The organism is Candidatus Thiosymbion oneisti (assembly GCF_004359955.1).
In the GTDB taxonomy this organism is placed as follows: Bacteria; Pseudomonadota; Gammaproteobacteria; order Chromatiales; family Chromatiaceae; genus Thiosymbion; species Thiosymbion oneisti.
The window spans coordinates 40,001-97,671 of sequence record NZ_SMSC01000008.1; the positions used below are offsets into that span (position 1 = coordinate 40,001).

At 60.1% G+C, this 57,671-nt stretch carries 43 protein-coding genes and 2 rRNA genes (2 of these 45 running past the window's edge); 24 read left to right on the forward strand and 21 right to left on the reverse strand.

Annotated elements, in window-relative coordinates; translation table 11 throughout:
• Positions 1-2,462 (forward strand): 23S ribosomal RNA (locus tag E1958_RS05900); it begins 864 nt to the left of the window's first position.
• A gap of 69 nt (positions 2,463-2,531) precedes the next feature.
• Positions 2,532-2,647: ribosomal RNA gene (rrf, locus tag E1958_RS05905) — 5S ribosomal RNA — on the forward strand.
• 791 nt (positions 2,648-3,438) lie between these two features.
• Here rrf and E1958_RS05910 read toward each other — a convergent pair.
• From E1958_RS05910 to E1958_RS05955, 10 genes are all read right to left on the reverse strand, one after another.
• Positions 3,439-8,004 (reverse strand): NACHT domain-containing protein, encoded by a 4,566-nt coding sequence (locus E1958_RS05910; RefSeq protein WP_133511052.1) that lies wholly within the window; start codon positions 8,002-8,004, stop codon positions 3,439-3,441.
• Positions 8,005-8,589: 585 nt separating this feature from the next.
• Positions 8,590-9,198 (reverse strand): bifunctional nicotinamidase/pyrazinamidase, encoded by a 609-nt coding sequence (pncA, locus tag E1958_RS05915; protein WP_133511053.1) that lies wholly within the window; start codon positions 9,196-9,198, stop codon positions 8,590-8,592.
• Positions 9,195-10,670: a nicotinate phosphoribosyltransferase gene (locus E1958_RS05920; RefSeq protein WP_133511054.1), complete on the reverse strand. Its 1,476-nt coding sequence runs from the start codon at positions 10,668-10,670 to the stop codon at positions 9,195-9,197. Before E1958_RS05920 ends, pncA begins: the two co-directional genes overlap by 4 nt.
• 42 nt (positions 10,671-10,712) lie before the next feature.
• Entirely contained in the window at positions 10,713-11,963 is a 1,251-nt protein-coding gene (locus E1958_RS05925; protein WP_133511055.1) for an HlyC/CorC family transporter, read from the reverse strand.
• A 17-nt stretch (positions 11,964-11,980) separates the two neighbouring features.
• Positions 11,981-12,568, reverse strand: coding sequence for an AmmeMemoRadiSam system protein A (gene amrA, locus E1958_RS05930; RefSeq protein WP_133511056.1), 588 nt, complete (start codon positions 12,566-12,568; stop codon positions 11,981-11,983).
• A gap of 212 nt (positions 12,569-12,780) precedes the next feature.
• A complete protein-coding gene (locus E1958_RS05935; RefSeq protein ID WP_133511057.1) occupies positions 12,781-14,649 on the reverse strand; it encodes an ATP-dependent helicase in 1,869 nt (622 codons plus the stop codon).
• The gene (locus tag E1958_RS05940; protein ID WP_133511058.1) at positions 14,646-16,466 is read right to left on the reverse strand and encodes an ATP-dependent nuclease; all 1,821 of its coding nucleotides are present in this window, start codon (positions 16,464-16,466) and stop codon (positions 14,646-14,648) included. The genes E1958_RS05935 and E1958_RS05940 overlap by 4 nt, the downstream gene beginning before the upstream one ends.
• A gap of 178 nt (positions 16,467-16,644) precedes the next feature.
• Positions 16,645-17,499 (reverse strand): AmmeMemoRadiSam system protein B, encoded by an 855-nt coding sequence (amrB, locus tag E1958_RS05945; protein WP_133511059.1) that lies wholly within the window; start codon positions 17,497-17,499, stop codon positions 16,645-16,647.
• A 649-nt stretch (positions 17,500-18,148) separates the two neighbouring features.
• Positions 18,149-19,414, reverse strand: coding sequence for a vWA domain-containing protein (locus tag E1958_RS05950; protein ID WP_133511060.1), 1,266 nt, complete (start codon positions 19,412-19,414; stop codon positions 18,149-18,151).
• Positions 19,415-19,431: 17 nt separating this feature from the next.
• Positions 19,432-20,475 carry an AAA family ATPase gene (locus tag E1958_RS05955; protein ID WP_133511061.1) on the reverse strand — a complete coding sequence of 348 codons (1,044 nt, stop codon included), beginning with the start codon at positions 20,473-20,475 and terminating at the stop codon, positions 19,432-19,434.
• Positions 20,476-20,596: 121 nt separating this feature from the next.
• Here E1958_RS05955 and E1958_RS05960 point away from each other — a divergent pair, with 121 nt between their 5' ends.
• The 13 genes from E1958_RS05960 to E1958_RS20170 all read left to right on the forward strand — a co-directional run bounded on the left by E1958_RS05960 (position 20,597) and on the right by E1958_RS20170 (position 34,876).
• Positions 20,597-20,806 carry a hypothetical protein gene (locus E1958_RS05960; protein WP_133511062.1) on the forward strand — a complete coding sequence of 70 codons (210 nt, stop codon included), beginning with the start codon at positions 20,597-20,599 and terminating at the stop codon, positions 20,804-20,806.
• A 616-nt stretch (positions 20,807-21,422) separates the two neighbouring features.
• Positions 21,423-21,599 (forward strand): RpiB/LacA/LacB family sugar-phosphate isomerase, encoded by a 177-nt coding sequence (locus E1958_RS21895; protein WP_207787851.1) that lies wholly within the window; start codon positions 21,423-21,425, stop codon positions 21,597-21,599.
• 452 nt (positions 21,600-22,051) lie between these two features.
• Complete coding sequence (locus E1958_RS05970) at positions 22,052-22,249, forward strand: Alvin_2107 family globule sulfur oxidation protein (protein ID WP_133511063.1); 198 nt, start codon at positions 22,052-22,054, stop codon at positions 22,247-22,249.
• A gap of 417 nt (positions 22,250-22,666) precedes the next feature.
• Entirely contained in the window at positions 22,667-23,539 is an 873-nt protein-coding gene (locus E1958_RS05975; protein ID WP_133511064.1) for an isocitrate lyase/PEP mutase family protein, read from the forward strand.
• Between the two features lie 686 nt (positions 23,540-24,225).
• The gene (locus tag E1958_RS05980) at positions 24,226-24,702 is read left to right on the forward strand and encodes a hypothetical protein (RefSeq protein ID WP_133511065.1); all 477 of its coding nucleotides are present in this window, start codon (positions 24,226-24,228) and stop codon (positions 24,700-24,702) included.
• Between the two features lie 374 nt (positions 24,703-25,076).
• Positions 25,077-25,439: a hypothetical protein gene (locus E1958_RS05985; protein ID WP_133511066.1), complete on the forward strand. Its 363-nt coding sequence runs from the start codon at positions 25,077-25,079 to the stop codon at positions 25,437-25,439.
• Positions 25,440-25,826: 387 nt separating this feature from the next.
• Complete coding sequence (locus E1958_RS05990) at positions 25,827-27,083, forward strand: 6-phosphofructokinase (protein WP_133511067.1); 1,257 nt, start codon at positions 25,827-25,829, stop codon at positions 27,081-27,083.
• 238 nt (positions 27,084-27,321) lie between these two features.
• Entirely contained in the window at positions 27,322-29,367 is a 2,046-nt protein-coding gene (locus E1958_RS05995; RefSeq protein WP_133511068.1) for a sodium-translocating pyrophosphatase, read from the forward strand.
• A gap of 638 nt (positions 29,368-30,005) precedes the next feature.
• Positions 30,006-31,370, forward strand: a complete 1,365-nt coding sequence (locus tag E1958_RS06000; RefSeq protein ID WP_133511069.1) for an AAA family ATPase — start codon at positions 30,006-30,008, stop codon at positions 31,368-31,370.
• Positions 31,367-31,960, forward strand: coding sequence for a hypothetical protein (locus E1958_RS06005; RefSeq protein WP_133511070.1), 594 nt, complete (start codon positions 31,367-31,369; stop codon positions 31,958-31,960). Before E1958_RS06000 ends, E1958_RS06005 begins: the two co-directional genes overlap by 4 nt.
• A gap of 181 nt (positions 31,961-32,141) precedes the next feature.
• Positions 32,142-32,621, forward strand: a complete 480-nt coding sequence (moaC, locus tag E1958_RS06010) for a cyclic pyranopterin monophosphate synthase MoaC (protein ID WP_089724257.1) — start codon at positions 32,142-32,144, stop codon at positions 32,619-32,621.
• Between the two features lie 268 nt (positions 32,622-32,889).
• Positions 32,890-33,492 (forward strand): ribosome biogenesis GTP-binding protein YihA/YsxC, encoded by a 603-nt coding sequence (yihA, locus tag E1958_RS06015; RefSeq protein WP_133511127.1) that lies wholly within the window; start codon positions 32,890-32,892, stop codon positions 33,490-33,492.
• 1,213 nt (positions 33,493-34,705) lie between these two features.
• Positions 34,706-34,876: a hypothetical protein gene (locus E1958_RS20170; RefSeq protein WP_166664602.1), complete on the forward strand. Its 171-nt coding sequence runs from the start codon at positions 34,706-34,708 to the stop codon at positions 34,874-34,876.
• Between the two features lie 582 nt (positions 34,877-35,458).
• Here the strand turns inward: E1958_RS20170 and E1958_RS06020 are convergent.
• Entirely contained in the window at positions 35,459-38,419 is a 2,961-nt protein-coding gene (locus E1958_RS06020; RefSeq protein ID WP_133511071.1) for a COR domain-containing protein, read from the reverse strand.
• Positions 38,420-38,508: 89 nt separating this feature from the next.
• Complete coding sequence (locus E1958_RS20785) at positions 38,509-38,940, reverse strand: hypothetical protein (RefSeq protein ID WP_133511072.1); 432 nt, start codon at positions 38,938-38,940, stop codon at positions 38,509-38,511.
• Between the two features lie 131 nt (positions 38,941-39,071).
• Between E1958_RS20785 and E1958_RS20790 the strand changes: the two genes are divergently transcribed.
• The 3 genes from E1958_RS20790 to E1958_RS06040 all read left to right on the forward strand — a co-directional run bounded on the left by E1958_RS20790 (position 39,072) and on the right by E1958_RS06040 (position 42,807).
• Positions 39,072-39,716 carry a hypothetical protein gene (locus E1958_RS20790; protein ID WP_133511073.1) on the forward strand — a complete coding sequence of 215 codons (645 nt, stop codon included), beginning with the start codon at positions 39,072-39,074 and terminating at the stop codon, positions 39,714-39,716.
• Positions 39,717-40,746: 1,030 nt separating this feature from the next.
• Positions 40,747-41,004 carry a DUF4212 domain-containing protein gene (locus E1958_RS06035; protein ID WP_176722367.1) on the forward strand — a complete coding sequence of 86 codons (258 nt, stop codon included), beginning with the start codon at positions 40,747-40,749 and terminating at the stop codon, positions 41,002-41,004.
• A gap of 18 nt (positions 41,005-41,022) precedes the next feature.
• Complete coding sequence (locus E1958_RS06040) at positions 41,023-42,807, forward strand: sodium:solute symporter family protein (RefSeq protein ID WP_133511074.1); 1,785 nt, start codon at positions 41,023-41,025, stop codon at positions 42,805-42,807.
• Between the two features lie 401 nt (positions 42,808-43,208).
• Here the strand turns inward: E1958_RS06040 and E1958_RS06045 are convergent, their stop codons facing one another.
• Positions 43,209-43,865, reverse strand: a complete 657-nt coding sequence (locus E1958_RS06045; protein WP_133511075.1) for a riboflavin synthase — start codon at positions 43,863-43,865, stop codon at positions 43,209-43,211.
• Between the two features lie 161 nt (positions 43,866-44,026).
• On the opposite strand from E1958_RS06045, the gene tsaB reads away from it, so the two are divergent.
• Complete coding sequence (gene tsaB / locus E1958_RS06050) at positions 44,027-44,704, forward strand: tRNA (adenosine(37)-N6)-threonylcarbamoyltransferase complex dimerization subunit type 1 TsaB (RefSeq protein WP_133511076.1); 678 nt, start codon at positions 44,027-44,029, stop codon at positions 44,702-44,704.
• Positions 44,705-45,446: 742 nt separating this feature from the next.
• On the opposite strand, the gene moaB is transcribed toward tsaB, so the two are convergent.
• The 7 genes from moaB to E1958_RS06085 form a co-directional block, all read right to left on the reverse strand.
• Positions 45,447-45,977 carry a molybdenum cofactor biosynthesis protein B gene (gene moaB, locus E1958_RS06055; RefSeq protein ID WP_133511077.1) on the reverse strand — a complete coding sequence of 177 codons (531 nt, stop codon included), beginning with the start codon at positions 45,975-45,977 and terminating at the stop codon, positions 45,447-45,449.
• Between the two features lie 380 nt (positions 45,978-46,357).
• Complete coding sequence (locus E1958_RS06060; protein WP_133511078.1) at positions 46,358-46,729, reverse strand: diacylglycerol kinase; 372 nt, start codon at positions 46,727-46,729, stop codon at positions 46,358-46,360.
• 196 nt (positions 46,730-46,925) lie between these two features.
• Positions 46,926-47,195: a type II toxin-antitoxin system HicB family antitoxin gene (locus E1958_RS06065; RefSeq protein ID WP_207787979.1), complete on the reverse strand. Its 270-nt coding sequence runs from the start codon at positions 47,193-47,195 to the stop codon at positions 46,926-46,928.
• Between the two features lie 8 nt (positions 47,196-47,203).
• The gene (locus E1958_RS06070; protein WP_133511080.1) at positions 47,204-47,458 is read right to left on the reverse strand and encodes a type II toxin-antitoxin system HicA family toxin; all 255 of its coding nucleotides are present in this window, start codon (positions 47,456-47,458) and stop codon (positions 47,204-47,206) included.
• A 678-nt stretch (positions 47,459-48,136) separates the two neighbouring features.
• Complete coding sequence (mutS, locus tag E1958_RS06075; RefSeq protein ID WP_133511081.1) at positions 48,137-50,743, reverse strand: DNA mismatch repair protein MutS; 2,607 nt, start codon at positions 50,741-50,743, stop codon at positions 48,137-48,139.
• A 331-nt stretch (positions 50,744-51,074) separates the two neighbouring features.
• Positions 51,075-51,668, reverse strand: a complete 594-nt coding sequence (locus tag E1958_RS06080; RefSeq protein WP_133511082.1) for a hypothetical protein — start codon at positions 51,666-51,668, stop codon at positions 51,075-51,077.
• Complete coding sequence (locus tag E1958_RS06085; RefSeq protein ID WP_133511083.1) at positions 51,665-52,960, reverse strand: AAA family ATPase; 1,296 nt, start codon at positions 52,958-52,960, stop codon at positions 51,665-51,667. Before E1958_RS06085 ends, E1958_RS06080 begins: the two co-directional genes overlap by 4 nt.
• A 729-nt stretch (positions 52,961-53,689) precedes the next feature.
• On the opposite strand from E1958_RS06085, the gene E1958_RS06090 reads away from it, so the two are divergent.
• From E1958_RS06090 to hscB, 5 genes are read left to right on the forward strand one after another with little or no spacing between them, the layout of a single operon-like run.
• Positions 53,690-54,181 (forward strand): Rrf2 family transcriptional regulator, encoded by a 492-nt coding sequence (locus E1958_RS06090; protein WP_133511084.1) that lies wholly within the window; start codon positions 53,690-53,692, stop codon positions 54,179-54,181.
• Between the two features lie 42 nt (positions 54,182-54,223).
• The gene (locus E1958_RS06095) at positions 54,224-55,438 is read left to right on the forward strand and encodes an IscS subfamily cysteine desulfurase (RefSeq protein ID WP_133511085.1); all 1,215 of its coding nucleotides are present in this window, start codon (positions 54,224-54,226) and stop codon (positions 55,436-55,438) included.
• 42 nt (positions 55,439-55,480) lie between these two features.
• Positions 55,481-55,876, forward strand: a complete 396-nt coding sequence (iscU, locus tag E1958_RS06100; RefSeq protein ID WP_089725778.1) for a Fe-S cluster assembly scaffold IscU — start codon at positions 55,481-55,483, stop codon at positions 55,874-55,876.
• Positions 55,873-56,196, forward strand: a complete 324-nt coding sequence (gene iscA, locus E1958_RS06105; RefSeq protein WP_133511086.1) for an iron-sulfur cluster assembly protein IscA — start codon at positions 55,873-55,875, stop codon at positions 56,194-56,196. The genes iscU and iscA overlap by 4 nt, the downstream gene beginning before the upstream one ends.
• A 58-nt stretch (positions 56,197-56,254) precedes the next feature.
• On the forward strand, positions 56,255-56,824 hold the full coding sequence (gene hscB, locus E1958_RS06110) for a Fe-S protein assembly co-chaperone HscB (RefSeq protein WP_207787734.1): 570 nt from the start codon (positions 56,255-56,257) through the stop codon (positions 56,822-56,824).
• A gap of 745 nt (positions 56,825-57,569) precedes the next feature.
• Here hscB and E1958_RS06115 read toward each other — a convergent pair.
• Positions 57,570-57,671: the 3' portion of an IS110 family RNA-guided transposase gene (locus E1958_RS06115; protein WP_133511087.1), read on the reverse strand. The gene runs 609 nt beyond the window's last position; 102 of the gene's 711 nt are visible here — the last part of the coding sequence; the start codon falls outside the window, past its right edge; its stop codon occupies positions 57,570-57,572.

The following is a 57,671-nucleotide window of genomic DNA, read 5'->3' on the forward strand; positions in this document are numbered from 1 at the left end:
CCCGAACCGGGTAATGTTGAAAAATTATCGGATGAGCTGTGGATCGGAGTGAAAGGCTAATCAAGCCCGGAGATAGCTGGTTCTCCCCGAAAGCTATTTAGGTAGCGCCTCGTGTCTCACTCTCGGGGGTAGAGCACTGTTTCGGCTAGGGGGCCATCCCGGCTTACCAAACCGATGCAAACTCCGAATACCGAGAAGTGCAATCACGGGAGACACACGGCGGGTGCTAACGTCCGTCGTGGAAAGGGAAACAACCCAGACCGCCAGCTAAGGTCCCTAAATCACAACTCAGTGGGAAACGATGTGGGAAGGCCCAGACAGCCAGGAGGTTGGCTTAGAAGCAGCCATCCTTTAAAGAAAGCGTAATAGCTCACTGGTCAAGTCGGCCTGCGCGGAAGATTCAACGGGGCTTAAGTTGTGTACCGAAGCTGCGGATGCCCGATCCTCGGATCGGTGCATGGTAGGGGAGCGTTCCGTAAGCCTGCGAAGGCGGATCGAGAGGTCCGCTGGAGGTATCGGAAGTGCGAATGCTGACATGAGTAACGATAAAGGGGGTGAAAGGCCCCCTCGCCGAAAGCCCAAGGTTTCCTGCGCGACGCTAATCGACGCAGGGTTAGTCGGCCCCTAAGGCGAGGCCGAAAGGCGTAGTCGATGGGAAGCAGGTTAATATTCCTGCACCATTCATTACTGCGATGGGGGGACGAAGAAGGCTAGGTCAGCCAGCTGTTGGTTGCTGGTTTAAGCGTGTAGGGAGTCACCTTAGGAAAATCCAGGGTGGCAATTCCAAGGCGTGACGACGAGTCTCTACGGAGATGAAGTGATTGATGCCAGGCTTCCAGGAAAAGCCTCTAAGCTTCAGGTAATGAGTGACCGTACTCCAAACCGACACAGGTGGGCAGGGTGAGAATCCCAAGGCGCTTGAGAGAACTCTGGTGAAGGAACTAGGCAAAATAGTACCGTAACTTCGGGAGAAGGTACGCCCCCGGTACGTGAAGGCCCTGCGGCCGGAGCGGAAAGGGGTTGCAGTGACCAGGTGGCTGCGACTGTTTACTAAAAACATAGCACTCTGCAAACTCGAAAGAGGACGTATAGGGTGTGACGCCTGCCCGGTGCCGGAAGGTTAAGTGATGGGGTTACCCCTCACCTAGATCATCTAGCAAGCCGCATGTTCTATATCTATGTGCTTTACAGTGAGCGATTTGACGAGTTTTATCTTGGATCGACGCGTGATCTGAGAAGGCGAGTTGAAGCGCATCGATCTGGGATGAACAGATCGACACGAAAGGCAGATGATTGGATAGTTTCCTATTATGAAGTCTATCTGACAGAACAGGCGGCAAGCGAGCGAGAAGCGAACTTGAAGCGAAGTGGCAAAGCGTATCACAGCTTAAAGGTGCGCATACGCAGAAGCTTAGATGCTCTAGGTGAGGGGGAAGCTCTTGACCGAAGCCCCGGTAAACGGCGGCCGTAACTATAACGGTCCTAAGGTAGCGAAATTCCTTGTCGGGTAAGTTCCGACCTGCACGAATGGCGTAACGATGGCCACGCTGTCTCCACCAGAGACTCAGTGAAATTGAAATCTCGGTCAAGATGCCGAGTACCCGCGGCTAGACGGAAAGACCCCGTGAACCTTTACTACAGCTTCACACGGGACTTTGAACCTACTTGTGTAGGATAGGTGGGAGGCTTTGAAGCGGTGACGCCAGTTGCCGTGGAGCCATCCTTGAAATACCACCCTGGTATGTTTGGAGTTCTAACCTCGGTCCGTGATCCGGATCAGGGACAGTGTGTGGTGGGTAGTTTGACTGGGGCGGTCTCCTCCCAAAGCGTAACGGAGGAGCACGAAGGTACCCTCAGCGCGGTCGGAAATCGCGCACTGAGTGCAAAGGCAAAAGGGTGCTTGACTGCGAGACAGACAAGTCGAGCAGGTGCGAAAGCAGGTCTTAGTGATCCGGTGGTTCTGTATGGAAGGGCCATCGCTCAACGGATAAAAGGTACTCCGGGGATAACAGGCTGATACCGCCCAAGAGTTCATATCGACGGCGGTGTTTGGCACCTCGATGTCGGCTCATCACATCCTGGGGCTGAAGTCGGTCCCAAGGGTATGGCTGTTCGCCATTTAAAGTGGTACGCGAGCTGGGTTTAGAACGTCGTGAGACAGTTCGGTCCCTATCTGCCGTGGGCGTTCGAGACTTGAGGGAAGCTGCTCCTAGTACGAGAGGACCGGAGTGGACGTACCTCTGGTGTTCCGGTTGTCACGCCAGTGGCACTGCCGGGTAGCTATGTACGGACGGGATAACCGCTGAAAGCATCTAAGCGGGAAGCCCCTCCCAAGATAAGGTCTCGCTGGACCCTTGAGGTCCCTGAAGGTCCGTCGAAGACGACGACGTTGATAGGCGGGATGTGGAAGCACGGTAACGTGTGAAGCTAACCCGTACTAATTGACCGTGCGGCTTGACCATATAACACCCAAGATCTTTGGGTGCTGGGGCAAGACGCATCCGCGCAGCTTACGCGATCTAACCGGTTTTCCTGGCGGCAACAGAGCACTGGAACCACCTGATCCCATCCCGAACTCAGAAGTGAAACGGTGTATCGCCGATGATAGTGTGGGGTCTCCCCATGCGAAAGTAGGTCACCGCCAGGGCTTTATTCCAACCCCTTGGCTCTTTCGGGCTGAGGGGTTTTGTTTTTCCGCGGTCGGAAATCACCGGCTGCAAAAAGCAGAGCGAGGAACCATGCGATGGTCAGGCCATTTTCCGAAAGTGGCGAAAACCTTCGATTGTTTCAAGCTCTTTTTCCTCATGAATTTGTGCCCTGTAAAGATTCCACCGCACTTGCAGATTAAGCCAGAAATCGGCAACTTCTACGTTACAGGAGCCTAGCTCTCCCCATATGAAGCAAATTCGGTTTCCATGAAGGATACGACCGGACGTTTTGGAGTGCGGCGGCAATCTTACCCCGAACCTACCGGAATCCACAGTGCCCGACATAACCGCAGGGTTGCCCCTGGAACACCTGCCCGCCGCCGCTTTGGATTTGGCCGTGTAAAGGTATTGCGGCCAGGGAAAAGCGCCGTCGCTGCGGCGCGGGGGGAACCCGGCACCTGGGTTCCCAGCAAACGCCGTTGGTATCCCCCCTCGCTAAGGCTCGATTCGGCCGCGCCGCTCTGCCGGCGCACTCCAAAGCAATCCGGAGGCCCGTAGGGCGGGTCAGGCGCGTGCACCAAGCGCCGCGATTGCCGCGGCGGTGGGCGCGCCGTCACCCGCCGGATAGCCGCGGGTGGCAGCCCGCAGGTCGGGTCTAGGTCAGGGATGGCCACCACCCGACGGAGGTGGCTGGCATACGGCGGATGGCGCAAGCTTATCCGCCCTACGCGGCCCTCCAAAACAGTCTGGAGTCCATAAGAGCCAGGTTTTTTTGTGCCCGACATGCCGCTCACCGCTCGAATGTCTCGATGGCCGTGTCGGCCCCATAGCCGCCTACCTCTAACAACTGGTCGAAGAGGTCGAGGCATCGGCGGCGGAGGTCCGAGTCCTGCTCGGCCTGGCGATAGGCACGGAGGATGAGATTGCTGAGGCCTTGCGCGGCCAATGCCGATGAGTGGCCTGTGTCGCCGGTCGCCGACTCTACCGTCTCGATAAACCGCTGGCCGGCCCGAAACAATAAGTCGGGTGGCACATCGACTGCCTCTTCAATGACATCAAAGAAGCTATCGGCGTTCTCCGAAAAAGCCCTGCTTTCGATAAGTGCCTCCACCACCGGCAAAGCAGTTCCGATACGGCGCTCATCCTTGATGGGCCATGTCCACTGCCCGGCTGTGCGGCATACCTCAGGGTCGGGATCCCCGAACAGGCCGATCAGCAATGCCTCACAATAGGCCCGGTCCGGCGCCGTGAGTAGGTTATGGCTCAAGATCTCGGCTGCTCCCTTACGAGACTCGGGGTCCCCATGGATCACGGTTGCGGCCAAGGAACGCGCGTTTTCGTTCGACAGGGCCGCCAAGACCGTCTGCTGAGCCGCCCCTTGTCGAGCCACTGGGATCGACGAAGCGAGCATGCGCTCCAGGATCGGTCGAACCTGCGCGTACTCGGTATCTGCCGTGTAGTACAGGAAGTACTCGACCATTGGCGATGCCAACAGCTCCTCCTCGGTCTCACAGAGCCGTAAGAACAGCGCAATGGCCTGGGGGCGGTCGTAGCGCAGCGCCTGTATGCAAGCCTCGGCCACGCAGGTCCGTACCGCAAGTGAAGGATCGGTGACCATGGATTCCAGTACCGGGGCGAAATACTCCCAGTATCTCGAATCCTTGGCGATCAGATTAGCGATCGCGGATGCGGCACTCCCGCGCACCGAATTGATGCCGTGAAAATGGGGATTGCCGCCATAGTAGGGACCGTTTGCTCCCGAATCCTTGCGCCACAGCTCCTCGACCGGATCCGGGTCCTGGGTGGCATACCAGGCGATCACCTCGAGCATGGCATGCGGTAGATCCTGGTCGCCGTGGCTGGCGATGGTAGACGGGAGCCACCGCCCGTGCGGGCGACCGGGTCGGTTATGGGCGCGCTCGACGACCTGGCCCAAGAGGTCTGTCGCTAGTCCGGCGTTCTCCAGACCTCTCACGATGGCCTCGAAATAATGCTCGTTGGTGGCGTCCGGTAAATCCAGCATGAGCCTCGCGAAGCGTTCTGGTTGGGCCTTGGTCTGTTTCTCCAGGGCTTGCGAGAGTTCTCTCGCCCCGCCGAGAACCCGATCTTCCAGCCACTCCCCTTTTTTATCGTCGGCGTATTTGTCGATGGCGGAAAGCCATTGGTCATCGGTCATCCGCGCAATGGCCTGATCGGACAGCGGCGATATGACAGTTCCGTCTCGGATCCCATAAGGGCGCTCCAGTTTCCAATCCAGGGACGATGCTTTGCGCGAAAGCTCCGCGAGCCGCCGTTTTCCGGTTCGAGATAGCTTGTTTTGTGGCAGGGCGCCAAGGAGCGTGAATTGCTCCGTGCCGTAGTGCCAACGGAACCAACACGCTTGGCTTCGGATGTACTCTATGCCTTCTGCCAATTCGTCGGCGTTTGATGGTCGCCACCGTTCAAAGCGGTTCAGAATCCAGGGCTCCAATCGTGCGATGTCCTTCTCATCGAGGTGGGGGGCCAGGGTTTGCAACAGACAGCGACAGTCCCAAAGTTCCTGATCCCCGTACCAGAGGCCCCAATGGCTCCAGGTCTCCTCCAGGTAATCGACGGCGAAAGATTTCCAGGCTCCTCCCTCGATTACCAAGGCCCGCAGCAGGACCACATGTGCGGTGCGGTACTCCGAGGTCCGAAGTCGGTTGAGATTTGTGCGAAACAAATCAGGTGAGGAAATGGCAATCTGCTTGAGCGCACTCGCCAGTTTAATGGGTAGGGCCTTTAGCCGCCGGTAGGGCAAGCCCAGACCCCAGTACCAAATCCGGTCCTTGAACGGTGGATCGGCTTCCCGGATGGCGGCGGTTTCGAGTAGCTCCAAGAAGGGATCGAGCACGGCCGCCACGAACTCCGCAGGGACATTTTCCACTAATTCCATGAGCCGATGATCGGCGATGACTCCTTCGGTCGCTGGATCGTGAGCGGATGGATCGGCCCTTCCCATATCGTCCTTCAGCAGTCGCAACCAGCGGTCCAGGGCGCGGCAGGCGACACGCTGGTTTTCAAGCGAACCATGACAATACATGTCGAAGAATTCATGATAGGTCTGGCAGGTGAACGCCCAGTCGCGTCGTGAGCCGGATGCCAAGCGATGGAAGAGTTCCTCGATTCGCTTTGAAGAAGTTGCAACACCGAGCCGGGTGATAACGGACAGGATTCGCTCGTCCTGTGCCTCCGACCGGCCGGCTACGCCCTCCAACAAATCGGCCACTCGCTCCGGCTCGGCGTTCGCCGACCGGCCCAGCCAGTTGAAGGCAAAGGCCCTGGTTTTCGGGCGATTGTCTGCCAGCCACTTGGTCACGACGCCCTGATCGTGCAGGAACCGGAACCAAGCCGGAGACGACCATAAGGCATCGCGCACCGGATCGGTTAGTCTTCCGGTTCGCTCCGGGAGGAAGTCTTCGAGGATTGCCCACTCCTCGGGTCGCGGGTCGCTGACCTGTCCGACTACACCGATCATCAGCTTCTTCATGTGGAAGCGGATCTCGGGCGCGTTCAGGCAACTCTTGAGATCGTCGAGATAGGCATCGAAGCCGTCGAAGTCGTCGTCTCGGCGATAGGTCAGGATCTGGCGTACCTGGGAGCGGCGGAACAGATCCTGCTCGGCGGAACCCAGGAATGCGAGCAGGGATTGCCCATGCTCACAGAATTTCCGGGCGAAGACGTAATCGAAAAAAGACTCGTGGAAAAAGCCGATCCGGCTTCCCTGGCGGACTACTACATGGGCGGAGACCAGAGCGTCCAAATCCGCATATCGGGAGGAAAACAGACCGCACGGCACCGATAGCGCCTGTCGCTCGTTGATCGCGTCGCAGAGTCCATAAAGCAGGGTCTCGAAGGAATTTCGGTCGCTCAGCGCCGGGAGCAGATCAGTACGCTTTTGGTGCCAGAATTTGTCATACAGCTCCTTCGCCGATGTGAAGCCCACGGGTTGATCAGGTTTTTCGCGGATCACGCCGGCCAGCAGGAAGAGGTGAAGAGGTAGGCGCAGCAGCTCGATCTGCTTGGCCGTGAGGCGATCCGATGACAGCCCGAGCTGGGACACGGCTTCCTGAACCTGCTCCAGATCGAGCGGACCGATGGCGATGGATTCGGCGTGGGCCTTTTCCTGCTGTCTCAGGTCCCGCAGGCGGTGGTCATGGTCCAGATCGAAGGTACGGCAGACCAGCAGCAGGCGCATGTTCGAGTGCGTCCTGGCCTCCCGCACCATGGCCGAAACTGCGTCGAAGACCTCCAGGCGCCGTCCCGACACGACACTCACTGCGTCCAGTTGCTCGATGACCAGCAGACATGGACGGCCGTTTGCTATTCCTGCCAGGATGGCTACCGGGGATTTCTCGCGTCCCAAAAGTTGCCGGCCGATCTCGGCGGGTCGCTGAGTGGGGTCGAGGCGATCCAGCCGGAAGGGCAAGACCTGCCATCCGGCAGCGGCAATTTTTTCCACGATCTGGCCGGTCACGCCGGTCTTGCCGATTCCCGCAGGTCCGGTCAGAAAGATGGTCTTTGTGGACCCCGAGAGATCGCGGAGGGCCGCGACCGCCTTATCCGCTTCGGCCCGCGGCAATTCCAGCCCCCCGATGGAGAAATCCTGAGATTCGAGATAATCGTCTCGACATTGATGGGCACGTGCGGTCAGGTTTTTATCCCGTGCCACATCGGAGGGAAGGATTCCGTATTCTTCCAGGTGATCCCAAAGCCCCTGGGGTGTGATTCGGCGGTAAACCGCATCCAAGGCGAATAACGCGAGTACCCCGAGTGCGGCTCGTGGGTTACCCGTCAGGTGGGCGTCGAGAAGCGCCAGAACCATGTCGCTCAGCGTCCGTTCATCCAGCGTGGTCCATCGGCAACGGCGTAGGGCCTTCCAGGCCCGCCCGTCGCTCGCTTCCCCGAGCCCCTGCTTGAGTCGGTCGAAATCGCCCGTTAGTTCGAGGCTGAGGGAGTCCCGAAATGCAGGAAAGTCGGCGGCGATTTCCGCGCGCTCCCGGAGTTCAGGGAGCGACTTGGGTGCCTGGGTGGAGACGAAGACGAAATCTGAGTCGCCTACCATCACGTGCTTGCGTATTCCCTCCAGCACACCGACCCGCGCCAAGTCCGCGACGGTCCAATGGCCTTTACCAGCCTGCTGTCGCTTGGCCTGATGGGCCTCAATCCGGCCATCTTGGCGTTCTAAGCGGAATTCGATGCCCTCGCCCTCGGCGCCGATGGGTTCGAGATGGATATAGGTAGCTTCGCCGGTCAGGAGCCGTATGAACTGCCGGACGGTCCACCGCAGCTCATAACGGTTACCGACCTTGTCTGCACCGCCGCCGGGAAATGGCATAGAATCTCAGGTAGTGGTAAATTTCTAAATGGTTAACGTAGGGCGGCTCATTATGCCCCATTTCTTGATTCGATCCCCTCTCCCTGGCCCCCTCGCTGCGCTCGGGGCAGGCTCTCTCCCGGAGAGGGTGTCGCAAAAGCCCCTCTCCCGGCGGGAGAGGGGTTGGGGAGAGGGGGTGCAGCTTTGCAATCGAACGCGACAGGAGTGGTTATACCCTTGAGGTCAGCGGTTACCTTCGTTTTATCGGCGAGACCACCCTTCGCTACCATAGGGATTTCGTTCAGAATGGTCGACCCATTTGGCATTACAACCAGAGTCCGAACGAGTATGCGGGAAATTTCGATACGGTTGTGGCCTATGGAGACAAATCGGTCCACAGTTGGCCTGCGGGATCTGCCTACCCAGACTTCTTTATCATTGGCGACCCCCATACCAACTACTACGAGGGGACCGCCTTCATTGACGATATAAGACTCTATGTTCCAGCAAAACAACAACCTGCGCAGGTTGGGGTGAGGAACAAACCCTTGAAAATAAAATAATCTGTGGAAATCTCCGCAATCTGTGGATAAAGAAAGTAAGCAATCAAACATCCCCGCTCATCACTGGCTCGATACCGACTGCCTTCATATCCGCAATTGCTCTATCGCCGTCGCCTGCATTGATATTGACTGCCCGTGTGGCATCTACCACCACTTTGGTTTTGAATCCCAGTGAATTGGCATCCAGGGCAGTGAATTTCACACAAACGTCCAACGCCAGGCCCGTGATGTATACCTCGTCCACTCCCTGTTCCTTCAGGTAATCCCCCAGCCCTGTAGCGGTTTTGTGATCGTTATCGAAAAAACCGCTATAGCTGTCCACTTCGCGATCCATGCCTTTTTGAAAGACCTTTGCAATGCCTTTGCTGTTCAATCCGGCGACGAGCTCGGCACCGACCGATCCCTGCACACAATGGACCGGCCAGAGGATCTGTTCTATACCGTTGAGCATGATAATCTCGCCGGGATCCTTATCATGATGGACGGCAAAGCTCTTGTGATCCGGCGGATGCCAATCCTGGGTGGCGACTACCAACCCGAATTTGTCCATAATCTTATTGACCACAGGCACCACCTGGTCGCCTTCCGGGACAGACAAGGTGCCGGTGGGTGTAAAGTCGTTTTGAATGTCCACTAAAATCAGCGCTTTCATGTCTTCTCCTGTGTTTTAAGTCTTGCCTGCAGAACCAGTTTCGTTTTCAGTTCATTCAGTGATTTTTCATTACCTACCGGGTAGGTATGTGGATTTGCCAAGCGCATCACTGTGGGGTGGAAAGCGCTGATCTCTTCTTGTACCTTTTGTTTGATCTCTTCAATAGCGGGAAGTTCATAGACCAGCTTGCCCTTGCGGTAGATGGGGACCAACAGATCTTTGTGGCGGGTATTCGGCCCGATTTTTTTCTGTCGGCTGGTATCGGAAGGATCGATCAGGGTACACCCGGCGCTCATATCGGTTTTCAGATCGTAAATGACATCGCCGTCATAAAGGTCGTCCCGGTAGTATCGCCTGACCTGCTGGATTCCGGGGGTTGTTGACTTTGCCGATTGGTCTGAAATCTTGATCTTGTACGCCCAGTCCTTGCCGGGGGTTCTGATGGCGGAAAGCTTGTAGACACCATCCAAGGCCGGTTGATCGAAGGCCGTTATCAGTCTGGTACCGACCCCCCAGATGTCGATTCTGGCCTGCTGAGCCTTCAAATTCCGGATGCTTGTTTCGTCCAGGTCATTGCTGGCCACGATGCGCGTATCCGGAAATCCGTTTTTATCCAACAATTCACGGGCCTTGATGCTCAAGTCTGCCAAATCGCCGGAGTCCAGTCGGATTCCTGATAGTTTGTATCCTTTTTCCTCCAGCTCCTTTCCGACTTGAATAGCCTTTTCGACACCAGCGATAGTGGAGTAGGTGTCGACCAGGAGTACACAGTTATTGGGCATCGCATTGGAATAGGTGCGAAAGGCCTCCGTTTCATCGGCAAATGCCATCACCCAGCTATGGGCGATGGTGCCTCTGACTGGAATGCCAAATCGTCTTCCCGCCAGTACATTGGATGTGGCATCGCAGCCCCCGATATAGGCCGAACGGCTTGCCGTCATAGCACCATCGACCCCCTGGGCCCTGCGGAGACCGAATTCGAGCACGGGATCTCCTTGCGCTGCCCGACAGATTCTGGCTGCTTTGGTTGCGATCAGCGATGGAAAATTCATCAGATTCAGCAAGGGGGTTTCCAAAAGCTGGCATTGGACGATGGGACCCTGCATGCGAATCATCGGCTCTAAAGGAAAGACGATGGTGCCTTCCGGGACGGCATCCATGCTGCACCTGAATTCGAGCTTGCTTAGATAGCTTAAGAAACCTTTATCAAAAAGAGGATTGCCGTCATTTCCCTTGATCGATTCCAGATATTCCAGATCTTCCGACTTAAACCGCAATCCATTGATGTAATGGATGACGTTTTCCAAGCCACAGGAAATGGTGTGATTCCCGTTAAAAGGCGCCCGACGAAAAAAGAGATGAAATACACTCTCTTTATCTGCCATGCCGGATTTCCAGAACCCATAGGCCATGGTTAGCTGGTAAAAATCGGTCAGCAGTGAGTTGGATGCATTATCGATGGGATTGATCATAGTTCGTGGTTCGTCCGATTTTCAAGGTCCCCTATTGGCGCTTTATTTGACAAACTTTACTGTTTTGACCGCACTTTCGGCCGTATGCATGATCTCAATGGCATGACCGCCGAGCTTGAGACTGGTTCCCGGCTCGGGGATGGCCTCCATATGCTCGATGATCAGACCATTCAGGGTCTTGGGGCCGTTAGTGGGCAGCTTCCAGCGCAGGGCGCGGTTCAGCTCTCGCACGCTGATACCACAGTCGATCAATAGGCTACCGTCCTCACCCTGGTAGATCTCCCCGATGGCATGCGCCGGGTCCGAGGCGAACTCCCCGACAATCTCCTCGAGCAGGTCGGTAAGCGTGATCAGCCCCAGAAAATCGCCGTACTCGTCCACGACGAGCCCTATCGGCTCTTTCTCTCGCTGGAAATTCAGCAGCTGCTGATAGAGTTGCGTGCCCTCGGGGACGAAGTAGGGCCGGCGGCCGATCTCGCGCAGGTGCGTCTTGCCGAGTCCCTTGTCGAGTAGGGCGTGCAGGGCATCGCGCACATGGATGATGCCCATAACGCTGTCGATATCGCCGTCGAACAGGGGCAGTCGCGTGTAGGCGGCGTTTTTGAGCCGGTTGATGATCTCTTCCTCGGTGTCCCGGAGGTCGATCCCATCGACCTCGTTGCGTGGAATCATGATGTCTTCCACCGTGGCGTTTTCCAGATCCAAGATCGCCAGCAGCATGATCCGGCTACGCTCCGGGATCATGGCCCCGGCCTCGCTGACCACGGTGCGCAATTCCTCGCGCGACAACGCATTGTCGCGCCCGTCTTCCGGCCGCACCCCAAGCGCCCCCAGCAGTCCGTTGGTCACCCGGTTGACGGACCACACCAGGGGGTGGAGGAGCTTCAGGAGCGGGGTGTAGAGGAACGCGGCGGGGTAGGCGAGGCGCTCGGGGTGCAGGGCGGCGAGGGTCTTGGGCGAGACCTCGGCGAAGATGAGGACGACCAGGGTCAGGATGCCGGTCGCCGCGGCGATCGCCCCTTCGCCGCCGATGCGCAGGGCGATGAGGGTCGCCAGCGCCGAGGCGAGGATATTGACGAAGTTGTTGCCGAGCAGGATCAGGCCGATCAGGCGGTCCGGGCGTTCCAGCAGTGCCCGTGCCAGCACGGCGCCCTTATGACCCTGCTCCGCCTGGTGCTTGAGGCGATAGCGGTTGAGGGTCATGAGTGCCGTTTCGGAGCCCGAGAAGAAGCCCGAGAGCAGGATCAGAAACAGCAGGAACAGGAACAGACTGGGGAGCGAGATGGTGTTCAATGTCCAATCCCTATTCGCTATTCGGAAAAGGATTCGGTTCGATAGCGCCTGACCCGAACCCGGTCCGACCAGTAGTCCGGTCGGAGGCCGGCCTTCTGCTTCAGGTGGCGCAGGAAGGCACGGGGCTCGGGTAGACTCTCCCAGACCGTAGGCAGAAAGGTCCCGCGGGCGGCCCCCGCCTCGAGGATCAGGCCATCCCGACCCGGCTCGATCATCCGCAGCAGTTCTTCTTCGGAGGTGAAGGAAAGGGGCTGCGACGGCGTCAATACCGAAATCTCGATGGAGAGCCGCGCCAGCTCCGGGCGTGTCAGGGGCCGGAACCTGGGGTCCCGGAACGCGGCGGCGAAGGCGTTCTCCGCCACGTCCGACACCAGGGGCTGGATGGCCTCCAAATGGCCGATGCATCCGCGCAGGGTCCCTCCGGTTTCCAGGGTCACAAACGCCGCCCGTCGCTCCCTAAGGTCGGCGGGATAGTCGGACGGGACGACCGGCAGCGGACCACCCTGGTCCAACCCATGCGCGATCGACTGCCTCGCCAGCGCCAGGAGTGTGCGTCGCTGCGACGGGTCGAGCGGATCGGGGTCGATTGCACGATTTAAAGACATTTAAGCGGCAATTAAGCAGAAATTAAACGATTTTAGTAGTACCTAATGTGTAGTGATGAACCTCCCGGTGAACCTTATTTCTTCTTCGAGGGGAAAATTACACCATCACTGCACATTGAGTATTACCAATCTGTAAATCAACCCCTATGTTCTAACACTTAAAAATTACCACTACCCGGAGACAGTCGTAGACAGCACTCTATAGCCATCTGTCAACCAGCAAGCAAACCCATCTCCTGCAAAAACCTGGACGGGCTTTTGGACCATCCGAAGTAGTTGTGCGCGTAGCTCAAATAGAGGTTTTTCGAAGATCTTGTGATTGCGACAAAACAGTTGCGGCGTTCTTCTTGGATAGCGGTTTCACCATTCCTGATCGCGAAATAAGTCGGGAACTGATCCTCCGTCAACCCTATCACGAAGACATTGTCGAACTCCACGCCCTTTGCCGTGTGGACCGTCTGGAGCCTTACGCAATCCTTCGACAGAGATTTTGCCTTCGGGGACAGATCCATTTCCTGCAAAAACACATGAAGACTCACCTTTTCTCCATGCGAGCGGCGAATTTCTACAGATATTCGTTGCCAATTGTCCTTGTCATCGACGTAGTCCGCATAGGCATCCTTGTCTGAAGATGCATCGAGTTCCTGGAAGGATTTTTCCACGAAAAGCGGGTAGTCCAGTGAGTCACAGAGCAACACCTTTCCTCTCTCAGCGAATGTCTTCAGGGTGTCACTTGCGGCTGCCAGGGAGAAGAAAGCCCGGAGCGGTGTCAGATCCTCGACCTGCGCCTTGGCAACCACGTCCTCCGCGGACAGGGTGATGCCGTTCACTCGATTCGCAGCCGAACAAAGCTTGTTGAGAATGCTGCGGGAATCCGGCGCGTTGGCCAATTTCAACGAGTAATACATGAGTTGCATCAGAGGACTCGCGAAATCCTGATGTCTGCTCACGATCTCCGCGCCCACACCGGCCCCGTGCATAGCCTCCCGTATCTGGGCCAGCAGCTTGTTGCTGCGGGCGATGACAAGACATGATTCGCGGCGATTCTTCGGTATGGGACGAATCTCGGCGATCAATCCTGCGATTTCCGCATCGAAATCCTCATAGGATCTGAACTTGACCGCGCCTTCCTCATATTTGTGCGACACGCCATGTCCCTTCGAACCGTACCGGTTGGGATTGTGTGCGATAAGCCGGTTCGCGACCTCGACGACCTCCACGGGACAACGATAGTTCTCGGGCAACTGGATGATCCGTGGTCGGTAGTCGTGTTCGAATTCCTTCAGCCGCTTGGGGTCTGCCCCGTTCCATTGAAAGATGATCTGGTCGTCGTCGGCCACCACGAAGAGGTTAGCGGTCGTGTCAGGGACTAGCAGCCGCAGCACCCGGTACTGGGCGAGATTGGTGTCCTGAAACTCATCGACACACACATAGGGATACACCGTCCTGACTTGCCTGGCAATGCGGGGTTTGGTTGTAAGCAACTCCCTGGTGAAGTGCAGCATGGAGCCGAAGTCGAGCTGGTTCTCGTCCACCAGCTTTTCCACATAGCCACGGAAGATGGTTTGCAGTGCACGACAGCTGTCTTCCTGCCCGGCTGGGAAGTGGTCTGACAACTTGTCGGCACCGATGCCGCGCGTGAACATGATGTCGATCTTTTTCAGCGAATCTTCGGGATTATCGATCTCGGTGTCTTTACGACCCCGAAGCTCTCCCAGAATCGCAACCCGGTCTTTGTCATCGGTTATGATGGAGAAGTCCGGGCGTAATCCCAATTGGCTTCCGTGCTGGCGCAAGAGGTCTGTGCAGAACGAGTGAAAAGTCCGGAGCTGGATCCTTCCGGTATTCTCGCCAAGCAGGTCACGAATACGATTCTGCATCTCGCTTGCTGCTTTAGTCGTGAATGTCAGCCCGAGGATGCGGAAGCTTTCGTCGAGGGTATTCCTGATCAGATCGGCAATACGCCAAGTCAGGACGGCGGTCTTCCCCGAGCCCGGCCCCGCCAACACCAGTAATGGGCCACCTTCCCACTTGACGGCCTGGCGTTGGTTGGTATTGAACATGTCGATGGTAATGGTCATTGGTCCGCTGCCACCAAATCTGTGCACCTATCGAGGATGTCTTGCACCTCGTTGGGGACCCCCTGTTCACCCTTCTCCTTCATAAGCATGATCGACTCCAAGGCTGCCGCGGGTTTTGAGAACCGCGGTGATAGATTCCGGTAGATTTCTTCCCAATACTCACGCGTTCCTTCTGTGGCCGTAATTTCAGGCCGGGACCGATCCTTAAGTTTCCGAGCTACCCGCAGGGCTTGTCCCGGCTTGTTCGGGAAGGTCTCTTTCATCTCGGCAAGGACAGCGTCCCAGGACCCCCCAGTATCGGCGTTCTGTTTAACCACACCAGGAAGGTACGGATCACCGTAGCCGGAATGGCACAGCAAGATATCCATATTGGATGCTGGAAGAACTGAGATATGTTCGGCATCCGACCGTATACCAAGAAGCTTCTTTGCTGCTCTCACGTACCTATCCCCTCCATCATCCCCATCCGCCACCAAATGCCAACCGATACCCAGGGCGTCCGCTACCTTGATGAAGATCCCCGGACCACCGGCCTGACTGATTTCTACGATCCGAATCCCGTGGCGATGGAGGTCGATTTTCAGCAATTCGGCACACTCGGCGAACACGGATACGTCCGTCTCGCCTTCGACCAGGAGCCAACACCTTGCAAAGAGCAGTTCGCCCCGATTCCGCCGGACATGGTGGTTGAATTTGCGCCGCTCCTCCTCGGTCAGCAGTTCATCAGAGATAGCTTTGCATTCGGTAGTCGAGTCATGACGGCTCAACCGCCGCAGCTTTTCCACGGGCACTTCCGACAAAATGTCCCCGGAGTGCGTGGCCAGGATCTTCTGACCGGGAAGGTCGCGCAGAATTCGCCACGTAGCCCGAACGGCATTGGGATGTAAATGGGCCTCCGGTTCCTCGACGGCGATAATCGGTTCCGCAAGCTTGTCGACATCCGCCTGCAGGCGAGTCTTCAGGTAGGCGCTGAACAGGAGGAGAACGGAAAGGCTCTGGGTGCCTTCTCCGTGGCTTCGAATCGGGATTTTCGCATTGGAAGTAGTCGGCAGGTTGACATCGGTGTTATAGCGAAGTGCCTTATAGACATCAGGTGGTGCGGGATCGACTGTCACCGCGTTCGTGCTACCCAGGGTAACTAATTTCGAGATCTGCTTTATCTCGTCAATGACATCTTTGAAACTGGCGTGGGCATTGATGATCTTCTGGTTGACCTGAAAGAGCTCACCTTCCAGAACCTTCCGAGTGGCATCGTCAATGTCCTTGTTCCGCAGGAACGAAGCCCAGTAGGGGGACTTCCCGTGGAACTGGTCCTTTGCTGCGCGCAGGGCAGTCTGGAAGAAGAAGGGTCGCAACCGGCGCAGGTCCTTTATGAATCCGCTCTTGCCAACCATTTCATTGCCGGCGTCATCGAGGAAACGCAAGTTTTGAATCGGCTCGGCACTGTCGGCATCGTACCTGGCGGTTACCCGCAATTTGATCGCCGAGTAATCGCTGCCGACAATCACATCGTTGAGGGCCTGGATGATAGGCTCGAACCAGGGATATTGCTCCGACTCCAGAAAACTCAGGGTCAGGACAATCGGTTTGCATGAAGCGAGGTCTTGACAGGTTTCGTCCCGGTAGAAGTCGTACTCGCTGAAATTGCACGTCTTGTCGGACTTTACTGCGTCAAGGCAGAGCCGTAGTGCCTCCAGCACGCTGGTCTTCCCTGTGTTGTTCTCACCAACCAAAACGGTAACATCCCTATCCAGCTCGATTTCCGCGTGTCCGATACCACGGAAGTTCTCGATTTCCACCTTGCTTAAGCGCATCATCAATACTTCACGGGTATGAATCACACGAACCACGCAAAAGTCCCATCAGCGCAAAATCCGATTCGTGTCAATTCGTGTCCATCCGTGGTTCAAATGACATGCTGCTATCGGACCGTCGTCACGGAACGGGGCTGAGCCTGCAGGGCCACCTGTCGGGGGATTGACCTTCCCCGGTGGCCTATGATCTCTCGAAGGCATAGGCGCCGTAGCCTACCACCTGGTCGCGGGGTCCCGCCGTGTCAGCGGAGTTACGCAGGTCCAGGGTCCGCGCCTTGAGGCCATGGCGCTGTGCCTCGCGCAACAGGCCGCCCAAGGGAAGGTGGCCGCAGGCCTGGGTGGGGGTGATGGCCTCTGGACGCAGGGCCTCGATGGCCCGGGTGGTCTCGGCGTCCGTGGCCACGGCGTGCGCGTAGTCCAAATAGTGGCTGAGGTCCGAGCTGACCACAATCAGCGTCTCCTCGCCGCCCCACAGGCGCGCGATGACCTGAGCAACTTCTTCAGTACCGGTGGCTTCGGTAGCGGCAGCGCCGACCAGGAAGGGGACGATGCGGAACGCCTCCAGGGATAGCTGGAGGAAGGGCAATTGCACCTCGAGACAGTGCTCGCCTTCGAACGGCGCCTCGTAGCAGCGGACCTGCGGTAGATCGCGGACCTTTGCAAACGCCTCCCGGTCCACGGGAACGGATCCCAACGGGGTGAGAAAGGTCTCGGCGGCACTGTAGGCCAAACCGGTGAAGGGGACGCGGTGGGAAGGCCCGAGCAGGACGATGCGTGACAGCTCCCCGGCGCGTGCGGCGAGCTGCGCATAGGCGCTGCCGGCGACAGGTCCCGAGTAAATGTAGCCGGCATGGGGAACGATCAGGGCCTTCGGTGTCTCGGTTTTATCCTTCTCAGTGCCGGCGATCTTGGCTCCGGCGGTCCCGGCGGCCGCGAGGAAGGACCGGACCGCTCGGCGCAGCTCCTGGGCATCCGCCGGATAGAACATCCCGGCGACCATTGCCTCTCTGGTTATTGTCTCTCTGGTGCTTGTCATCGCTTGTCCTCATGCCCCGATCAGTCTTTCGCAGCCCGCATGCCTCACCAGAACGGCTGACAGCGCCCCGATTTTCGGTTCGGCCCTGTCGCCAGGTTGAATTCGTATAGCATCACGACAAAATCCTCCTGGTAGCTGGTAGCTGGTAGCTGGTAGCTGGTAGCTGGTAGCTGGTAGCTGGGGTAGCCTATCTCGACAGACTGAGAAGGTCCACTGGACTTTCAATCCTGGTCTTACCCTGAGGTATCCCCACATTATTGCAATCTAAAACAACGAGTTATGGAGCGAATGAGCGGCCACGATGCCCTCATGGCTCGTTCCCACGCTCCCGCGTGGGAATGCCGTTGTGGCCGCTCCAGCGGCCAGGTTTCATGACGCTGGAGCGTCTGGATTTGCTCCCACGCTGGAGCGTGGGAGCCAGAGGCTGATTTGTGGGGATACTTCAGGGTCTTACCTGCATTTCTGTGCCCATCCTTATACGGTTCCGGTTTTGCAGCTTTTATCGCAGATTAAACAGATTTTCACAGGATAAAAAACGAAAAAATCTGTAAGAATCTGCGTAATCTGCGGATTAAAAAAGATGTTGGGGTTTCGACCTCACCCCAATTTACACTGCCGGCGATTGGTAGCTGGTGATTGCTTGCCCCGGTCAATTCAGCTGAATGCGTTGTCCCCAGGGTATCTGCGAACGGCCTTTGACCAGCCAGACGACGGGATAGTGCGGCGCCTCGGATGGGAAATCGCCCTGGGCGTCGGTGAAGTAGATCAGGAGGTCGGGGAGCACACCTGTACGCTCGATCCAATCGAACACGGGCCGAAAGTTGGTGCCACCGCCGCCCTTGATCGCCTCGGGCGGTGTGAATTCCTCCCAGGGCTCGAAGACCCAGGGCGCGCCTGCGCACAGCTCGGTGTCGCAGGGCAGCAGGGTGACGCGGGCCCGGACCTGACCCTTGAGGGCATCGATCTCGGCGATGAACTCCGCCAGCTCCCGCGCCTTGATGGAGTCTGAGGTGTCTACCGCCACCACCAGCTCGAGCTGATGGCTACGCAGGGTCGGGAGGATGAAATCCCCCTCGCGCCGGGACGGGCGCATATAGCTGTAGTCATCCCGCGCCGCTGCCGTCATGTAGTGTGCCAGCAACATGCGCCACGGCAGCTGGGGCTGCAGCAGGTGGTCGATCATGCGTGCCAGCTCGCCCCCCAGCTTGCCCGCCTGCATGGCCTGTTGGGCTGCCCCGGCCAAGCGTTGCTGCCACTGGACGTTCAGGGTCTCCTGCTCATCCGGCTGCAAGGGTTCCGGCTCGGCGGCGCCCCCGCCGGATTCCGGCTCGGACCGCGCTTGGGCGTCGCCCTGCTTTCCGTCTTCGGCCTGCTCCCCGTCTTGGGGATTAGCCGCCTGCGGCCGGTTCGTCAGGTCATCCTCCCGCAGGCCGCCGTCGCTGCCCCGACCCTGGTTGTCGTGGTCGTAGGCGTGCTTATCCAAGGTCTGGGATGCATCGTTGTCCTCGATCAGCGGGTATATCTCTTCGGCCGTCATGCCCTTGTACAGAGGTATATGCAGGGTATGGGGCGGGGGAGTAAGGCCCTCGTCGATCAGCAGGGGATTGATGGCATAGTCGCAGGCCAGGTCCCATTTATGCCGCACCCGGTGCCGGCGGCGGGCGAAGTGGGAGAGGGCACAGTGCAGGGCCTCGTGGGCGAGCATGAACTGGGTCTGTTCGATACTCAGCTGGCGGATATACTCGGGGTTGTAGTAAAAGGCCCGGGCGTCGGTGGCGGTGGTCGGACACCAGGCAGGATCGGCCGGGTGCATGGGCAGGCGCAGCACCAGGGCGCCGAGGAAGGGCTGGTCCAGGATCAGGCGGGTACGTGCCGCCGCGAGCTTGGTCTCGATGGCCTGGGTATCGACCGCCATGGGTGCCGGCTGCCCGCTCAGTGGTCGATCATGATGTCCGCCACCGCCTGGGCCCAGGCGGCGAATGCGGGGACCTGGAACAGTGCGTCGCCAATCGCCCGGTGCAGGTCGGAGACCAGCATGACGCCCATCTCGCGCTGGGGAAAGCGCCCGGCATAGACCAGGATGTTGTCGATGACCTGGGTGGCGGAGTCGCTGCCGGCGGCGCGGATGGCCCGGCCCACCAGGGCGGCGGCGACCGCGTACTGCAGGTCGATCGCGGTGGGGACGGGGACCTCGTCGCCGGCCAGGATGGCATCCAGATCGGGCATCTGGTCCAGGCTGGTGATGAAGGCGTGGAGCTCGATCCCCGCCGCCGGTCCGACGCAGGCCTGCAGGGTACCCCGCAGCAGCTCGGGTTGGTCCTCGAACTTGCGCAGACCCCGGTGGGCGAACTCCCAGGAGCGCGGAGACGGAAAGGCCACCGGGTTGTGGGCCGGATCGAAGTTGAACAGGAGCTCGGGACGGAAGCGCAGGAACCCGATAATCCGCTCATCGATGCCGTTGGCATAGGCCCAGGCCACCCAGTCGTCCAGGTGGGTATCGACCTCGAAGTGGGAAAACCGATTGGCCAAGGGCGCCGGCATGGTGTAGGTCACGCCCCGATCTCCCTGACGATTACCGGCGGCGAAGATGGCCCAGTGGTCGGGCACCTGGTACTCCCCCAGACGCCGGTCCAGGATCAGCTGGTAGGCCGCCGCCGACACCGCCGGTGGCACCGAGGTGATCTCGTCCAGAAACAGGATACCCTGGGGACCATGGCGTTCCGCGTCCGGCAGGAGCGCGGGAACCGCCCACTCGACGTGATTCCCGACCCGGAAGGGAATGCCCCGCAGATCGCTGGGCTCCATCTGGGAAAGCCGGATATCGATGACAGGGGTCTGGTGTGCAGCGGCGATCTGGGCCACCATCTGGGACTTGCCCACGCCCGGAGGACCCCACAACATGACCGGGGTGTGATGGCCTGCGGAGGTACTGAGAAACTCCTGATCCAGGATGCGAAGCAGCTGGGCGGGACGCATGTTTAGAAGGCTTCCTCGATAGTTAGGGTATGGAACAACGTCATCAAGTCAAGTCTCAGAGCCTCTCTCCCGCCAAGGGTGTGGTAAAAGCCCCTCTCCCGGCGGGAGGGTGTCGTAAGAGGTGACGCCCAACGCGGTCTTTCTCGTTCCCACGCGCTGCGTGGGAACCTGGAAGCTCCGCGCCGCGGAGAGCATCGGGCCGGTGTCCAGCATTCGGATACCCGTCGCGCGTGAATATTTCGGTAAGCGAGGTGTGCCAATCGTGCCCGAGCGCAAGGCGCGGCGAGGAGGAATAGCCAGGCCCTATGGCGACGAGTCGCAACGCGGCTAGCGGGTGCGAGGGGCGTGCATCGCGGCGAAATATTCACGGGTGACGGATATAGACACGGGAGCCAAACCTGCCGGCTGTCCGGCGTTATCCGGTGCGGCCCGGAAGGCGTCTGCTCTGAGCGTTGCCGCCAGCTGGTGATGGGGTCCGTAAGCCGTCTGGAAGACGGCGGTCCCAGCCGGCCCGGGACCGCCGACATCTTGTCGGCTCCCGGGACTACCGATATTTCGTTGGCCCTTCCGGCTATCGGGGAGGACCTGAATGCCGAGTCGCCGGTCCAAATGGTCATCAGTCAGGCTTAGTTTTCTCGTTCCCATGCGCTGCGTGGGAACCAGAGACCGGGAGCGGGGCTTTTTCGACACTCTCCCTGTGGGAGGGTGTCGCAAAAGCGGTGGCGTCAGCTGCCAGTCTGTGAAATTTAAACCACAGAGGACACAGAGAACGTAGAGCATTGGCCGATTCCTTTCTCTGTGTTCTCTGCGTTCTCTGTGGTTCGAAATGATTTTTGCGACACCCTCTATGGGAGAGCGCCTGCCCCGAGCACAGCAAGGGGGCTTGGGGGAAAAGGCAAACGAAAAACAGCGATTGATCAATCACAAACAACACCGGTAATGATCCCTTGGATCTTACTCCATATTATAACACCGCTGATGAAGTTGCTCAGCGTATAAGTAGTGGAGAGTTTGATCGTGCAATTCTCGTATGCGGAACAGGAATGGGGATGTCGATAGTCGCAAACAAACATTCCGGAATTTATGCTGCCGTATGTGAAAATACCTTTGCAGCGGAAAAATAGTGACGAAGCTGCTTGCTTTTCACCGCCTGAATTATCTCCAGCCGATTGTGGGCACCTTGAAAAATAGGTGTTTTCACCAATCAGGCTATTCTAACCCATTGATTATTCAAACGTGCTTTGACGAAAAATCGTATTTTTCAAGGTGCCCTTGACTTCTTTCGAGAAGAAATTAGCAGCATGGCGATGAAGCGTAGAAAGGAGAAAAAAGGAGTGCAACATTGGAAAATAGTAGCCCACTGGTAGGCACTGGAAAAATGAAGTATCCTTCGATTTTTCCGTGCCCCGGTTGTCGGCTGCTACGGTCGTGGCGGGGCTGTCGCTGCGATGAGGGACATGCGGCGGATACACAGGCCGGTTGTCGTCAGAGGGTCGGCGACGGGGGCCTGCCGGCGCGGATACCGTAAAACGAAGGCCCTTAAGGCCTGAACATCAGCAATGCTCGGAGATCGGATATGAATCAGTTTTACTACGACGCCGTAACCAAGATGGAGCAGATGGGGGTCGACGACGAGTACATCCAAGGCTGGCAGTGCGGATTCCTGCAGAATCCCAAGCGGGAAGAGCAGCGGCTGACCAAGGCCTACGAGGCCGGTTACTCCGACGGCGAAGAGAAGACCACCGACAACTTCGGAGACTGGGCCAAGGGCTGATACCGGCCGATCGGACCCCAAAGGGCGGTTGTTGCCGCCCTTTTTTAGGGTAAGGCGAACTCCCGATCCCCAGCAGACCCAAGGCGGTGGTGCAAAACCCAAAAAAATCTTTTTGATCCGCAGATTACGCAGATTCGCGCAGATTTCTCAAGAAGACTATACACTTAGGAATTGGATAGTGTTCTAATTTTGTTGTTACCGAGTAGAGGGAACTTTGATAAAGTTTCCGCCCTGGGATCTTTCACGGTGCCCTCTACACCAGAAACAACAAGGTTGAAACACCACGCAAGAATTGGAGGCCCTTGGTGCTGAAGTTGACCACCTACCCTCGTTGGATTCCGCTTACCGAGTGAACAAAGCAAAGAATCTGCGAAAATCTGCGTAATCTGCGGATAACAGTGAGATATGCGGGTTAGTATGAGTACCTCCGTCGACAGACTGCGACAGCTCCTCGCGGGGCCCGACCTGCTGCTCATGCCCTGCTGCTTCGACGCCCTCTCGGCGCGGCTCATCGAGCAGGCCGGTTTTCCCCTGACCTTCATGAGCGGCTTCGCGGTAGCGGCGGCGCGGCTGGCCCTGCCGGACACCGGCCTCATCTCCTATGCCGAAATGCTCGATCAGGGGCGCGGCATCCTGGATGCCGTCTCTTTCCCCGTCATCGGCGACGGCGACACCGGCTACGGCAACCCCGCCAACGTGCGGCGCACCGTGCAGGGCTATGCCGGCGCCGGGTTCGCCGCCATCATGATCGAAGACCAGCTCGCCCCCAAGCGCTGCGGCCACACCCGCGGTAAAGAGATCGTGCAGCGCCCCGAGGCCCTGTCCCGCATCAAGGCGGCCGTGGATGCCAGAGAGCAGGGGGCGGACATCCTCATCATGGCCCGCACGGACGCCCGCGCCACTGACGGCCTTGCCGAGGCTCTGTGGCGCATGCAGGCGTTCGCCGATCTGGGCGCGGACATCCTGTTCCTGGAAGCCCCCCAGGACGAGGCCGAGATGATCGACTTCTGCACCCAGACCCCAGGCCCCAAGATGGCCAACATGCTGGCGGGGGGCGTCACCCCGGTGCTGTCACCGCAGCGCCTCCGGGAGATCGGCTACCGGATCGCCGCCTATCCGCTGGCCCTGCTCAACAGCACGGTCTATGCCATGCAAGAGACCCTGCGTGGACTCGCGACAGGAGACCTCCCCCAGCGGAGCGTCGACTTCGCCACCATCCGCCAGATCGTCGGATTCGACCAGTACGACCGGATCCTGCAGCAATACACGAGTCTGGAGCCGGAGTCGTAGTACCTCGGGCGCAGGCCGGGGTAATCGAATCAGGTTAGGGGGAGAACCACGAATTCACACGAATAACACGAATTCGTATGGATTCGTGTCCATGCGTGGTTCTCCGTCAGGTTACGGCGCGTCTAGCCCGCACAGCTCACCGGGAATTGCCGTCCCGGCGAGCTATGCGGGCGAGTGACCTGCCCCGTGGGCATAGGCAAGGGAGCGGGTGTGAGTGGAATTTCCTATAGGAAAAATCCGTTCCCCACACCTGTGAGAGGAGGAAACCGGTAGGCAATTGATCCGGAGCGGTCCAGCGGAAACTTTGGAGTGCGGCGGCGACCTTATCCCGGCATTGGTAGAAACCCACGCTACCTGGTGTAACCGGGGGGGCCGGCAGGTACCCTGCAAACCCGCCGCCGCTTTGGATTTGGCGAGCCTCTATCCCCGGCCAGGCGTTGCAGCCAGGGGAAAGCGCCGTCGCCGCGGCGCGCGTGGAACCTGAGGCCCAGGTTCTTGGCAAGCGCCGTTGGTATCCCCCGTCGCTGAGGTTCGATTCGGTCGCGCCGCTTTGCCGGCGCACTCCAAAGCGGGCCGGAATCCAGGGCCAGGGATGGCACCAACCGTAGGGCTCTAAGCCATTACCCTAGGTGATGTTTCAGCCGTGATGATTATTCGGTAGCCCGGCCCGAGGCGCCGTCCTAGTAGTGGGCAAACCGGTATCCGTCTATACTATCCCCATGATGACAAGCAACTTCAAACGATTCGGCGTGCCCATCCTGGTGCTGAGTCTCCTCGTGCTGGTCGGATGCGCGGGGGGGCGGCGACCGGTGCTGTATCCGAACGCCCACTTCCACTCGGTCGGCGAGGCCCGGGCCCATGCGGACGTGGACCGTTGTCTGCGGTCGGCCAAGGACTTCGGTGCGCCCGTCTATGGCGGCACGGACGTGGCGCGCGATACGGCCACCGGCGGGGTGATCGGGGGGGCGGCTGCGGGTGCCTGGGGACTGGTTCGGGACGGTGAGAAAGACGCCGGTAACCGGGCGCTTGCGGGCGCCGCCGCTGGTGGTGCCGCCGGCCTGGTCAGAGGTGCCCTACGCGCCGGTAAGCCCTCGCAGACCTTCCGGGGCTTTGTGAACCGCTGTCTGAGCGAACGCGGCTACGGCGTGATCGGTTGGCAGTGACCGGTCGGAATCCCCGGTTTTTCCGCGCAACATTCGGAATCCCCGTCCTGTTCCACCCCAAACGCCTCCTAGTGTTGCTCCGCCGGTGACGCGGCAACCTCGGCCGATACCTTGCCCGCTGGAAGGCGACCCAACACCTGCCGGTGGAAACGCGACTGCCCGCAAGCGGTGCCCATCTCCGGCAAGGGATGAGACGGGACCTGAAACCTAGCAAATCCATGGTAGACTCCTCATCTCGCAGCCTGGGTCGGCTGGAGTGCCTCCCACATCCCGGCACTTGAATCTTTGATTTGGTCCCGTACTCTCCTGTAGCTAGCCTTGGAGACCGCATCCTGGGATAGGCAGTGAGCCGTATCCCACCGAATTTATTGTCTATGGCCGAGATCCCCGATATTTCGGATACCGAGCGCTGGATCCTCGAGACCACCCTCAAGGAGCGCTACGATCGCGACCTGGAGCTCCAGCTCGCCGACGCCGAGATCCGGCTCCACCCGTCGGACCGGGAGCTGACCAGCTGCCCGGTGGTGTTCTGGCACGATAGCCAAGGTTGTAACTTTGTCGTCTTCAAGACCGGCGACCGCAACTACCGCTGCCAGTTCTTCTACCGGGGATACCAACAGTACGGCACCGGGGTGAACGAGTATGACGATCTGTCCGAGTGTGTCGTCTCCCTGCTCCAGGCCCAGGCCGACCATGCCGCCGAGGAGCACGGGGATATCGAATCCAAGCGAAGCTAAGAGGCTGTCTAAAAATTAAGATACTGATTTTAGGGCATAAAATCTGTAAATTCCGCGCTCGTTCCCACGCTCCAGCGTGGGAACGCCGTTTTGTCCGCTCCCGTGGACTCAGCTCCTCTGTACTGATAGGCGTTGGCGGTTAGCCTACCGAGGCGCTTAATCGACGCTGGAGCGTCAGATCCCTCCTCCGTCGGGACCAGGTCTGCTCCCACGCTGGAGCGTGGGGAGCCAGCCGAAAGTCAATGCCAGTAGAAAATCAATAGGTTAGTTTTTAGACAGCCTCTAAGGCGCCCATGGCCGGGCGCGTCCCGACACCTTGATCATTGCCCGCGGTTAGGGCGGTGATCGGGAACAACCTGTCCTTAGAAGACTAGCAAAGGGGAAACCATGACCGCGAAAAATGCCTTCTACGCCCAGTCCGGCGGAGTCACCGCCGTGATCAATGCCTCCGCCTGCGGGGTGATCGAGACCGCCCGCCAGCATCCGGACCAGATCGCCAAGGTCTATGCCGGACGCAACGGCATCATCGGCGCCCTGACCGAGGATCTGATCGACACCAGCCAGGAGGCCGCCGAAAAGATCGCGGCCCTCCGTCACACGCCCTCCGGCGCCTTGGGCTCCTGCCGCTACAAGCTCAAGAGCCTGGAAGCCAACAAGCGTGAGTACGAGCGCCTGATCGAGGTCTTCAAGGCCCATGACATCGGCTACTTCTTCTATAACGGCGGCGGCGACTCCGCGGATACCTGTTATAAGGTCTCCCAGCTCTCCGATGCCATGGGCTATCCGGTCCAGGCGGTCCACATACCCAAGACGGTGGACAACGACCTGCCCATTACGGACAACTGTCCGGGCTTCGGTTCGGTTGCCAAATACATCGCCACCTCCACCCTGGAGGCCTCCTTCGATGTACGCTCCATGTGCGCCACCTCCACCAAGATCTTCGTCATCGAGGTCATGGGCCGCCACGCCGGCTGGATCGCTGCGGCCGGCGCCCTGGTGGCGGATCAGGGCATCCCGGTCCTGACCCTGTTCCCGGAGGTGGAGTTCGATCAGGACAAGTTCCTGGCGGCGGTCAAGGCCAAGGTCGAGCAATTCGGCTACTGCACCGTCTGCGTATCCGAGGGCTGCCACTGGCCGGATGGGCGCTTCCTGGCCGAGCAGGGTACCCGCGACGCCTTCGGTCACGCCCAGCTCGGTGGGGCGGCGCCGGTGGTCGCCAACATGATCAAGGAGGCCACGGGCTACAAGTTCCACTGGGCGGTGGCCGATTACCTGCAACGGGCAGCGCGCCACCTGGCCGCCAAATTCGATGTGGAACAGGCCTATGCCCTGGGTAAGGCCGGGGTGGAATTCGCACTCAAGGGCCACAATGCCATCATGCCCACGGTGGTACGCAAATCGTCGGATCCCTACATCTGGGAGGTCGGCGAGGCGCCCCTGTCGGAGGTGGCCAACGTAGAGAAGTTCATGCCCAACGACTTCATCACCGAGGATGGCTACGGCATCACCGACAAGTGCCGCGAGTATCTGTATCCGCTGATCCAGGGCGAGGATTACCCGCCCTATGAGAAGGGGATGCCCAAATACGTCACCTTGAAGAATGCACCGGTGCCCAAAAAGCTGGCTGCGTTCGAGCTCCAATAAAGCGGACGTTGGGAACCGGGGGGGCTCGCCCCAATGCCATTAAGTTAAGCCTCACAGCCCCTCTCCCCGCGGGAGGGTGTCGCAAAGCCCCTCCCCAGCCGGGAGAGGGGTTGGGGAGAGGGCGAAAAAAAACAGCGCCAGTTACGCTTAAATTTAACGGCATTGGGGCGAGCCCCCTGTCATCCCCTTATCTACCCTAGAATCGACAATCGAGAAACCCGAAGAGGAGTCAACCCAAATGTCAGAAGGTTCCATCTTTGCTCTCCTGTGCGGCGCCCTCGCCCTGGGATACGGCATCTGGTCCGTTAAATGGATTCTCGCCCTGCCGGACGGCAACGACCGCATGCGCGAGATCGCCGGCGCCGTCCAGGAAGGCGCCAAGGCCTATCTCAACCGCCAGTACACCACCATCGGGATCGTCGGCATCATCCTGGCCGTCATTCTATTCTTCGTTCTGGACCTCTATACGGCCATCGGCTTCGTGATCGGCGCCATCCTCTCCGGTGCCGCCGGTTACATCGGGATGAATATCTCGGTCAAGGCCAACGTGCGCACGGCGGAGGCTGCCAACAAGGGGCTCGACGCCGCGCTGCAGGTGGCCTTTCGCGGCGGCGCCATCACCGGCCTGCTGGTGGTAGGGCTGGGCCTGCTGGGCGTGGCCGGTTATTACGTGATCCTCAGCGCCATAGGCGTCGAGGAGAAGGGTATCCTGCACGCGCTCGTCGGCCTGGGCTTCGGCGGCTCCCTGATCTCCATCTTCGCCCGACTCGGGGGCGGCATTTTCACCAAGGGCGCCGACGTGGGCGCGGACCTGGTGGGTAAGGTCGAGGCCGGGATTCCCGAAGACGATCCCCGCAACCCCGCGGTCATCGCCGACAACGTGGGCGACAACGTGGGCGACTGCGCCGGCATGGCCGCCGACCTGTTCGAGACCTATGCGGTGACGGTGGTCGCCACCATGCTGCTGGGCTCCCTGCTGGTGGGGAGCACGGACGCCGTGATCTATCCCCTGGTGTTGGGCGGCGTGTCCATCATCGCCTCCGTCATCGGCACCTTCTTCGTCAAGGCCCATGAAGGCGATACCAAGATCATGTCGGCCCTTTACAAGGGCCTGGCGGTCGCCGGCGGCATTGCCTTGGTGCTTTTCATCCCCGTGACCTTGTGGCTGGTGCCGGAAACCATCACGATCGACAAGGTGACATACAGCCAATGGAGCCTCTACGGCGCGGCCGTCATCGGCCTGGTCCTGACTGGCCTGATGGTGTTCATCACCGAGTACTACACAGGCACCGAGTTCAACCCGGTGAGGCATATTGCCGATGCCTCTCAGACCGGACACGCCACCAACATCATCGCCGGCCTGGGTGTGGCCATGAAGTCCACCGCCGCCCCCGTGTTGGCCGTGTGTGCCGCCATCTGGGGTGCCTATGAGTTGGCGGGCCTCTACGGCATCGCCATCGCCGCTACCTCCATGCTCTCCATGACCGGCATCATCGTCGCCCTGGACGCCTTCGGTCCCATTACGGACAACGCCGGCGGCATCGCCGAGATGGCCGAGCTGGACGAGAAGATCCGCGGCATTACCGATCCCCTGGATGCCGTCGGCAACACCACCAAGGCCGTCACCAAGGGCTACGCCATCGGCTCCGCCGGGCTGGCCGCGTTGGTGCTGTTCGCCGACTACACCCATGCCCTGGGCGGTGGGACTCAGCTCAATTTCAGCCTCGAAAATCACATGATCATCATCGGGCTGTTCATCGGCGGCCTGGTGCCCTTCCTGTTCGGGGCCATGGCCATGGAAGCGGTCGGCCGCGCGGCGGGGGGCATCGTCAACGAGGTGCGCCGTCAGTTCCGCGAGATGCCGGGCATCATGGAGCACAAGCAAAAGCCTGACTACTCCAAGGCTGTGGATATGCTCACCAAGGATGCCATCAGGGAGATGCTCATCCCGTCTCTGTTGCCCGTGCTGGTACCCGTGGTCGTCGGGTTGCTGCTGGGTAAGGAGGCCCTGGGGGGCTTGCTCATCGGTACCATCGTCACGGGCCTCTTCGTCGCCATCTCCATGACCACCGGCGGTGGGGCCTGGGACAACGCCAAGAAGTACATCGAGGACGGCAACCTGGGCGGCAAGGGCTCCGAGGCCCACAAGGCCGCGGTCACCGGTGACACCGTGGGCGACCCCTACAAGGACACGGCAGGTCCGGCGGTCAATCCCCTGATCAAGATCATCAACATCGTCGCCTTGCTGATCGTGCCCGTGCTGCCGGCGACTCCCTTGCTGTAAGCGGTGGCTTGCCACGGGCACTCCTGATATCCCTCTCCCGCCGGGAGAGGGATAAGGGCAGGGAAGATGGCGATGCGCGCCCTCATGGGGTCGTGTCGCCATTTTCGTTTGGCTCTTTATGGATTCCGGACTGCTTTGGAGTGCGCCGGCAAAGCGGCGCGTCCGAATCCAACCTCGACCACGGGGATACCAACGGCGGTTACCGGGAATCCGGGCACTTGAGGTTTCACCCGCGTCGCGGCGACGGCGCTTTCCCCTGGCCACAGCGCCCTTACTTGGAACGGAGGTGTCGCCAAATCCAAAGCGGCGGCGGGCTTGTGCCCCTTGGCCGACACTCCGGTTATGCCAAGCGGTAGGCTGGGTTGAGGAACGAAACCCAGCGTTTACGAGCTGTAACCTGATAGCTAGTAAAAAGCCTTCCTAAGATGGAGGCCCTGTGCGCGGTGCAGATAAGCCTCTTGACGATCTACGGCAATTAGGGGCACAGCCTACCCCCTAGGTCCGGTTCGCCGGGCCACAACTTAACATCACGCGGAACAGCGTCGTAACCGGGCCTCAGAACGATGAATGTCGACAATCCCATGTCGGTTGAAGGCCAGTGCCGAGACACCCTTCAATAATACACTGCCGGGATCGCAATGAAATTCACTTTCAAGAATATCGGGTACGTCGATGATGGCGAGATAACGCTTGGGGATCTCACGGTTATTTGCGGTCGCAATAACGTCGGTAAGACCTATTTGAGTTACACCATCTATGGTTTTCTAAAATACCTCCGGCGGGTCGCCGGAATCCGGCTTGACCAGAAATCCCTGGACCAGCTCTATGAGACAGGCGTTTGTAGCGTCGATCTGCGGCGCTACGCTCAGGATGTGGTGAAGATCTTGGCGCGCGCCGGTAAAAACTTCTCGCGCGGTCTCCCTCGCTTTTTCAACACGACGGACGAATACTTCGCCCACTCGACCGTCGGGTTGGAGATCGAAGATTATGCCTTCGTCTCGGATTCCGAATTCAAGGGCGGAGTGAAATTCAGCGGTAAGGAGATGATTCGATTCGCCAAGAAGGAAGGCACGGAGACATTGGATGTGGTTCTCCAATCCGACAGCAGCAGCACTATCCCGAAGGAAATTCTCCAAGATATTCTTTCTGAGCACATTGCAGATGCATTATTCGATACGCTAGTACCAACTCCATTTGTCATAACCTCCGAGCGTACAGGGATTTCCCTCTTCTACAAAGAGCTGGACTACAGCAAGAGTGCGCTGCTCGATCATCTCGCCGATTCGGAGAAGCTAAACCCCATCGCACTCCTGAACACCCTGCGGTCACGCTATGCGGAGCCGATAAAGGATAATATCGACGTGGTACGAGATTATGATTCCCTCTGTAAACGCAAGAGCCATTTTCGAGATAACGACCAACCAGATTCTGGGGTGGTCGATGCATTGCTGAAATTGACCGACGGCTCATTCAAGAGCATGAATAAGCAGGTTATCTACGCGCCGCGCAAGGAACGTGGGCGGGACAAGGTGACCTTGCCTGTCTATATGGCTTCTTCATCCATCAAGTCCCTTTTTCTCATGGACTTCTACATTCGGCATCTAGCCCAAGATGGAGATATTCTGATAATCGACGAACCGGAGCTGAATCTTCATCCTGACAACCAACGACACATGGCTTGCCTGTTGGCACGTATGGTTAACTGTGGGATGCGGGTTCTCATCACTACTCACAGTGATTTCCTGGTTCGGGAGATCAATAACCTGATTATGTTGAGTAGTTCCATATCGGGTAAGGAAGCAATCATGGAGAGATATAAAATCTTAGAGGATGATATTCTGCGCCCGGAAAAAGTGCGTGCTTATACGGTTTCGAGTCGGCATCGAATCGAAGCCTTCAATGTGGATGAACATGGCGTAGATTTCAAATTATTCGATGAGCTTATCAACGAGGCGAATGCCTTGTCCGATGAGATCTACTACGCCATGGAAGATCGGCAATGATGGATACGCTAAAGATCCTGAAGAAGATCCTCAACAAAGATATCTTATTGCCCCCACCCGATGGTAACGGGATCCTCAGGGTAAAGGAACGTGCCAGAGAAGCAAAGATCAAAACGCTCGACATTTCCGGCGTCCCAGCAGACAGTGTTACTTTTACGCTCGATCATATACCGAACGATAAAAGCCGCAGAGTTTGCTTCAAGCAATTGTCCTGTTACTTGGACCCGACACATAAGTTCGTAAACAAAGGGTGTGACCTCGTCATCGTCAGTCGCTTCAAACGGAAATGGTGCGTTATGATATTGGATCTCAAATCCGATAAACCGAGGCTCAGGGAAACAGAGGCCCAATTGAAGAACTCCGAGGCGTTTGTGGCTTATACCCTGTCGTTGATTGCCACCCACTACCCGGACGATACGGTTTTTGACCCATATTTCGAGCTCGTGATCGTCACCACGAGAACGAAGAAGGGCCATGTTTATAGGCCGAACGATGCGCAATCCGAGAGAGGGCCTTTTCGCGAGGTGAATCCAACGCGATACCAGAAGGGTCAAGCAAAGATCCATTTCGGCAAGCTGATTGGCGTTTGATTTAGGGACCAACCGATGAGCTCTTGGATTAAAGCACACAGTCAGGAGATTCTGGAGCTGGCCTGTAGGCACAGCATGACCAATGTTCGTGTGTTCGGGGCGATGGTCCGCGGAGAGGCCAATAGAACCAGCAAGCCGGACCTTAATAATCAATCCCTCTAAGAAAGCGTAAGCGCGGCAGATGAGCGATCTGACCCATTTCAATGAATCCGGAGCGGCCCACATGGTGGACGTGGGCGCTAAGGATGTCACCCATCGCATAGCCGTGGCCGAGGGTCTGATCCGCATGGAGCCGGAGACCCTGGCCTTGATCCGCAGTGGCGGCCACAAGAAGGGCGATGTGCTGGCAATCGCGCGGATCGCCGGCATCATGGGGGCCAAGCGGACCGCCGATCTGGTGCCCCTGTGTCACCCCTTGGCCTTGACCAAGATCGCAATCGACCTCGAACCCCTCACCGAGAAACCGGCGGTCCATTGCCGCGCGGTGGTGGAGACCCGGGGCCGGACCGGGGTCGAGATGGAGGCCCTGTGTGCGGTACAGATAAGCCTGCTGACGATCTACGACATGTGCAAGGCCGTGGACCGGGGCATGTGCATCGAGTCCGTCCGTTTGCTCGAGAAAGCGGGAGGTAGATCCGGTCACTGGCGGCGTGGGGCCTGACAGTTAAGAGATTCGAGCCATATCATTTAGCCGGCTAGATTGCGGTTATGGTGGGGACGCCTCTTTTTTAGCCGCAAATCAACGCAAATAAACGCAAATCAGGGCCGATTCAATTTGCGTCCATTTGCGTTGATTTGCGGCTAACTCTTCCGTGAGGATTCTGCTCGCTCAATGCTATCGGTAGTTGAGAGCATCTGTACCGGCCGCTACAAGCGATATGCAGCACGGCGGAAAATCCATGGGTAACGGACAGAATCCCAAGTCTTCCATCAACCCTTTTTACCAGCGTGCCCGCTTTGTTACGGCCGTGGCCGAGATGGATCGAATGCCGCCGGATCAGGGCCGGGAAGTCGCCTTTGCCGGACGTTCCAACGCCGGTAAATCCAGCGCCATCAACACCATCTGCCACCGCCGGCAGCTCGCCAGGACCAGTAAGACACCGGGGCGGACCCAGCAAGTGGTCTTTTTTGCGCTGGACGAGACCCGACGCCTGGTGGATCTGCCCGGATACGGTTACGCCAAGGTCTCCGAGGCGGTGAAGCTCCAGTGGCAACGGCTGATGGCGTCCTATCTCGAACGGCGGCAGTCCCTAGCCGGACTCGTGGTGGTCATGGACATCCGCCATCCGCTGACGGCATTCGATCGGCAGATGCTCGAATGGGGCCGGCGGGCGGAGCTGGAGCTGCTCCTGCTGCTGACCAAGAGCGACAAGCTCAATCGCAGTGCGGCACGCGCCGAGCGGGAGCGGGTCGCAAAGGCCGTCGCTGCCACTGGAGGGCGCATCCGGGTCGAGCTCTTCTCGGCCCAAACCCGCTCAGGGACCGAGCCGGTCCACAGGGTGCTGGACCGATGGCTTGGGGTCGGGGATTAGCAATTTTCGTCAAATGACAGGCCATTGTTTTCTTGAGCCGATCTCACTCTTCCTAAGAGGCCGTCTAAAAACTAAGCCATTGATTTTAATCCGGTAGGCTGGGTCGAGGGACGCAACCTAAGCAAACCAGGCTTGCTCGTAAACGCCGGGTTTCGTTCCTCAACCCAGCCGACTCCCCGACTCTGGCCTACGGCCCTTTTTTAGACAGCCTCTAAACCCGAAGAACGATTATCTAAAGGGCACCTTGAAAGATGGGTGTTTTCGCCGATCAAGCGACTCTAACCTATTGATTAATCAGGTGTGTCGTTGACGAATACCATATTTTTCAAGGTGCCCTAAAATTATTCACTTTAGGGTTATATTGAGGATAAGAAAAATTATCCGGTGGCCTCTCATAAGGCCGCGGGACAGCCCGCCCCTCTCCCGCCGAGGGTGTCGCAAAAGTATGCCAGCCACCCCTGTCGGGTGGTGGCCATCCCTGGTCGGACCCGACCTACGGGCTGCCATCCGGCGGGTGACGGCGCGCCCACCGCCGCGGCAATCGCGGCGCTTGGCGCACGCGCCTGACCCGCCCTACGGGCTACAGGCTACGGGCTTTACCGGCCTAGGTGGCGCAGGCGTCCCGCCTGCAGGCGAGATGCTGCGCTACAGGGGTCGCTTGGCGACGCTGGAGCGTCAGATCCCTCCTCCGTCGGGACAAGCTTGCTCCCACGCCGGAGCGTGGGAGCCAGCAGCATGATCCCCTAGATGAATTCCCGGTAGTGGTAAATTTTTAAATGGTTAACGTAGAGCGATTCATCATGCCCCGTTGCTTGATTTGATCCCCTCTCCCTGGCCCCCTCGCTGCGCTCGGGGCAGGCTCTCTCCCGGCGGGAGGGGGTCGTAAAAGCCCCGCTCCCGGTCTCTGGTTCCCACGCAGCGAGACTGTGAAAGTATCACTGGATTTTCGAAGCCATAGGGACAGCACAACACAATTATCTACTTTAAGCCGAAAATACTTCTCTTAAATCCCACATGAGACAGAATTTAGTGTGAAATATGGTGGCTTAACCCCACCGTTTTCGGGGAAAACGAATACTTTCACAGTCTCAGCGCCTGGGAACGAGAAAACTAAGCCTGACTGATGACCATTTGGACCGGCAACTCGGTATTCAGGTCCTCCCCGATAGCCGGAAGGGCCAACGAAATATCGGTAGTCCCGGGAGCCGACAAGATGTCGGCGGTCCCAGGGGCCGACAAGATGTCGGCGGTTCCGGGGACGCGAGTCCGGCTGGGACCGCCGTCTTTCAGACGGCTTACGGACCCCATCACCAGCTGTCGGCAACGCCCAGAGCAGACGCCTTCCGGGCCGCACCGGATAACGCCGGACAGCCGGCAGGTTTGATTCCCGTGTATACCACCGGCCTGATGCTCTCCGCGGCGCGGAGCTTCCAGCTTCCCACGCAGCGCGTGGGAACGAAAAAAGGGTGGCCTATCCCCAAACCATGCAGGCGAGACGCCTGCGCTACGTCGGGCGTCACCTTTTACGACACCCTCGGTGGGAGAGGGAGTGCAACCTGTGGCGTGCCCAATACACGGCGAGTGGCACTGTTTCCATTTAAACCTTAACCACTACCCCCATGCTGCCTTGTCCTGAGATCCTGCACCGGCACCCCCTGTCTCTCTGGGTGGAGCGATTGCCTGAACTGCAAGAGCGGTTGACGGCGGCGGGGTTCGGCATTGGTCCCGATCGCTGGTTGAACCTCCAGGATCTCCTGTTTCGCTTCTATGAGGAAGGGCGGCTGCCCCAGGAGATCCGGGCGCTACGTAAATTTATGCGGCCTCTGTTTTGCCGCAATCCCGAAGAATCCGCAGCCTTCGACGATTGTTTCTCTGGCTCCCACGCTCCAGCGTGGGAGCAAGCCTTGTCCCGACGGAGGAGGGATCTTGGCCGCTGGAGCGGCCACAATGATTTTTCAGGGCCGGCTCAGGCCAGCGCGCGTTCGATCAGCCTTTTGACCGGGGTGAACTTATCTTTGAAGAGACTGGGGCGATCCCGCGGTGTCAGGACATCATTGGCATAGGCCAGCATGTCGCCGATGTGGCGGTAGAACTCGCCGATGAGCCTGAAGCGGCGGAAATCTTCTGCGCCTATGACCTCCGGACCATGCTCGCGGATCAGCCTGTCCAACTCATGGTGCTCGGTCTTCCAATGTACGGCATGATCGATGCGCTCGCGGGGGGTGGCGATGCAGGCATCGTCTTGGATCAAAGGCACGATACGACGCAGGAAATCCTGGTCCCGCTGCCGGGCATTGGTATAGAGGCGGTAGAGTTCGGTCATACAGTATTCGGAGCGCAGATAGTCCCGGCTCAGGATCACCAGCACACAGCGGCCCGCGCTCAGGCGCTCCATATAACGGGAGATGCGGTCGCCGGGCTGGAGCTCGGTGCTGTCGCGACGGATGTGCCGGCCCTGTTCCTCCAGCTCAGTGCAGAGCGCATCGACCAAGGGGTCCTGCCGTTCCCGGTCCCAGGCATAAGAGACATAGACCTCGGGCTTGGCCGGCGGAACGGGCGGCGGTGTGGCTGGCTGGATCTGCTTAGGGTCCGGATCCATCCTGCTCGCCGGCAGCGGCTCCAGCAATTGGCCGGACCGGCCCAAGCGTTCGTCGAGTTCTTTGATCCGTTCGACCAGCCGCGCCAACAGGGTCGCGGCGCCTTTACCCTTGACACGAATGCGAATCCGTCCGCCATGGCCTGCGGCATCCGGTAGCTCCTCGATCATGGCGGTAGCGCGAGTCTCCTTGTCATACAGACAGAGGCCATAGCGCCAGTAGAGGGCCGTGGAGTCGGCCAGGCCGCCGAGCGCGGAGAGCAGCGAGCGGGCGATGGCCGGCGACAGGAAGGGATAGACAAAGGCCGTCTCCAGGGGCTCGTCCGGCAGCAGATCCCAACGCGCCGCAAGCGCGTCGGCAAGCGATTCGTTCCTTTCGGGGGGGCCTGCCGGCAACAGATCCGGCGCCACATACTCGGTCTCCTCGTCCGAGTCGCCGTAGCGGTGGATGAAGCAGATGCCGCTGGTCTGCATCATTCTCAGCAGTGATGCCTGGTCGGCTTTGGAGAACCCACGTCTGCCCCACAAGAGCGCATCCAGGTCGGCACGGGTGAAGCGGCCACCGAGACGGCGCAGGATCTCATAGACGCCTCCCTCGCGTGTGAACAGGGCATAGACCGCATTCAGCATCCAGGACTGATCCAGCACCAACTGATTGTCGAACAGCTGCGGCTGGTAATAGAGCATACCGGCATGGTGCAGGACCTCAACGAAGGTATCGGCGCCCTGGACCCCGTGTTCCCGGCACAGGGTTGCAAACTCTTGGTAGGGCAGCAAGCGGTAGCGGCGGCGGGTCGCATCGGTCTCCCGGGCATCCGTGTCGCGCCAGGCCCGTAGCTGCTCCCAGACCGCAAGCCGGTTGCGGCCAATCAATGGCTGGCCCTGGACCTGATGGAGCTGTCGCACCGCCTGTTGCAAGGCATCCAGCAGCCGGGGCCGACCGCTGTTGTCTTTGGCGCTGTAAGCGACCCGGGTGAACAGCCGGCCACCCTGGAGCAGCGGGGACAGCAGATTCTCAGCTACCGGCAGGTTCAGGTATTCGCCGCGTCCCTGGTCGCACTGGTTCTGGACCAGGATCACCGGGCTCCGGTCGCCGCCCAGATGGCGGATGTACTCCAGCCAATAGGGCAGTGGCCGGTTGCGGAAGACCATGCCGCCGTGTGTATGGTCCCCCTGCTCACTGGCCGGGGTCCAGACCAGCAGGAACACCGCTCGGGTGCGCATGAACAAGGCATGGGTGCCGTGGTAGATGTCCTGGCCGCCGAAATCCCACAGATTCAGGACCGCGTCTTCCTGGTTCTCCGGCATCGCCAGCGCCACCGAGGTCACACTGATGCCGTGGGTGGAATCCGCATCCGCCTCGAATGTCTCCCCCCGCAGCCGCCGGCAGATTTGAGTCTTACCGATGCGGCCATTGCCGAGCACGATGACCTTGAGATCCCGCAAGGGCGCCGCGCCGGTATCGAGATCGGCCAGATGCGCCCGCAATCGGAACAGACAATTGTCTCCACGGTGTTGGGACAGGACTTCAGCCGGGATGTGGCCGAGCCCCAGTCGGGCATCGATGATGAATTTTTTCAAATCGGGCAATCCGATGACCGATTCAGGGAGATCGGTGACCTGGGTCCCCCAGCAGTTGAGTCTCCGCAGCGCGGAGCAGCCGGCCAGCGGTGTCAGATCGGCCACTTGGGTACCCCTGCAGTCGAGGGATTCCAGTGCGGAGCAGCCGGCCAGCGGTGTCAGATCGGCGATTTGGATGTCCCAGCAGCTGAGGGATTGCAGTGCGGAGCAGCCGGCCAGCGGGGACAGATCAGCGACTTGGGTAAACAAGCAGTCAAGGAATTCCAGCGCGGAGCAGCCGGCCAGCGGTGTCAGATCGGCGACGCGGGTGCCCCCGCAGCGGAGGGACCGGAGTACGGAGAGATCGGCCAGCGGCGCCAGATCGGCCACTTGGGTGCCCCAGCAGCTGAGGGATTGCAGGGCGGAGAGATCGGCCAGGGGGGCCAAGTCCTGCAGGTTTGTGCCGGAGCAATCCAGACTACGCAGGCGCAGGAGCCCGGTCAGCCAGGACCCAATGGGCTCGATGCGGTTGGGGTTATCTGCTGCGGCGCCTTCCCACTCCCCCTTGCTAAGCAGGAAACTCAAACTACCCTTGCTGAATCCACCCAACCTCAGTGCTTCCAGCCAGTCCAGGTCCGATAGCTCCGGCGGCGGCCGGGTCAGGCCCAGGTTGCTGAGATCCAAGCGGCCGGTACGGGCAAGCTGCTCGGCCGCGATGCGCTCACGGGCGATGTCGAGGCGTTCTGTAGTCTGCCGTTGGTCCTTGCTCATAAGCCGGGATTTTATCCGGTAGGGTGGGCTGTGCCCATCTCTGGCTCCCACGCTGGAGCGTCACTGCCATTAAGTTAGTGTCAACGGCCTCAGTAGCAGAGCTTGCGTCGGCGCCGATAGAAATCGAGTAAGCCTCTGGCGGAGGTGTTGCGACGCGGGGGGTTGCGGTCTTGGCGCTGAGAGCAGGGATTGGTCATAAACAGGGCCGTGAGGCGCTCGCAGAGCGCCTCGATGATGTTCGTATCGCTGATGAGCATCTGCAGGGCGTTGTGCTTGATGGCATTGAAGGAGACAGCGCGGTTGACCTGCTGGGGGTGGCGGGTCGGTTTGGCATCGAGGTTGACCTGTGCGCTTTCGGTGAGCAACGACTCCAGGCCGCTGAGGAAGACGGTGGCGAAGAAATCCTGGCGCACCGCCTCGGGACCGAGGCCGGTGAAATTCGCCAACGCCAAGCGCGTCTTGAGCACCCCATAGAAGCTCGCCACACCCCAGCGCTGGTGGTAGAGCGCGCGCCATCGCACAAGGACGTCACCAGCACTTCCCATTCCCCGGTGCTCAGGCGCACACGCACGAAGCGCACACGCATACGCATCGGCAGGGCACGGCGGCGGATGTCCGCCGCCTTTTGCGAGCAGGGCGTGAGCGTGACGACTTGGCTGTCGGCACCCTGACCGCGCAGCATGGCTCGGGCCTGCTTGAAGGAGGCCGCCGAGCAACGGATCGCGAAGTCGATGCCACGCTGACTGAGTTCCGCCAGCAGATGATAGGAGGGGTCGTTGCGATCGGCCAACAGCAAGTCGCCCGGGCGGGCATGCTCCAGATGCGCCACCGCCAAATCCACCTCATAGGCATCGGCCCGCTCCAGACGTGCGTCCAGGGCCACGCGGTTGCACAGATCATAGAGCACCGAGGCCAAGGCATCGGGGTGCTCTCCTTGCACCTTGCTGTCTTTGCCATTGCTGTAGGCGATGGTGCCAAAGGCCTCGCGCACGGCATCCGTGTCGGGCAGCAGCACCTTCGAGCCGTCCACTCCCAGCAGTCGAAACCCCCAGTAACGCGGGTAATCATCATCGCTGTAGAGCGTCTCTACCACGGCCTTCTCATTGATCTCGATAAAGGCCGTGTGCTTGAGTTGGTAACGTGCCTGGCAGAACGCGCTTGCCGTGACCAGCTCATCGCCCAGCCAGTTCAGCGCTTCGTTGAGGAGGTTCTGCAACGACTTCACGCTTTTTCTCAGCACCAAGGTCACCACCACGGCGAACGTGAGCACCCGCTCACGGGTGAAGGACCGCGCTGAGCTGCGATGGCGGGCCTTGAAGTCATCCTCGGTCAGCAGCTCACGGGTCTTCTCGATCCCCCGGTGACTTTTTTGCTCATTGCTATGATCTCGAAAAAACGTGAAGTATGCGGCATATTTTTGCGCTTTTCCTTAACTTAATGGCAGTGACGCTCCAGCGTGGGAACGCCGTCTTGTCCGCTCCAGCGGACGCAGCTCTTCTGTGCTGATCGGCGTTGGCGGTTATCCGACCTTGGTTCCTTTGGGCTGGTGGGTAATGCTTTCCGTAGGTGGTGGTTGATATTTAAATGATTTGTTGGGCACGCCGCCGTCCAAAGATGCGGTTCGCTGCCTACCTGCCCCCTGTCTGCCGTACCGGCCTGTCTGCGTGCGGGACGCACAGGCAGGCGTCCCTGGGGCGGTCGGCAGGCGCTCACCACACCATCGATGCGGTTCGCCGCCGGGCGCGTCCCGCGCCCGGCGGCTCACCACATCCTACCGGCTTTGCCCAACCGACGAGCTTCACCCCGCTCCCACCGGGAGAGAGCCTGCCCCGAGCGCAGCGAGGGGGCCGGGGTGAGGGGATCCAAAAAGCAACCGGGAGTGGTCGATGAATCGCTCCAGGCTACCACTTGAAAATTTACCACTACCCTTTCTGTGACGATGGGGCCAATCGTTGACAGGCCAAGGTAAGCGGCAACAGAATGTCGCTCAGCCGTGGCGGGCCGGCGGCTCGGCGGCAAAACGGGCTAGTACCCTATTTCATCCAATTTTGCTTGTTGTCATTTCGAGCGAAGCAAGAAATCCTTGTCCGACGAAGGAAGGATCTTGTAACTTTGTGGTTGTCTTATCGCCAAAGAGCTCTCCCTTCGGTCGAGATGACAGAGGCCGGTTTTATCAGAAAATTTTACTGAAACGAGGTACTAGGGCCGGTTTGGATGTCCCTCCGCCAAATCCGGGTCGGTGCGGTGGGAAGCGGATGGTGATGGTTCGCTGTTGTCCGTCACCCCGGATACCGAAAAAAACCTATCTACCAGGGGAGTGGCTACTGATGACACCCGAGAATCGCGCTGCCTACTGGTCAGCAAATCTGCGTTTGCTGATCGTTCTGCTCACCATCTGGTTCCTGGTCTCCTACGGCTTCGGAATCCTGTTGGTGGACGTGCTCAACACCATTTCGTTCGGTGGTTACAAGCTGGGTTTCTGGTTCGCTCAGCAGGGGGCTATGTACACCTTTCTCGTTCTGATCTTCGTCTATGCCGTGCGTATGGGTCAGCTCGACAAGAAATTCGGCGTTCACGAAGATTGAGATACGGGGGAAAGATCGGTGGATCTAAAAGTTCTTACCTACATCATCGTCGGCGTGACCTTCGCGGTCTACATCGGCATCGCGTTTTGGGCCCGCGCCGCATCTACCGGCGAGTTCTACGTCGCCGGCAAGGGTGTCAACCCGATCGCCAACGGGATGGCGACCGCCGCGGACTGGATGTCCGCCGCCTCCTTCATCTCCATGGCGGGCCTGATCGCCTTCGGCGGCTATGGCACCTCGGTGTTTCTGATGGGCTGGACCGGCGGCTATGTGCTGTTGGCCATGCTGCTGGCGCCCTATCTGCGCAAGTTCGGGAAGTTCACGGTGCCGGAGTTTATCGGCGAGCGCTACTACTCTAAGACCGCTCGCATCGTGGCCGTCCTGTGCCTGATCATTGCGTCCATTACCTATGTCATCGGTCAGATGAAGGGGATCGGCGTGGCCTTCTCCCGGTTTCTGGAGATGAGCTATGAGTGGGGCCTGTATGTGGGCATGGGGGTGGTGTTCATCTACGCCGTTCTCGGCGGCATGAAGGGCATCACCTATACCCAGATCGCCCAATACTGTGTGCTGATCTTCGCCTACACGATCCCGGCGATCTTCATCTCGCTCAACCTGACGGGAATGCCGATCCCTCAGATCGGTTTGGGTAGCGAGATGACCGACGGCTCCGGAACCTACCTGCTGGACAAGCTGGACCTGGTGGTTACGGAGCTCGGCTTCAAGGAGTATTCGACTCAGGTCATGGGCAGCAAGCTCAACATGTTCGTCTACACCCTGTCGCTGATGATCGGGACCGCGGGCCTGCCCCACGTCATCATCCGCTTCTTCACCGTACCCAAGGTCGCCGACGCCCGTAGCTCGGCCGGTTGGGCCCTGGTGTTCATCGCCATTCTCTACACCACGGCACCCGCCGTCGGTGCCATGGCTCGCCTGAATCTGCTGGAGACCATCCAGGTCGGTCCCGTCGGTGAAGAGACCGGCAACCTGGTCTACGACGAGCGTCCGCAGTGGTTCAAGAACTGGGAGACCACAGGTCTCTTGCAGTTCGAGGACAAGAACGGCGACGGGCGCATTCAGTACTACAACGACAAGAACGAGGCATTCGCGGCCCAGGCCGAGTCCTTCGGTTGGAGGGGCAATGAGATGGTCAAGGTCGACAAGGACATCATGGTCCTTGCCAATCCGGAGATCGCCGGTCTGCCGAACTGGGTCATCGCGCTGGTGGTAGCCGGCGGTCTGGCGGCCGCGCTCTCGACGGCCGCCGGGCTCCTGCTCGCCATCTCCTCGGCCATCTCCCATGACCTGCTCAAGGGCGTGTTCTGGACCGGCATCTCGGAGCAGGGAGAGCTGCTGGCGGGACGTATCTCCATGGCCGGCGCCATCGTCCTGGCCGGATACTTCGGTCTGCACCCGCCGGACTTCGCGGCCGGCACCGTGGCCATCGCCTTCGGTCTGGCGGCGAGCTCCATCTTCCCGGTGCTGATGATGGGTATCTTCAACAAGAAGGTGAATAAGACCGGCGCCATCTGGGGCATGATCGCGGGTATCGGCGTGACCATGGCCTATGTGTTCCAGCACAAGGGTATCTTCTTCGTCCCCGGCACCGCGTTCTTGGGCGACCTGGAACCGCACTGGTTCTTAGGGATATCGCCGAATGCCTTCGGGGCGGTTGGGGCACTGGTCAACTTTGGGGTGGCGATCCTGGTCTCGAAGGTGACCGCGGAGCCGCCGGAGCATATCCAACACCTGGTCGAGGACATCCGGGTCCCCAGGAGTGTCGGAGAGGCCCCTGCCCATTGACGCGCCGTCAAGACCCGGTGTCTTCCTTAAGCCCCGCTCAGGCGGGGCTTTTTCGTTAGTTGGAATGACCTGCTAGGAGAACCCATGCGCGGCGAGGAATTTCGGCTGGCTCCCCACGCTCCAGCGTGGGAGCAGACCTGGTCCCGACGGAGGAGGGATCTGACGCCCCAGCGTCGATTAAGCGCCTCGGTCGGCTAACAGCCAACGCCTATCAGCACCGAGGAGCTGCGTCCGCTGGAGCGGACAAGATGCCGTTCCCACGCTGGAGCGTGGGAACGAGCGTGAACATCCGGGTCCCCAGGAGTGTCGGAGAGGCCCCTGCCCATTGACGCGCCGTCAAGACCCGGTGTCTTCCTTAAGCCCCGCTCAGGCGGGGCTTTTTCGTTAGCTGGAATGACCTGCTAGGCGAACCCATGCGCGGCGAGGAATGCTGCCGTGATGCCTTGGGCATCGGGGTCCGCGGCCTTGTCACCGAGTACCAGGCGCTCGAGATAACGGGCGAGGAGGTCCACCTCGAGGTTGACCCGGGTCCCCGGACCGTATGCGCTCATGATGGTTTCTTGTAGGGTGTGGGGAATGATATTGAGCTCAAATACCCGGCCCTTTACGCCGTTGACGGTCAGGCTGACACCGTCCACGCCGATGGACCCCTTGTGCGCGATGTAGCGCGCGAGCTCCGGGGGCGCCTCGATTCTGAACCGGATCGAGCGTGCGTCCTGGTGACGATCCAGCACCTTGCCCAGGCCGTCCACGTGGCCGCTCATCAGATGGCCGCCGAGGGGCGTCGCCAGGGTCAGGGCCGGCTCCAGATTCACCCGACTTCCGGTCCGCAGGTCTCCGAGCGTGGTCAAAGCCAGGGTCTCGCGGGATACGTCCGCCGCGAAGTCGGAACCTGCGACGAGCACCGCCGTCAGGCAGACCCCGTTGACCGCAATGCTGTCGCCGGGAGCAATGCCCGTCATGTCGAGCTTGCCCGTACCCAGGGTCAAGCGAACATCGCCCCCGCGGGGCTCCAGGGTATGGATCTCGCCGATGGCTCGGATAATGCCCGTGAACATGGTCTTGCCCTAAGTTGAGTGCCCAGGCTGATCTGCTACTATAATCCAAGTCCTGCAAGTGTACTGCTCAGGCGAGCAGAAGACATTCAACGTGAGTTGTTTTTTCCTGTTGAAACAGGGACCCTTGGATCCTCCGTTCTCTACCCTCTGCCTCCCTCAGCTTGAACATTCTTGCCGTCGATACCTCCGGTGAAGCCTGCTCCGCGGCGCTCCTGATCGGCACTGAGCTCAGGCAACGCCTGGCGCGGGAGCCGCGCCGGCATGGGGAGCTGGTCTTGACCATGATGGATGGGCTCCTCGCCGAGGCCGGTATCGGCCTGACCCGACTCGATGCCCTGGCGTTCGGCCGGGGTCCGGGTTCCTTCACGGGCGTGCGGATTGCCACATCGGTGGTACAGGGTGCGGCCTATGGCGCGGAGCTGCCGGTGGTGCCGGTATCGACCTTGGCTGCCCTAGCGCAGGGGTATTTTCGGTCCAACGGCTCGTCCCGGGTCTTGGCGGCCTTCGATGCCCGCATGGGGGAACTCTACTGGGGGTCTTACCTGCTTGGCGACGGGGATCTCATGCGAGCGGCGGGGGCGGAGGAGGTCGCCTCCCCGGAGGCGGTTGCGCTCCCGGCGGGTGGTAGCTGGAGCGGAGTCGGCAGCGGTTGGGCCACCTATGGTGAGGTGCTGCGCGGGCGTCTGGGATCGCGGCTCCTGGCGGTGACGCCGGATACCCTGTGTGAGTCGCGGGATGTTGCGGTGCTGGCCGCCGCCGAGCTCGCGCAGGGCCACTGGGTGACCGCGGAGCAGGCCCGACCCCTTTATCTCCGCGAGCGGGTGACTTCCTCCGGCTAGTACCCAAAATTCATGACGACTGCAACGCGACCATGGCAGGGCCTGTGGCGGTGTTGGGCACAAACGACGAATCACGCGAATCTGCGCGAATTGGATTTTTTGTGCCCATGGGAACATTCGCGTCGATTCGTGTGATTCCTAAGTTAAGAGGCTGTCTAAAAACTAACCGATTGATTTTAAGTCGGTAGGCTGGGGTGAGGAACGAACCCCAGCTGTGGTTATTGCTGGGTTTTGGCCGTCCCTGGCCGCAACCCAGCCTACGGCCTACGGTCCCTTTTTTTGCGCTCGTTCCCACGCTCCAGCGTGGGAACGCTGTCTTGTCCGCTCCAGCGGACTCAGCTCCTCTGTACTGATAGGTGTTGGCGGTTAGCCCACCGAGGCACTTAATCGACGCTGGAGCGTCGGGATCTGCTCCCACACTGGAGCGTCGGGAGCCAGATGAAAATCAGGGAGGGATCTTTGTGTTGGGCACGGGCCATCCATTGATGCGGTTCGCGCCTCTTCGTGATGCATCCTGTAAGATCTGCCGCGCTCACCGCATCCTACGCCGGCTCACCCCATCCTACGGGCTTCGGCGACTCAGAATCAGTAACGTAGGATGCGGTGAGCGCGGTGGTTCTGAGCTTGCTGGCCGGTGTAAACCCTCGCCGCGTGAACCGCATCAATCGAGGTCATGCTCACTACACCATTGATGTGGTTCACTCCACCCTACGGGCTTCGGCGATTCAAAACCAGCGCCAGGTCATTTCTCCAGCAGCCGCGGTATGAGCTGAGCGAAGTTGCAGGGCCGGGTGCGATGGTCGAGCTGGGGCCGCAGGATCTTGTCCCAGGCGGTCCGGCAGGCACCGCCGGAGCCAGGCAGACAGAAGATGAAGGTGCCGTTGGCCAGGCCCGCCAGGGCCCGGGACTGAATGGTGGCGGGACCGATCTCCTCAAAGGAGAGGGCACGGAAGAGTTCGCCGAAGCCCTCGATCTGCTTGTCGAGCAGGGGTGCAATCGCCTCCGGGGTGCTGTCTCGCCCGGTGATGCCGGTGCCGCCGGTAGCCAACACCACCTGTATCTGGGGGTCGGCGATCCAGTGCGAGAAGACGGCGCGCATCCGGTAGACATCGTCCGGGACGATCTCCTTGGCGACCACCTTGTGGCCGGCGATCTCGACCTGGTCCCGGAGCCAGCCGCCGGATTTGTCGTCGGCCTCGGTGCGGCTGTCCGACACGGTAAGGACCGCGATCCTGAGCGGAATGAAGCCGGTGTCTTTAAAGTGCTCGGTCACTGAAGTATCCCCACAAATCAGCCTCTGGCTCCCACGCTCCAGCGTGGGAGCAAATCCAGACGCTCCAGCGTCATGAAACCTTGGCCGCTGGAGCGGCCACAACGGCATTCCCACGCTGGAGCGTGGGAACGAGCCATGAGGGCATCGTGGCCGCTCATTCGCTCCATAACTCGTTGTTTTAGATTGCAATAATGTGGGGATACCTCAGGCTCAGTCATGGTTTTTTACGTCGGTAGTGTCTTAACTTTGTTGGTACTGTGGTTCGAAAGGACTTTTGCGACACCCTCGGCGGGAGAGGGGCTTGTTGTGCCGGTCCGGAAGCATTCGTGCTAATTCGTGGTTCTTGTTTCCGGTTTTTGTACAAAGTTAAAACACTACTTTCACATCCACTTAGGAATCAGTAACAGGCCCCAGATCGCGGCGGCAAAGGCGATGCTGAGAAAGACGGCGGCGGAGGCGATATCCTTGGCCCGCCCGGAGAGCTCGTGGCGCTCCAGGCCAACCCGATCCACGTTGGCCTCGATGGCGGAGTTGAGCAGCTCGACGATCGGTACGATCAGCAGGCTGCAGACCAGCATCGCCCGTTCCAGCGGGGTCTCTCCGAGCCAGAGGCCCAGCGGCACCAGCAGGATAAGCGCCCACACCTCTTGGCGGAATGCCTCTTCCAGCTGGTAGCAACTCTTGAAACCCTGCATGGAAAAACCAAAGGCCCTGATGATGCGGCGCCACCCGGTGACCTTGCCGTTAGCCATGGGGCAAAACCATTGAGCATGTGAACCCCAAGGGGTCCGGGGTATTCTGCTTGTCTGTATTAAGGCGTGTTGACATTTAGGTCCGGGGGTAGGGAGGTCTCGTTTTCATCCGCAAATGAACGCCAATCAACGCCAATCGGAGCCGATTCAATGGGTATCCAGTGGCGTTTGTTGGCGGATGAACACGCCACCGGCTTTAGCCGGTGGAGCATTCTACGCTAACCGCTTGATTAGCTTCGGCAGGTACGCGCACATCGAGTTTTTCCGAATAGGACTTTCGAGGCTCGATTCCGCGTCTCTGGCAGGCCTCCAGAAAAACTCGCAGCGAGGCTGCGCCCTCTCGCCGCAGGCCCTCGATATCGGCGGCATAGAAATCCGCCCCACCCTTGAGCCGGACGAATTCCCCCCGATACATTTCAATCTCCGGATCATACTCGATAGTGGCTTTATAGCCGTCGATTTCCATTAGGTTAATCATGGTGTTACGCCATTTTCATCGAGCCACCGGCGAATGCCGGCTACGGCACCCTTGTCGGTGGTCGGCCTTGGGTACGGGCGGTGAAATACCCGCACCTGGTTAAACAAAAATACCTCAACGCGCGATCCCTTGCGCTCAATCACCTCAGCACCTAGCGTAAGAAACAGGGCCTCGATGTCACGCCACTGGATGTTCGCGCTTACGGGCCTGGAGTAGATCCTTTTCAGCGTTTCCCGGTGCTTACCTTTCATGGGAATGATACTAAATACCAGGCGACCAGCGAACATCCGGCGCAATCGGCCATGCGGGTAAATACCCGGTGTCGAGGTTCCGCGAGTGCCTTTAGCCTGTGTAGGATGTGGTGAGCGTGGGAGATCCTTCAGGATGGCACTGCCAGGTGGCGCGAACCGCATCAATGAATGGCCCGTGCCCAACACCCGTGTCGGGCATGCCCAGCGTCCATAGATGCGATTCGCGGCTTGCCCGCCCCGTCCCTGGGGAGGGTGTCGCAAAAGCCCCGCTCCCGGTCTCTGGTTCCCACGCAGCGCCTGGGAACGAGAACACTCAGCCTGACTGATGACCATTTGGACCGGCAACTCGGCATTCAGGTTTTACCCGCTAGCCGGAAGGGCCAACGAAATATCGGTAGTCCTGGGAGCCGACAGAATGTCGGCGGTCCCAGGGGCCGACAAGATGTCGGCGGTTCCGGGGACACGAGTCCGGCTGGGACCGCCGTCTTTCAGACGGCTTACGGACCCCATGACCAGCTGTCGGCAACGGTCAGAGCAGACGCCTCGCGCGAATCCTCACGAATGGATTCGCGCTGATTCGGGCGATTCGTAGTTTTCTCCTTCGTAATTCTAACCCACCACGGCAAACGGCTAACCGCTAACTTAATGGCGTTGGCCTGCGACCTCCTATTACTTCACTTACTCCACCAGCTCTTTCAACCGATAAATCGCCTCCAGGGCCTCCCGTGGCGAGAGTCCGTCCGGGTCCAGCTCCCGCAGGGCCTCCAGGGCCGAGTTGGAGGTCGGGGTTGTCGCGGTCGGGGCCGGGGGCTGGATTGGGGCCGGAGGTTCCAGTGGAAACAGGGAGAGCTGATCGGCTTCCCGTTCCGTGTGGCGTTGGGCGTCGTCTTCGAGCTCGCGCAGGCGCGTGCGGGCGCGTTCGATGACCGCGGCGGGCACCCCGGCGAGTCGCGCCACCTGGAGCCCGTAGCTCTGGCTGGCCGGACCCTCGCGGACCGCGTGCATAAAGACGATGGTGTCCCCGTGCTCCACGGCGTTCAGATGGACATTGGCGATTCCGGGATAGGCCTCGGAGAGGGTCGTGAGCTCGAAGTAATGGGTGGCGAACAGAGTAAAGGCGCGGTTGCGTGTCGCCAGCTCGACGCCGCAGGCCCAGGCCAGGGAGAGGCCGTCGAAGGTGCTGGTGCCGCGGCCGATCTCGTCCATCAACACCAGGCTGCGGTCACTCGCATTGTGGAGGATGTTGGCCGTCTCCTCCATCTCCACCATGAAGGTCGACCGCCCGCCGGCCAGGTCGTCCGCGGCGCCGATGCGCGAGAAGATGCGGTCCACGGGCCCCAGCCGTGCCGAGCGGGCGGGCACGAAGCTGCCGCAATAGGCCAGGAGCGTAATCAGGGCCGTTTGTCGCATGAAGGTGGATTTGCCGCCCATATTGGGTCCGGTGATGATCAGCATGCGGCGGTCCTCGTCCAGCCGCACCCCGTTGCCCACGAAGGGGGTGTCGATGACCTGCTCGATCACCGGATGGCGGCCGTCGGCGATCTCGATGAGCGGCTCGTCGGTCAGCTCCGGCCGCACCCAGTCCAGGGTAGCGGCGCGTTCCGCCAGGTTGCAGAGCACATCTAGGGCGGCGATGCCGGCGGCGGCTGTCTGGAGCTCCGCCAGCCATTGCGTCAGCCGTTGCAGCAGCGCTTCGTAGAGGGCCTTTTCCCTGGCCAGGGCGCGCTCGCGGGCGCTCAGTATCCGGTCCTCGAACCGCTTGAGCTCCGGTGTGATATAGCGTTCGACACCCTTCAGGGTCTGACGTCGGACGTACTCCGCCGGGACCTGCTCGGACCGGCTGCGGCTCACCTCGATGTAGTAGCCGTGGACCCGGTTGTAGCTGACCTTGAGATTGTCGATACCGGTGCGTGCACGTTCCCGCGCTTCGAGGTCCAGGAGGAAGCGGTCGGCATTGGTCGCCAGGTCGCGCAACTCGTCGAGTTCCTGGTCGTAACCGGACGCCAGCACGCCCCCGTCGCGGATCAGCACCGGCGGGTTGTCGATGACGGCTTGTTGCAGCAGCTCCACCACCTCGGGAAAGGTCCCGATCGCTGCGGACAGCTCCCGCACCAGGGGGGCCTGCAAGGGCTCCAGGGTAGCCTGCAGATCGGGCAGGTACGCCAGGGAGTCGCGCAATACCGCCAGATCCCGTGGCCGCGCCGAGCCCAGGGCCACCCGGGCCAGGATACGCTCCAGGTCGCCGATCCCGGCCAGGCCCTCCTGCACCGGGGCAAAGGCGTCGCCTCCGATCAGCTCCTCGACGGCGGTGTGGCGGCGGCGGATGGTGTCCTGGCAGCGCAGGGGGCGACCGAGCCAGCGCCGCAGCAGACGGCCGCCCATGGCCGTGATGGTGCGGTCCAGGATCCCCGCCAGGGTGTGCTCGGAACGACCGCTCAGGCTGGTCACGAGCTCCAGGTTGCGGCGGGTGGCGGTGTCCAGGATCAGGGAAGCGTCCCGTTGCTCGGTGGTGAGGCCGCGGATGTGGGGCAGACTGCTGCGCTGGGTGTCTTGGACATATTGCAGCAGGCAGCCGGCGGCCCCTACCGCCAGTGGCAGCTCGGCGCACCCGAACCCGGTCAGGTCGCGGGTACCGAACTGGCCGCACAGCAGACGGTGGGCACTGTCCGGCTCGAAATGCCAGACCGGACGCCGCGTAATGCCCCCCTCCAGATCCAGCTCCTCGGGCAGGCGGCTGTCTTCCGCCACCAGGGTCTCGGAGGGCCGCAGCCGCGCCAGCTCGCTGCGCAGGGCCTCCAGCGTCGGTACTTGCAGCACCGCAAAACTGCCGCTGGAGAGCTCCAGCCAGGCGAGGCCATAGCCGTCATCGCCGGCGCAGACCGCCGCCAGCAGATTGTCCCGGCGCTCCTGGAGCAGGGCCTCGTCGGTCAGGGTACCGGGGGTGACGATGCGGACGACTTCCCGCTCCACCGGACCCTTGGATTTGGCCGGATCCCCCATCTGCTCGCAGATTGCCACCGATTCGCCCTGGCGCACCAGCTTGGCCAGATAGGTCTCCACCGCGTGGTAGGGAACCCCGGCCATGGGGATCGGCCGGCCGCCGGACTGGCCGCGCTTGGTCAGGGTGATATCCAGCAGACGGGCCGCCCGCTCCGCGTCTTCGAAGAAGAGCTCGTAGAAATCCCCCATGCGGTAAAAGAGCAACAGCTGCGGGTAATCCGCCTTGATGCGGAGATACTGCTCCATGACGGGGGAGTGTTTGACGGCGACCGGTTCTTTGCTCATGGGGGCTGGGTCTTACAGCGACGGGCTGCAGCTCGGGCGACGGAACCGAGATTGTAGGATGTGGTGAGCGCGGTTGGCGACTCAGGATTGCACGGCCGGTTAGCGCGAACCGCATCGATGATGCGGTGAGAGTGGTGGTTTAGAGCCTGCCGGCCGGTACCTGCTTTCTCCGCACGAACCGCATCGATGGATGGCGGCCTGTCCCACACTACGTTGGTTACGGCAGTCTCCGACGATGCGGTTCGCGGCCTACCCGCCCCAGGGACGGGGCGGGTAGGCGCTCACCACATCCTACGGGCTTTTGCGACACCCTGCTGCGGGGTCATAGACGTCAGCCGGTACCCAGCACTACGCGAATACGGGTTTCGAGCGTTGCAACGTCCTCCGGGCAGAGCCGGCGGATGCGTAGGTAGTTTGTGGCGGCTTTCTTCGCCAAGGGCTCCCGGCCTGCATGTGGATCCTTATCAACATTCCGCTGGCGGGCATAGGGCACATAGTAGTTTTCCTTCGGATCGCACTCTTGCCGTATCTCCTGCCAGTGCCAGTCCTTGGGCAGATCGGACATGCCGGCGAGGACCCAGACCTCTAATTCCTGCCAGGCGTTTTCCGCCAGAAAATAACAGTCGGTCCCTGCGAGCAGTGTTTCCGCCTTCTGTTCCAGCGTATCGAGCTTTGCCCTGCGGTTTTCATCGCAGTCGCGATCGACGATGAGCAGGAAGACCCGCGTCATGCCCCGGTAACGGTTGACGATCTTCTGCATGTGCTCCCACTTCAGGGCTGCACCGATCCCGCCGAGCTTCGGGTCCATGCAGACTCGCACCCGTGCACGCACGCCGATGCTCGCCATCATCTTCTCGATGATGGGCTTGAGTACATGCTGGTCCTTGCGGAAGTCCTCGGGGATGATCAGGACATTGACGCTCATTCCGAATCTCCCCCCCTTTCCGACTCTCCTGCGTCGGGTTCGGAGAAGCAGGCGGCGTCTTCGAGCCATCCCGCGGCGTGCAGCGCTCCAAGGTCTTCGGTCTTGAGGACCCGCTTGATGTCCGGGAGGTCCGAGATCCGCTGTATCCGGGAATCCGCGGTGGCCTCCGTTCGATAGACCAATACAGCGTTTGCCAGCGCCTCTTCTTCCAGGAAACCCAGCAGTGCCGGATTGTGGGTGGTGCCGATGACCTGAATCTGCTGATCCTTGCAGACCTGCTGGACCAGCTGCAGCAGCAAATGCAACCGGGTGGGATGGATGCCGTTGTCGAATTCCTCGAAGAAAAAGATGCGGCCGGTATCCGGGCTGAGCAGTGCGGCGACCAGGGCCAGAAACCGCAGGGTGCCGTCGCTGGCACTGAGGGCGGAGACCTTTTGACCGTTGGCCTCCACGAGTTGCACGAGGATCCGTCCCGACAGGTCGGTCTGAAATCCAAAGTCCACGACATCCATCGGGGTGAGCGACCGGAGCCAGCCGAGGAGCTGGTTCTTGAGCGCAGGGTCCTGACAGATGCCGTGCAATACCGAGGACAGGTTCTCACCCCGATCGCCGAGTATCACCTGCCCCGGCTGTGACGGTTGGCGGATGGCGTTCGGATCCAGATCCAGGAAGCGAATGTCCTGGAAGATCTCCAGCACGCTGGTGCAAGCCCGGCGGACATTCAAGGGCTCATCATTCCGGTCAGGAAACTGGGAAAGCACGGGGCGAGTCGCGGAGAAGTCGGAGATTCTTCCAGGCTCCTGGGGATTCCCGCCGCGACGATGACGAACCCGGATATGATGCTCGTCCTGCTGCGGGGGGGGATCATCCTCCGGGTCCGAATCCCACAGATAATCCTGCCGCGTATACAACGCTTCCCGTGTTACCCGTGGACCAATGCCTTCGTTGGAGAGATCCACTCCCAGACCATATTCGAGATGCGCGTAAGGACGTGACTTCGCCTGGGGTGGCTGCACTGTGCATGCGAGTGCAAAACCGGATGCCTCTCTGAAGGCTACCTCCCGGACACCGCCACGGATGCCTCGCCACTGGAGGATGCCGCCGGGACCATATTTCTCCCCCAGGATCTCGGCCAGCGGATACCCCAGACCGACGCCATGGAGAAAGCGCAGTGCATCCCGCAGATTGCTCTTGCCGGAGGCATTGGCGCCGACAAGCAAGGTCAGTGACCCGAAGTCAACAGTCGCGTCCCGGAAGCTCTTGAATCTAATCAGCTCTAATCGGCGCAGCATGATTGCTCACTCCATTCGGTGATATGCGCCCTCTGAATCAGGGGGAGGAGCATGAGGATAGTGCCCTCAAGGCCACCTTGAAAAGCTCAACTGGCCGGACGAGACGAAGATGCCCCGTTGTTTTCAATCGGACAATCGCTTTAATCCGTGGAAATCTGCGTAACTTGCAGATTAAAAAATGGGTAGGGTCCGCGGTGCGGACCGCCGGCGCTTCCAGGACCGTAGGCCGGGGTTCGCAAGCTCACCCCAGCCTACGAGCTTCGTCTTTGTCCATGGTTTGGCTCGTTCCCACGCTCCAGCGTGGGAATGCCGTTGTGGCCGCTCCAGCGGCCGAGATTCCTCGCTCCGCTCGGGACCAGGTTTCATGACGCTGGAGCGTGAATTTGGCTCCCACGCTGGAGTGTGGGAGCCAGAGGGAAGCGGCGGGATGCGCTGACGCTTTCCCGCCCTACGCGGGCTGTAGCGCCGGTGTCGGCGTCTTAACGCAACCTATACCCACGGTTACTGCCCGCGCTGTCTGCCCGCGCGGACCTCGCTTTGGGTGTAGGTTGCGTTAGCCGCGCGGGGAAACGCTTGGGGGAGCACGGCCTCGAACGCGGCGTAACGCAACACGACGCCTGCTCAGGCAGCACCGAATAATGCCGGACAGTGGTGCAACTTAATACTTGACTGAATGAGTTGGTTATTGTAGCTTCTCAAGCCTTCACTCGAGGCAGGAGCGATTCACCCGTGAGATTGACTACGAAAGGGCGCTACGCCGTCACCGCGATGCTCGATCTGGCGATCCATCGCGGGCAGGGACCAATCCCGTTGGCGGACATCGCGCAACGTCAGGGCATTTCTTTGTCCTATCTGGAGCAGCTCTTCTCCAGACTGCGTATGCGCGCGCTCGTCTCGAGCATGCGTGGCCCCGGCGGCGGCTACAACTTGGCGCGGAAGGCGTCCGAGATCCATGTGGCGGAGGTCATCTCCGCGGTGGACGAGCGCGTGGATACCACCCGTTGCGGCGGCGCCCATAACTGCCGGAACCAAGGTCCCTGCCTGACCCATGACCTGTGGCAGGATCTGAGCACTCAGATCTACGAATACCTCGACCGCATCAGTCTGCAGGATCTGGCCGACGGCAAAGGGGGATGGGGCAGCGCCAAGCGTCGGGATCCGCAGGGACCCGAGGTCAGGATCGAGGGCCGCAGCAGCGGGGGGTTGAGCGCCGGTGCCTGATCATTCGGTAGGCGGTGCCAAGCGTTTCGGAGTCTTATAAAAATGCAACTACCTATCTACATGGACTACTCGGCGACCACCCCTGTCGACCCCCGGGTCGCCGAGAAGATGTGCAGCTATCTTACCCCGAAGGGGAGGTTCGGTAACCCGGCCTCGCGTTCCCATTCCTTCGGCTGGGAAGCGGAGGATGCGGTGGACGAGGCCCGCCGCCAGGTGGCGGCACTCGTCAACGCCGATCCCAAGGAGATCGTCTGGACCTCCGGCGCTACCGAGTCAGATAACCTGGCGATCAAGGGCCTTGCCCGTTTCTACCACAAAGGGGGCAGGCATATCGTCACCGCCAAGACGGAGCACAAGGCGGTTTTGGACACCTGCCGCCACCTTGAGCGGGAGGGATTCGAGGTCACCTATCTCGACCCCCGGCCCAATGGCCTCATCGATCTGGCCAAGCTGGAAGCCGCCCTGCGGGACGACACCATCCTGGTCTCGATCATGCATGTGAATAACGAGATCGGTGTCATTCAAGACATCGCAGGCATCGGCGAGCTGACCCGGGCGCGCAAGATCCGGTTCCATGTCGATGCCGCCCAGAGTGCCGGTAAGGTCCCCATCGATTTGGAACGGATGAACATCGACCTGATGTCCTTCTCGGCCCACAAGATTTACGGCCCTAAGGGTATCGGCGCCCTCTATGTGCGGCGGAAGCCGCGGGTGCGGCTGGAGGCCCAGATGCACGGCGGTGGCCATGAGCGCGGCATGCGCTCTGGTACCCTCGCGACGCACCAGATCGTCGGCATGGGCGAGGCCTGTCGGATTGCGCGCGCGGAGATGGCTACGGAGAACGAGCGCGTATTGGCCCTCCGCCATCGCCTGTGGGACGGCCTCAAGGATATGGAGCAGGTCGTCCTGAACGGTGACTGGGACAGGCGGGTGGCCGGGAACCTGAATCTGAGCTTTGCGTTCGTCGAGGGCGAGTCCCTGATCATGGCCCTGAAGGACCTGGCGGTATCTTCGGGCTCTGCCTGCACTTCGGCCAGCCTGGAGCCGAGCTATGTGTTGCGGGCCCTGGGACGCGAGGATGAGCTGGCGCACAGCTCCATCCGCTTTTCGCTCGGGCGGTTCACGACCTCGGAAGAGGTGGACTTCGCGGTCGCGAAGATCCGCTCTCAGGTCGAACGACTGCGCGAGCTATCGCCCTTGTGGGATATGTACAAAGACGGCATCGACTTGAGCACCGTCCAGTGGACGGCGCACTGACGCCCGCCCGGTTTTGAGGTTTTTGTCGCGAGGTAACAGACCATGGCTTACAGCGAAAAGGTATTGGACCATTACGAGAACCCGCGCAATGTGGGCAAGTTCGACAACGACGCCACGGTGGGCACCGGCATGGTCGGGGCACCGGCCTGCGGTGACGTGATGCGCCTGCAGATCAAGGTCAGTGATCAGGGCGTCATCGAGGATGCCCGCTTCAAGACCTATGGCTGTGGTTCGGCGATCGCCTCCAGCAGCCTGTTGACGGAGTGGGTCAAGGGCCGGACATTGGATGAGGCCCAACAGATCAAGAACCAGGACATCGCCGATGAGCTGGCCCTACCGCCGGTCAAGATTCACTGTTCGGTACTGGCGGAAGATGCCATCAAGGCCGCCATTCAGGACTACACCCGGAAGCAGGACGCCCCGGGAGTCGAAGCATGAGTATCACCATGACGGCGGTGGCGGCGGATCACGTCCGTAAATTTCTCGCCAACCGCGGTAAGGGATTGGGTCTGCGCCTCGGTGTCCGGACCTCCGGTTGCTCCGGCATGGCCTATGTGCTGGAGTTCGCGGATGAGCTGGGGGCCGACGATCAGGTCTTCGAGGACCAGGGGATCAAGGTCATCGTGGACCCCAAGAGCCTGCTCTACCTCGCTGGGACCGAGCTCGACTATACCAAGGAAGGGCTCAACGAGGGCTTCAAATTCAACAATCCCAACGTCAAGGACGCCTGCGGCTGTGGCGAGAGCTTCAATGTCTAGGTCGTCCTGACAGCCGACCATTTGATTGACTGGAGGGTCCGCCGGGTGGGCCTTCTAAATGTCAACGGCCTCTAAATCCCCCGTGTTGGATTTCTCCAAGAACCACTTCGAGCTCTTCGGGTTGCCCATGAGCTACCGGGTGGATGGCGTCCTGCTGGCGGAGCGCTATCATGCCCTGCAGCAGGCGCTGCATCCGGATCGCTATGCCGCGGCGGGCGCCCGCGAGCGGCGGTTGTCCATGCAGGCCTCCACCCGCGTCAACGAGGCCTTCCAGACCCTCAGGGAGCCCCTGGCACGCGCGCGCTATTTGCTGTCGCTGCACACCGGCGCTTGGAGCGACGAGCCGGCATCGACCCAAGACGCGGCATTCCTGATGGAGCAGATGGAGCTACGCGAGGCCCTGGCCCAGGTCAAAGACCGACCGGACCCCGTGACCGCGGTCGGTGAGATCCTGGACCGCCTCGCCGACCATGCCCGCGTGCTGACGAGTGAGTTGGAAGCCTTGCTGGAGGCCCCGTCGGCGCCGGACCTGGAAGCGGCGCGGGAACGTGTGCGCAAGTTGCAATTCGTCGCCAAGTGCCGGGTCGAGGCGGAGAATCTGGAGGCGGAGCTGGAAGGTATTTCCTAGGGCGTGTTGACATTTAGGGTAGTGGTAAATTTTTAAGTGAGAGCAGTTGAGAGGTTCACCGACCACTCCCGGTTTCTTTTTGATCCCCTCTCCTGGCCCCCTCGCTGCGCTCGGAGCAGGCTCTCTCCCGGCGAGAGCGGGGCGAAGCTCGTAGGTTGGGCAAAGCCGGTAGGATGCGGTGAGCGCGGTAGGTCTTACAGGATGGCACCACGCGGAGGCGCGAACCGCACCAACCCCCATAAAGGCACCTTGAAAAATAGGTATTTTCAGCGATCAGGCGGCTCTAACCCGTTGCTTATTCAAGCATGCCGTTGACGAAAAGGGTGCCCGTAATCGAATCCCGAAAGCGCGTGCGCACTGTCGGGCCCGGGCCAGCCGGCGATGCGGTTCGCGCCGACCGTCAATGCCGTCCTTGAGGCGGTATACTGCGCTCACCGCATATATGGACCCATCCCGTTTGCAAGGTGAAACACGCATGATTTGGCGAAGGGAAAGGTTGCTGTCATCTATGCTGTCATCTATCCGGCCTCTGTCTGGGCATTCAGATGCCCACGGCCTCGCTGGCGATTCGCGCACCTCGCCTTGAACATCCTATCGGCCTCGAAGGCCTCAGCGGTGGAGCAGGTTTGAGAGGTGCCGGTCTGACCTGGCTTGCCATCATGTGTGTGCTACCTACGCAACCGTTGTTGGTGTACTCCTCAAGCGTTTCGTGGTTGACGGCGCCCGCGCCGTCGGGCGATTACTTTCAGGTGGCTAACCGGTATGCTTCCTGCCGCGTCAGCAGCGCCCAACTGATGCGCGCGTTCTGGTTTGCCACCGCCACCACCGCCCGGTTGTAGCCCCGCTC

Excerpts from the sequence above, each read along its gene's own strand:
- E1958_RS05950 (WP_133511060.1), bottom strand. The coding sequence starts at position 19,414 with ATGGCGGTCGATACCCAGGCCATCGAGACCAAGCTCGCGGCGGCACGT.
- E1958_RS05995 (WP_133511068.1), top strand. The coding sequence starts at position 27,322 with ATGTCAGAAGGTTCCATCTTTGCTCTCCTGTGCGGCGCCCTCGCCCTG.
- E1958_RS05955 (WP_133511061.1), bottom strand. The coding sequence starts at position 20,475 with ATGCGTCCCGCCCAGCTGCTTCGCATCCTGGATCAGGAGTTTCTCAGT.
- E1958_RS05910 (WP_133511052.1), bottom strand. The coding sequence starts at position 8,004 with ATGCCATTTCCCGGCGGCGGTGCAGACAAGGTCGGTAACCGTTATGAG.
- E1958_RS06020 (WP_133511071.1), bottom strand. The coding sequence starts at position 38,419 with ATGAGCAAGGACCAACGGCAGACTACAGAACGCCTCGACATCGCCCGT.
- E1958_RS06070 (WP_133511080.1), bottom strand. The coding sequence starts at position 47,458 with ATGAAAGGTAAGCACCGGGAAACGCTGAAAAGGATCTACTCCAGGCCC.
- amrB (WP_133511059.1), bottom strand. The coding sequence starts at position 17,499 with ATGACAAGCACCAGAGAGACAATAACCAGAGAGGCAATGGTCGCCGGG.
- E1958_RS05985 (WP_133511066.1), top strand. The coding sequence starts at position 25,077 with ATGGCCGAGATCCCCGATATTTCGGATACCGAGCGCTGGATCCTCGAG.
- E1958_RS06060 (WP_133511078.1), bottom strand. The coding sequence starts at position 46,729 with ATGGCTAACGGCAAGGTCACCGGGTGGCGCCGCATCATCAGGGCCTTT.
- E1958_RS06095 (WP_133511085.1), top strand. The coding sequence starts at position 54,224 with ATGCAACTACCTATCTACATGGACTACTCGGCGACCACCCCTGTCGAC.
- E1958_RS06065 (WP_207787979.1), bottom strand. The coding sequence starts at position 47,195 with ATGGAAATCGACGGCTATAAAGCCACTATCGAGTATGATCCGGAGATT.
- E1958_RS05935 (WP_133511057.1), bottom strand. The coding sequence starts at position 14,649 with ATGACCATTACCATCGACATGTTCAATACCAACCAACGCCAGGCCGTC.
- pncA (WP_133511053.1), bottom strand. The coding sequence starts at position 9,198 with ATGAAAGCGCTGATTTTAGTGGACATTCAAAACGACTTTACACCCACC.
- E1958_RS06000 (WP_133511069.1), top strand. The coding sequence starts at position 30,006 with ATGAAATTCACTTTCAAGAATATCGGGTACGTCGATGATGGCGAGATA.
- moaC (WP_089724257.1), top strand. The coding sequence starts at position 32,142 with ATGAGCGATCTGACCCATTTCAATGAATCCGGAGCGGCCCACATGGTG.
- iscU (WP_089725778.1), top strand. The coding sequence starts at position 55,481 with ATGGCTTACAGCGAAAAGGTATTGGACCATTACGAGAACCCGCGCAAT.
- E1958_RS06045 (WP_133511075.1), bottom strand. The coding sequence starts at position 43,865 with ATGTTCACGGGCATTATCCGAGCCATCGGCGAGATCCATACCCTGGAG.
- E1958_RS06080 (WP_133511082.1), bottom strand. The coding sequence starts at position 51,668 with ATGAGCGTCAATGTCCTGATCATCCCCGAGGACTTCCGCAAGGACCAG.
- E1958_RS05920 (WP_133511054.1), bottom strand. The coding sequence starts at position 10,670 with ATGATCAATCCCATCGATAATGCATCCAACTCACTGCTGACCGATTTT.
- E1958_RS05940 (WP_133511058.1), bottom strand. The coding sequence starts at position 16,466 with ATGATGCGCTTAAGCAAGGTGGAAATCGAGAACTTCCGTGGTATCGGA.
- E1958_RS20170 (WP_166664602.1), top strand. The coding sequence starts at position 34,706 with ATGTCGGCGGTCCCAGGGGCCGACAAGATGTCGGCGGTTCCGGGGACG.
- E1958_RS06005 (WP_133511070.1), top strand. The coding sequence starts at position 31,367 with ATGATGGATACGCTAAAGATCCTGAAGAAGATCCTCAACAAAGATATC.
- hscB (WP_207787734.1), top strand. The coding sequence starts at position 56,255 with ATGTCAACGGCCTCTAAATCCCCCGTGTTGGATTTCTCCAAGAACCAC.
- E1958_RS06085 (WP_133511083.1), bottom strand. The coding sequence starts at position 52,960 with ATGCTGCGCCGATTAGAGCTGATTAGATTCAAGAGCTTCCGGGACGCG.
- amrA (WP_133511056.1), bottom strand. The coding sequence starts at position 12,568 with ATGTCTTTAAATCGTGCAATCGACCCCGATCCGCTCGACCCGTCGCAG.
- E1958_RS05970 (WP_133511063.1), top strand. The coding sequence starts at position 22,052 with ATGAATCAGTTTTACTACGACGCCGTAACCAAGATGGAGCAGATGGGG.
- mutS (WP_133511081.1), bottom strand. The coding sequence starts at position 50,743 with ATGAGCAAAGAACCGGTCGCCGTCAAACACTCCCCCGTCATGGAGCAG.
- E1958_RS05975 (WP_133511064.1), top strand. The coding sequence starts at position 22,667 with ATGAGTACCTCCGTCGACAGACTGCGACAGCTCCTCGCGGGGCCCGAC.
- E1958_RS06035 (WP_176722367.1), top strand. The coding sequence starts at position 40,747 with ATGACACCCGAGAATCGCGCTGCCTACTGGTCAGCAAATCTGCGTTTG.
- iscA (WP_133511086.1), top strand. The coding sequence starts at position 55,873 with ATGAGTATCACCATGACGGCGGTGGCGGCGGATCACGTCCGTAAATTT.
- E1958_RS05990 (WP_133511067.1), top strand. The coding sequence starts at position 25,827 with ATGACCGCGAAAAATGCCTTCTACGCCCAGTCCGGCGGAGTCACCGCC.